This is a genomic window from Vibrio sp. 2-1-2a (assembly GCF_032648565.1).
Lineage (GTDB): Bacteria > Pseudomonadota > Gammaproteobacteria > Enterobacterales > Vibrionaceae > Vibrio > Vibrio diabolicus.
This window is the reverse complement of sequence record NZ_WBOH01000002.1, coordinates 517,430-575,100: the sequence shown is the minus strand read 5'-3', so window position 1 is coordinate 575,100 and position 57,671 is coordinate 517,430. Positions and strand designations below refer to the sequence as shown.

The following is a 57,671-nucleotide window of genomic DNA, read 5'->3' as shown; positions in this document are numbered from 1 at the left end:
CAGTAGGGAGTACTCCAGCTTTTGAAACTATATTGCCTGCAGAGAGTTTAGGAATACTTAGACCCGAAGGGACCAATGTCATTACGGATTGCTAATGGAGTAGCTTTATGTTGAAACCAGTTAAAATAAATGAAGAAACATATAAAAGTTTAAAAACTAACTTGATAGTTTGGATAGTTTATTCTACGTCAAACTTTAAAATTCATATTGCTGATGAATTATCCGAATGTGTCAATCTAAATATTGATTGGATAGAGCTAGAGTCTTTTAATTTAGACTTTGTTAAAAATAAGCAAATTCCCGATCTTATTTATATTGAAACCGGTGAAAGTTGGGCGCAGAAAGTGGCTCATGTGTACTCTAGTGACAGTAGCTTACAGCATAATCACACCGCTTTGATTGTCTTTGGTGATGAAAACGATACGGCATCTCTCAAAATGGCATTGAGGCTTGGTGCAACAGACTATTTGTCGCGTTCTGTTGATCTTGGTGAGCTTTATCCGCTATTAAAATCGACCGCGGATGAAAAGATTGCCAATAAACAAATGGGCGATTTAACTTTATTTATCAATACAAAAGGTGGTTCGGGTGCAACAACACTGGCGATCAACACCGCGATAGAACTGTCAAGTTACGCGAAGAGTAAAGTATTGCTCATTGACTTAGATATGCAGTTTAGTGATGCGGCCGATTATTTAAACTGTAAGCCAAAATACAATATTAATGATGTGATTGATTCTGTTAATGATTTGGATGAGTTATCACTAGAAGGTCTCGTATATCAACATCCTTCAGGTTTGAATTATTTATGTTTTAACCAAAATGATACCAAGGATAATCATAAACACGCAGTTCAAGTCAGTAAGTTATTACCTATTCTGAGACAGTTTTACTCACATATTATTGTGGATTTGTCTCATGGTGTTGAGCATGTTTATCAACAAATTGTTTCTCCGGCTACGCATATCTTTTTAATTATGCAGCAGAATGTTACTTCGGTTAAGCATGCGGTCAGCTACATACGTTCTTTAGAATTAGACTATGGTTTAAGTAGTCATCAGGTTGAACTGATTGTTAATCGTTTTGAAAAGAAATCAACAATATCTTTGAAAGACATTGAAAATGCAGTTAGTGGACATGCGATACATTTAGTACCTAATAATTTTGCTATTGCTATCGAGAGCGCTAATTTGGGTAACCCAATTGTTCAATCTAAGAAAAATAGTGCGCTGAAAGCTTCTTTGGCTGAAATATCGCACTTATTAGAAAGTCCGACCAAAGAGAATCAAAGTTGGATCAAAAAACTATTTTCTTAGTAAGGGGGAGTTATGTTTTTCAAACGGAAAGGCGTCGGGAGTTCTTTCAATTCCGTAGATGAAACAAAAGAATCCAAAGTTGTGAATGTCGAGTTGGCAAAATCTGACGAAGATACGTCAGATGAGCAAAGGGCTTTATCGCCCGTTGAAGCCAAGATGAAAGCGATCGAGGAGCAGAAAAAACAGCTAGAACAAGATCTCTCGATCAAACACTACTATCACAAAAAGCTACTGGATACCTTGGATCTCGGGCTTCTATCGCACTTGCAAGAAGATCGTGCGAAAGAGGAGTTACGCGAAGCGGTCGTTCAGCTCATTGCTGAAGATCAAACACACCCGTTGAGCTCTGAAGCTCGCAATCGCGTGATACATCAAATTGAAGATGAAGTGTTTGGTCTAGGGCCGCTGGAACCGCTGCTTGAAGACCCAACGATTTCAGATATCTTGGTCAATGGTCCGAAAAATATCTTTGTCGAACGTTTTGGTAAGCTCGAGAAAACGCCACATACCTTCTTAGATGAGCGCCATCTGCGCAACATCATTGATCGCATTGTTAGCCAGGTTGGACGAAGAATCGATGAAGCATCACCAATGGTGGATGCTCGACTCAAAGACGGTTCGCGTTTCAATGCGATTATTCCTCCTCTTGCCATTGATGGCCCTTCCGTTTCTATTCGACGTTTTGCGGTTGAACGTTTGAATATGGATAACCTATTAGAGCTTGGTTCGTTATCTCCAGAGATGGCGAAGTTTCTCAATGCTGCGGTCGTGGGGGAAATGAATATCCTGATATCTGGTGGTACAGGCTCTGGTAAAACAACCACGCTGAATATTTTGTCGGGCTTCATTCCAAGTGATCAACGTATTGTGACCATTGAGGATTCGGCAGAGTTACAACTCCAACAACCACATATTATTCGCTTAGAAACACGTCCTTCTAACATCGAGGGTAAAGGCGAAATATCTCAGCGCGATTTAGTGAAAAACTCGCTACGTATGCGTCCTGACCGGATAGTTGTTGGTGAGGTTCGTGGCTCAGAAGCGGTGGATATGTTATCGGCAATGAACACGGGTCATGATGGGTCGCTGGCCACCATTCACGCGAACACACCAAGGGATGCGTTGAGCCGTATTGAGAATATGTTCTCGATGGCGGGTTGGAATGTGTCGACCAAAAACTTGAGAGCGCAGATTGCCTCCGCCATCAATATTGTCGTGCAAATGGATCGCCAAGAAGACGGTAAACGCCGCATGGTCAGCGTACAAGAAATCAATGGCATGGAAGGCGACGTTATCACCATGTCGGAGATCTTCACCTTCCAAAGAAGAGGGGTCGATCAAGAAGGTAATGTGTTAGGTGATTACATGGCAACAGGGATTGTACCAAGCTGTCATGACCAATTAGTAAAACGAGGCTTAGACGTACCATTTGAAATATTCAATGAAAAAGCCCGTTAGGAGATTGCTATGGATAGTCAATTCCCCCTTTTTCTTGTGCTGCTTTTTTTGTCCGTATTCTTTATTAGCCAGGCGTTAATTCTGCCTTCTGCGGGTAAAAAGGTTAAGCATAAGCAGTTAATTAAGCGGATACACGAAAGCCATAAACACATCGATCAAGAGAGTATTTCCCTACTAAGGGAAAACTCGCTCAAAAACCTTTCTCCATTAGAGCGATGGCTTGTGAGGTTCAGCCTATTCGATAACTTTAAGAAGAAATTGGAATTGGCTGGGATACACATGGGGTTCAGTCGGTTTATTTTTCTCACCTTCCTCGGTGGGGTTGCGGTTGGGCTATTTCTGTTCTTATTCGGGCAAGTCTGGTACCTCTGTGCCGGTGTTGCTGTCGCTTGTTGGGTGTCGGTTTACTTCTACCTACAGAAAAGAATTGCAGATCGTTTAATGAAGTTCGAAGAGCAACTGCCAGAGGCGCTCGATATCATTAAGCGAGTACTACAGGCCGGTCAGCCAATTACACAAGCGTTTGGGGAAGTAGGCAGAGAGGTCAGTGCGCCGCTTGGCCCTGAGTTCATGAATACCTTTAACTTACTCAACTATGGTTATGACCTCCGCTTGGCGATTATGCAAATGTCGGAAAGAACACCTACGGTATCCATGCTTGCTTTCTCGAGTGCGGTGTTACTGCAAAAAGAAACGGGTGGTAACTTAGTCGAAAACATTGAAAAGCTCTCTCATATCCTACGTGCTCGTTTCAAACTCGCTCGAAAAATCAAAACCATTTCTGCGGAATCTCGAATGTCGGCATGGGTATTAGTATTAGCGCCTTTTGGGTTGTACGTCATCATTTCACTCGTTCGGCCTGAGTATATTGAGCTGCTTCATACGCACCCAATGGGGATCAAAATGGTGATTGGTGGGATGGTGGCCTTATTTATCGGGACGCTGTGGATTCGTAAAATCGTCAATATTGAGGTGTAGCTATGGAAAGCATTCAAGGATGGTTAAACGGTTTTGCTGTCGGCCAAGAGACGTTACTCATGGGGTTGATCCTCATCACCACCGTGTTGGTGGTGATGACGCTAGGCTCGATAATTATTGGGGTTAATTCGCCAATTAAAAGAAAGTTAGCCGAACTGTCTGGCGACAAAAAAGAAGTCTCTCACCACAACAAAAAAATGACTGACACATTGGAGTCGTTAGCGCCTTTAACTTCGCCAACCAGTGAAAAAGAGCGCCAAACGACACGCAATAAACTGATGCATGCTGGGTTTCATGAAAGCAATGCATTGTCGATGTTCTATGCCATTAAATCGGTCACAACAATACTAGGTGTGATGGTGGCAGCACTGGTGTATTTCTCGATTCCGGAATCTAAATATCTGTACACCTACATGGCGTTATCCGTATTTATTGGGCTTCTGATTCCTGATTTTATTTTGCGCCGAATGGTCAACAAGCGTCAGCAAGCGATTCGTGCAGGTGTGCCCGACATGCTCGATTTGCTGGTGGTTTGTACCGAGTCAGGGCTTGGCTTTAATGCGGCTTTGCGTCGCGTTGCAGATGAGCTGGTTATCTCTCACCCAGAACTTGCCGATGAAATAGACACGGTGTGCAATAAAATTAAAGCGGGTAAACCAATGCCTGAAGCCTTAAGGGAGCTAGTATTAAGGACAGGGTTAGAAGAATTGATGGGGCTGGTGAGCATGCTTAGCCACGCCTCTCGAATAGGTGGGAGCTTAGTCAACTCCTTGCGTGAGTATACCGAAGACTATAGGGATAAGCGTCAACAAGCAGCAGAAGAAATTGCTGCAAAAATCCCAGTCAAAATGATGTTTCCAATGGTGCTGTTTATTTGGCCATGTTTTTTCATCGTGGCTATTGGACCTGCGTTAATTTCATTGGCTGAGGCATTTTCTAATTAAAAAGCAAAATAGGGATCGTTATGTGGATTAAGAAATACGTCATCATCTCGTTGTTGGTGCTTACCGCATGTTCAACAACTGAACAGTCATCAGACTTCGATTCAACGCTGTACTCAGGTAAGCCCGTTGAGTCACTCACCAATGATGAACCTCCAAAAACAGAGGAGGAGGCAATCTCTCGAGGGGATATTGCATTAAGCAATAAAAATGTCGACTTAGCGTTGTATGAATACATTCGCTCGCTCTCTTTTCCTAACGCGGTCCATAAAGACAAAACCTTATACACCGTGGGGCGTATCCATTTGGCAAGAGAGAATTCAGAACTTGCGGATAAATCATTTCGAGCATCTTTAGCAGAGAACCCTGATCACATTGGTTCCCTCACAGAACTTGGCACTCTGTATACGAAACGTGGCGAAAAGGACGTCGGGAAGAGTTACTACATCCGCGCTTTGAACGCTGACCAAATTCGTATGGATGGCGATCCTATTATCACCAAAGACAACATTACAGCTGAGAGCGTTGCAACGTATCGCTATGATGATAAATCACCGGTTTCTGCTTACTCTGGTCTAGGTGTACTTTACGACATTCGTGGCGACCACGATATTGCGCAGGCATTAATTCGAAAAGCGTTGGATATTGATTCAAGAAACGTCAACGCTTTAGTCAGCCTAGGCTATTCCTACTACATGGAAAAAGCTTATTCAAAAGCGGCGCACTTTACTCAAGCTGCGCTGAGCATTAAGCCGGGGGATGAAAAGGGAATCAATAATTTGGGGCTCATTGCACTGGCAAAAGATCAACCACGACAAGCGCTGAGTATTTTTAGTCGACACATGACAGAGCCGGAAGCACTCAATAATGTTGGTTACTTCTTGATCCTTCAAGGCAAACCAGGCGAGGCGATTCCTTATCTACAACAGGCTATTGATAAGAACCCTGCCTACTATGAACTGGCAAATAAAAACTTAGAGCGAGCATTAGCAATGGTAAGAGAGCGAGGGGATACCTCTACCGCGCTTCTCCAATAACTTCACAGTATATTTAAAAAGAAAGCCACTCAGCAAGATGGAGTGGCTTTTCATTTTTAGGGACTTTTTCATTTATGGGGAGTAGTGCCGTTGCACAGTTGTTTGTTCAATTAGCCGTTCATTCGCTTCTTTCAGGGTAAGAAGCATAGCGCCGCAAAGCCCAACCAACTATCTTCCATAACATCACCGTTAAGAGTGTTGCGAGGTAACCATCAATCGCATAATGCCAGGCTAAATGTACCGAACCGATTTGAATGATGACGGCGAAAGCGTAAGCAAAGTAGCCGATGGTTTTGTTGAGTCTATAAATTGATAGCGCCATCAAAACAGCAATGGAAACGTGCAAACTCGGCATTGCCGAAATGCCAGAGCCAATACCATTGGCATTCGCGATGTACTCATCCCAAAGATATTGCTGTGTAGGCAATGCCCACAATTGCCCAGCGTCTACATTGGTAAGGTATTGGCTTTGGGCTTCGAGCGTTTTCATCAGAGGAACAAACTGTTCATCTCCAGTAACAAGCTCCACGTAGCAAGGACCTGCTGAAGAAAGTAACGTGGCGAAGAAGACACCAAGAATCATCCAAGACAATGCGAACGTGAGTAAAAACTGTTGCCTTACCAACGGGTATTTTTTGTAGATAAGGAAAAAGATGAGTATACCCCACATACAAAAAAACCATGCGTTGTAGGCAACGTTTAGCGCCAGTGAGGCCCAAGCATTGGAGAATAATGCGTGGGTCAATTCCCAAGGTGCGGCGCCGAAGTGCAACAGCGTATCAATATTCGCAAAGGTTAGATCCCATTTAAAAGGGTTGATGATTGGAATAAGCGATTTCAAAAACGTGTGGTTAGAGAAAATCAGGTTAAGTGCCATCATCGAAACAAACACTGATACAGGGCGGTACAGTGGAAAAATAAGATGTTTCAGTTTTCGTATGAAGCGCTTTGCTGGCTGTTTTTCTTTGCGCAGTATGAGATAGAAATAATAATAGATACACCAGCTTAAACCTGTGACATACAAAGCTTGCATGAGCGTTTCAAGGTAAGTGGTAAAAGAGTAATCAATAGGGAAATCGAGATATAAAGAACAAAGATAAATGACAGCAGTCGAGATAAAGCAATAGGTGTAGAAAATCTTATCGATCAATAACTCGTTCTTCACAGACTGGAGCCAAGTCGCTGCTTTTTGCTGCCAACTTACGTTGATCTGGTAATTGTTGTCTTGTTCCATCGATGATCCGTCATCTCTATCCTTCCAATGTCATTAAGCTTAGTTGAGAAAACGGGCACTTGTATTTAAGTGCCCGCTAAGAGTTTGTCGTTTAAGATTTTTACATTATGCCCGTGACAAGGCCTGCCGCCACAAAAAACACGATCATCCACAGCACCGAAAGGTTGAGCTTTTTGTGTAGATAGAAACCCGCAACCACTAACGCCATGTCGATGGGAGCAACAACTGCGCTGCTAAATACTGGCTGGTAAAGTGCCGCGAGTAGCAACCCTACTACCGAGGCATTTACACCGTTGATGGCGCCGGAGACCAGCGGTTTGCCTGCCAGTGCTTGCCAGTTTTTAAGAACGCCAAGCAGTAAAAGAAACCCTGGGAGGAATACGCCAAGCGTTGCGATCAGCGCGCCTAAAATTGGCGTATCCGAAAGCTCATAGCCGATAAAAGTCGCAAAGGTGAACATTGGCCCCGGTACAGCTTGTGCAGCGGCGTAGCCTGTTAAAAATGCATCTTGGCTAAGCTGGTCACCAACAATGTTTTGCAGAAGCGGTAGCACCACATGACCGCCACCAAACACTAAACTACCAGCTTGGAAAAAATCACTAAACAGCCCAAGCAAAGGCAACGTATGAGCTACTAACGGTAAGCCGAGTAAAAGCACCGCAAATAGAGCCAATGGCGTGATAGACGGTTTAAACGGCTCGGCTGATGGCGCGGAGTCTTTCTTCAGATATCGCATGCCGACAAAACCTGCTACGAGCAACACGAACATTTGCGTCATGATGCTTGGTGCCACCAGCAACGCAATCGCAGTCGCGACGCACAAACCCGCGGTCAGTTTGCTTTGACAGAAGTTTTTGTACATGCCCCAAGTCGCATCCGCCACGACGACGACTGCGAGCAGTTTTAGGCCGTGGACTATGTTTTGGAACACCGCGGTGTCGGTGATTTGGCTGCTCACCATTGCCAGTGCCAACATGATGATCACCGAAGGAAGCGTGAATCCGACAAATGCTGCGCATGAGCCACTTAAACCGCCGCGCTTATAACCCAATGCAAAGCCGACTTGGCTTGATCCCGGTCCCGGCAAAAACTGACTGAGTGCGACGATTTGTGCGTACTCGCTGTCATCAAGCCATTTCAGTTTCTCAACAAAGGTTTGGCGAAAATAACCAATATGAGCCGCAGGGCCGCCGAAGCTGAACCAACCCAGCCAGAAAAAAGTTTTGAAGATGGTGAACATGTCGAGCCTGTTTATCTAAAAAGCATTGCTGCTAATTTATCGGATGCTCTAAAATGACTCAAATTGATAGATTTAATTTCATTTATGAATGAAATGGGATGAGGATGTTGAGGTGAAAGAGGACATTCAGTGGCGCAACATTGACTTGAACTTATTGGTGACGTTTTCCTACTTGTATCGCTATCGAAGCGTTAGCGTCGCGGCAGAGAAAAGTTACGTTAGCCAGTCGGCGATGAGTCATAGTTTGTCTCGTTTAAGGTTGTTGTTTGACGACCCGCTTTTTGAGCGAAAAGGACACAAGATGGAGCCCACCGAGCACGCTCACCACATCGCGCCAACTGTGCATCACTTGTTGGATTCTATCGCCAAAGACTTGCTCACTAAGTCTGCCTTCCAACCTGAAAATTACGCGGGTGTATGTCGCATTGGGTTAACGGATTATGCCGAGTTTATTTTTGCTCCTCGGCTTTATGACGAAATACGCCAGCGCGCACCAGAGGCGCAGATCAGTTTTATTAACGTCAATCGTAGCAACTACGTGGCATTAACTGAGCATGAAAAGCTCGATGTCATTATTGGCAGCATGCCAGTGTTGGATGACAACTTTGAGAGCTTGTACTTGTACACGGAAAAACACGTGTGTATGTGTGATAAACAGGTATTGCAAGGGGAAACACAGCTGTCTCTAGAAGCGTTCGCTAACATAAAGCAAGCTCTGGTAAGTCCCGATGGGAGCTTAAAGACACAAGTAGACCAAAAGCTCGCAGAACATGGCTTAAGCCGTAAAGTCACCGTGGCGTCGCGCAACTTTCTCACTATTCGGCATCTATTGAAAAAGCGCGATCTCATTGCCATCGTGCCAGAAAAAATGGCTTTGGCGGAGGGCTTTTCGGACGATCTCATTACCGTTAAGCCGCCGATCGCCGTTGCGGATTTTGATATTGCCATGCTGTGGCATTCCAGCCGAAACAATGAAGATAAAGGGATTTGGCTACGCGAATTAGTTTCTTCGACCATTACCTCTCACATATAAAAAGGGCACCAAAGGGTGCCCAGAATGTTTGTCATTGAGAGCCTGTGTTATACCGCTTGCGAAGCTGGCGCGGCTTCTTTTATACGCTCTTCCTGATTCAATGATTTTTCGTATTGGCTGTACTTCCACCAAGCAAAGCCAAGGAAAATCACGATACCGCCAACGTTGTAGAAAATGATGGTCATGATGTCGGCCCCAGTAGGGAAGGTCGATGCTAAGAAACCAACCGTAAAGATAGCGATCAGTACCGATACGGTAGCGATGCCCATTTTGCGTGAGCCCATTTTGAAATCACGCTCGACGTGATCCAGTTTCAAGCGCAGATTCAGGTACGCCAGCATGATGAACAGTGGTGGCAGCATCGAGGCGGCAGCGGTCATGTTGATCACGGTATTCATCAAATCTTGAGCGGTGTTAGAACCTAATGTTGGGATGATCATCAATGGAATGACGATAAGGAACTGATACCAAGCTGCGCGAGCTGGTACGCCGTTTTCGTTCAGCTCTACGGTTTTCTTACCAAAAATGCCTTCTGGAATCTCAGAGAAGAAGATTTTCACTGGCGTTGCTGTCCACATCAGTAGAGAGCCAAACATAGCGGTAAAGGATACCAAGCCTACGAAGCGGTTCATCAATACTTCTGGCAAACCAAAGTACGCAGCCAAACCTTCAAATACTTGTACCGAGCCACCCGTGTATTTTAGGGTTTCGCTAGGAACAAACACGTTAATCAAAACAGACGCGACTGAGTAAAGCACACCGATAAAGATACCTGCGATGATGATGACTTTAACAAACGATTTCGAGCCGCCTTTCACATCGTTTACGTAAACCGCGACCGATTCCGCACCGCCTGCCGCCATAAAGATCCATGTAGTAATGCCTAAAAATGTCCAGCTGAAATCAGGGATCATCGCTTCTACAGTAATTGGGTCAGCCGGTTCTACGCCGCCGATCAACGCTGCGCCAGCCAGTAAAATGTACGACATTGTCAGTAGCAGCATGAGGGAGGAGGTCACCGACGTAATTGGCCCCAACATTTTCGCGCCGTTTGTCGATACGTAGGTCGCAAACGCAAACAAAATCATACTGAGCACGGTAGTGGTGAATGGCGTCAGAATGTATTCATAGCCTAAGAACGCGTAAGACGCATAAGCGATAACGCGCGGTAGCAAAGACGTGAAGAAGAATAGGTTAACGAACCAATAAGTGTAGGCAGAGATAAACGCCCAGCGACCGCCGAGTGAGCTTTTTACCCATGCGTAGACACCCGCTTCAGAATCTTTATTCAGAGATACGAATTCTGCGATGATCAAACAGAAAGGGATGAAATAAAAAATGGTCGCCAGAAAGAACATTGGCGCAGACGCTAGACCGATCTCGATATTGTTATTGATTACGTTATTAAAGCTAAATACTGCGGCAAAGGTGAGGGACAACAACCCGAATTTGCCTATCGTATTACGTTTGGATTCAGACATGTTCTATCTCCGGTGAATCACGTTGGAATTGTAGGGAGGAAGGGCTTGTAATGCTGTGACCACAGCCCTTCTCTTGTTTTATTTATTTAGGAAGTAGCCATCTTCGATGGTCACTTTGAGCACCACTTTTCTTACGCGGTTGTCTCCGTGGAAGCGGTACGCTTCACTGTTTTCAAAAATCGCCACTTGGCCTTCGCAAAGCTCACGTGTTTCACCCTGACCAGAAAAAAATTCGCGGTCAGTTTCATCACGATAAGCTTGTTCTAGGGTTAACGTGGTTTTATCCGCGAACTCAACGCTTTCTCGGCCTTCGAGGTAGTAATGCACATCGAAGTAACGACGGTTACCGATGAACGTTTCGGTTTGTTTCGCGATGCCATCTTCAACCATGTAAACCAGTGAATCGCCAATCGAGTGCATCACGCCATCTTTGATGTTGCCGATGTTGCCAATGGCTTCCACACAGCGGTTCCATTTACGACCGTTGCGATATACCTGTTTGAATTGCTCTAAGCTGTCTAACACGATCATGGGTTAAGCCTCGTTGACTGATTGAGTATTGGTTTGAGTGAAAAACGCGTTGTCGAAATCATGGTTTGCCATCACGTGTGCGTTGCAATCGCCTGCTTGCAGTGGCATCAGCGTCAAGCCGTAACGGAACTCGTCCATGTACACGCGGTAAGAGTCGAGCACTTCGCTGCCCCATGAGTTCGAGCCTAACCCCATCACTTGATGGTCAAGGTTAAGGGTGATGTAGCCACTCTTTTCTAGCTCGATCGTATGTTGCGCTTCATGCAGATTTTGGTTGGTGTAGAACCACGCGCTGAAGTTGATTTCTTGCTGAGGTTTCACCAATAACCCTGTGCCATGACGGTTCGTGAGCGATGCCCAGCGCACGTGTTGGCGGTTGCCGTTGTTTTGCGGGAACGGGTAGTTCTCGAACATGTCCTCGACGGTGCTGTGGTAAACATCAATGAGGTTAGCTTGGCGACTGTCTTGGTAGTTTTCTTCTGGGCCGCGACCGTAGTAGCTCACTTGGTCAAAGCTGCCGTTGATGCCCAAATCCAAGCCGATGACCGGAATCACGTGAGGGTAGTCGCCGTAGCGCTCGCCACTCAGTTCCACGTTCAAATGGCCTTGAGCATTGATTTGATAGCGATAGGTACAACGCATGCCAAAATCAAAGACCGGCGGCGCAATGATGCTGGTGGTTGTAATCAAGACGGAATCATCAGTTGCTTCCACAGCAAGTGTGCGGAAGTGCTCCTGCATGATTTGCAGATGCGCTGGGTGCCACAAACCTTCATACTCTTGTTTGTGGTTATCAATCATCGGTTTGAAGAAGTTCAGTCTCGGCTCAGATTGAATGATCTCTTCGCCATTTACGCGCCAAGAAGTCAGCTTGCCGTTTACTTTGGAGAAGGTAAGCGTGAAGTTATGACCTGTGATCACGTGCTCTAGGCGGCTTTCTTCAAGCACCAAGGGTTGAATATTGTGGTTGACCAGTGCAGGCAACGTCGCGGTGTTTTCTTTCAGTTGGAACTGATACACCGCAATTTCATGGTTGGCTTCGCTGTAAAGCGTGCGACTGTCTTTGCGTACGGTGAAGTTAACAAAGGCTTCGCGTTCATCCAATTCTGGCAAGTCGATGGTCACTTCACGTTCGCTGTTGGCGACCAAAGCTTTGACTTTGAATTGCACGCTATGCAGGGTTTCACCTTCGGCACGCATGTCAGCAGTAATGGTGTAATCATCGAGGTTGGTGAACCACAATTTGTTCTCAACGATGAAGCGGTCATGGCAACCTTCAACGGCGCGGATTTTCACCGGTGCAATGACTTGTTTGTACTCTTTCAGGCCTGGGCCCGGGGTTTGAACTGGGTAAATCAGACCATCCATACAGAAGTTGTAGTTGTTTGGGTAGTCGCCGTAATCGCCGCCGTATTTGTAGAACTCTTGGCCGTGTTCATCACGCGCTAGAATGCCGTGATCACACCATTCCCAAACGTAGTGACCTTGAATGTGGTCGTGCGCATAGAACACGTTTTGGTATTCGGTTAAACCACCCGGCCCGTTACCCATCGCGTGTGCGTATTCGCAGATAATGCGTGGCTTCTCGTGTGGGTGTTCGCCAAAGTAATTCATCAGTTGAGCGCGTGAGTACATAGTGGAAATCACATCCACCACTTCAGCATCGCGGTCTTCTTCGTAGTGAACCAAACGGGTGTCATCAATTGCTTTGGTCGCGGTATACATCGCACGGATGTTACAGCCATAACCCGATTCGTTACCGAGTGACCACATGATGATCGATGGGTGGTTTTTCTGTGCGTGCACATGGCGCACTGCGCGATCGACAAACACCGCTTCCCAAGCAGGATCATTGGTGATACGGCTCAGGTCGCCAACGTTGGCAAAGCCGTGGGTTTCCACATCGGTTTCTGCCATCACAAACAGGCCGTAAATATCACATAACTCGTAGAAGCGTGGGTCGTTCGGGTAGTGTGCGGTGCGAACTGAGTTGATGTTGTGTTGCTTCATCAAAATCAGATCTTTTTCCACGCGATCCATACCCACTGCGCGACCTTTTAGGTGGTCGTTGTCATGACGGTTTACACCATGCAGCATCACGTATTGATTGTTGATGTAGAAAAGGCCATCACGCACTTTGATATCACGGAAACCCACGCGTTGTGGGATCACTTCCACTACGTTGCCTTGGTGATCTTTTAAGGTGATGAACAAGTGGTAAAGGTAAGGGTTTTCAGCCGTCCAATGCGTTGGGCTCACCATATCAATCGCAAAGCTTGTTGAGTGGTGGTTTTGGATAGTCAGTGAATCGCATTGACCACTGGCTACGACAGTGCCTTTGTCATGCAGCGCGTATTCCAGCGTATAGCCTGACGCGATAGCGGTGGAAAGGTTTTCTAATTCGACTTGAGCACTGAGCATCGCACTTTGGTAATCGTCGGCGAAATCGGTGCGAATGGTGAGATCTTGGACGTGAATCTGCTCTTTGCCCATAAGATAAACATCGCGGAAGATCCCCGCCGTCCACCACATGTCTTGGTCTTCAATGTAAGTGGAATCGGCCCACTGCATCACTCGTACAGAGAGTAAGTTTTCGCCTTGTTGGACGAACTTGGAAATGTCGAATTCCGCTGTGAGTCGGCTGCCTTTACTAAAGCCGACGTACTCGCCGTTTACGTACACTTCAAAGTAGGTTTCCACGCCGTCGAACTTGATGATGGTTTGTTGGTTATCCCACTGTGGACCAAGTGTAAATGTGCGTTGATAAGCGCCCGTTGGGTTGTCGGTTGGTACAAACGGGACGTCGATCGGGAATGGGAAGCCCTCATCGGTGTATTGCAGATCGCCGTGGCCTTCCATTTGCCACATGTTTGGGACGGTAATGTGTCCCCAGTCGTTCATTGTTTGTGAGTAAAACTCATCAGGTACCAACATTGGGTTGGTGAAATAACGGAATGTCCATTGGCCGCTGAGTAACATAAAGCGGCGACTCAGTTCACGTTGAAAGGTTTGTGCGCTTTGAACAGAGTCGTAGGAGAAAAAGTACGCACGCGGTGCCATACGATTCTCGTGTAAGTGTTGGAAGTTTTCCCAATTGTTCACGTTTTGATCTCCCCTCGGCTTGGTGCGCTTATGTTGGAATGCGAATTGGTTTCATCCGGCTCAACATCAGTGCAAAAACAACGGCCGATGTATTGTGAAAAATGCTTATGAATAATCTGAGAAAGATATTAGTAAAAGTTTTACTAAAATAAATTAGTGAAAACGTTTTACTCTAACTTGATCACGTTTTAAATGACCAATGTTGAGCAAGATGTGATCAGCGTAAAGGAATGCGTTCTAGATTGTTTGGGAAAGTAAAAACAGTAAAAATTCGGTAGAAAATAAAAGAAGAAATAAAAAAGCACTGAAAATTCAGTGCCTTATTTGAACAGTTTTGAGGGTGTTTTTATCGAGTTGTGCCGCGTAGCTTGAGCTTGCTTGGAACATACACTTGAAGGGGCAGTGCGCGTCCGTCACGGTATTTTTCTACTAACAAGTTCACGCCTTGAATCCCCATCATTTCAGAATGAATACGAACGGTAGATAGAGGAGGGAAGGTAAAGCGCGCGGTAGGAATGTCGTTCACGCTGATCAGCGCAATATCATCAGGAATGTTTAAACCAAACTCATGCACTGCTCGTAACACACCAATCGCAATGGAGTCCGAAGCAATGAACATCGCTTTTGGGAAATCGCCTTTGGTCAGCATCTCTTTCGCTAAGTCATAACCGGACAAGCTAGAGAAATCGCCACGATAAATGTCGTCTTCAGAAACCACACCTTTTAGACTGCCGTAGTCCACAAACGCATTTTCACGAATGTCTGCGGTGTTGGGTTCGTCTTGTCCACCAATAAAGCCGATGCGTTCATAGCCTTGTTGTACAAAGAAATCAACCACTTGCTTGCTGATTCTTACAAGGTCGATATCAACGCAATCGTAAGGACTAGTTGGATCTGAAAAGTCAATGTAACAGATGCTATCGGCTAGGCGTTTAGGTAACTTATTGACCACCTTTTGGTCGACTTTCCCGACTAAAAGGACACCCGTGATCTTTTGCGTTTCAACATCAACTTCGCTGTTGTAGCAATTGGTTAGCGTAATGCCGAGTTTGTCGCACTGAGTTTCAATCCCATGACGAATCGACAGGTAGTACGGGTCATTCACTTCTGCTTCTTGTTTGTAATTGTACAAGGCCAAAAAGTGATGTTTTTGCTTGGCTTCTTTGGTGGCTTTCTTCGAGCTGCTGGTGCGGTACTCCAGCTTTTCTGCGATTTCTAAAATGCGGCGTTTGGTCTCTTCTTTAACGCTCAACGTCGGATCGTCATTCAAAACTCGCGATACAGTTGCAAGTGAGACGCCCGCTTCAGTGGCGATATCTTTTAGTGTTGCCATGTACATTTCCCGTTGGCATTGCTCACAGTCCAAGTGAGAACTCAATAATCTGGCTATTGTAAACAGCTACTTAGGGATGCACAAACTTTTAGTAAAATCGTGCGATCCACGCAAGAGAGCGGTATCTGCTCGACTCATCTTCACTGCTCATCATCCTCCTGGTTTAATTTAACTAAAGTCAGCATCTAAAATAAGGCTTTTGTGTAATTTTGTGGAAGCGTTTACACAATTTGAATTCGATCACGGATCTGGATCGAGATTGGTTGCTAGACTTTTAGCCAGTTAAGAAATGGGCGTACCGATTCGATGCAATGGCGATTGGCTTTTAGCGCATCAGAGTGAGGTGTGAACAGAAAGCAGCAAACGTGGAGAAGCAAAAGTGAAAGTTCTTGTCACAGGCGGTATGGGATATATCGGTAGTCACACTTGCGTTCAGATGATTGAAGCGGGAATAGAACCTATCATCGTCGACAACTTGTGTAACGCCAAACTGGAAGTGTTAAACCGTATTGAAGCGCTGACAGGCAAGCAGCCTGCGTTCCACCAAGGTGACATCCGTGACGAAGCCTTTTTGGATACGGTATTCGCGCAGCACGACATCCAAGCTGTGATCCACTTTGCTGGCCTCAAAGCGGTTGGCGAATCGGTGGCAAAACCACTTGAGTACTACGACAACAACGTCAATGGCTCATTGGTGTTGGCGCGCAGCATGCGTAAAGCGGGCGTGAAAAGCATCGTATTCAGTTCATCGGCAACGGTTTACGGTGACCCAGAAATAGTGCCGATTACGGAAGATTCACCAACAGGCGCAACCACCAACCCATACGGACGTAGCAAATATATGGTGGAGCAATACTTAAGCGATCTGTTCCATGCTGAAAACGACTGGAGCATCACCTTACTGCGTTACTTCAACCCAGTTGGCGCGCACCCATCGGGCTGTATGGGGGAAGACCCACAAGGCATTCCCAATAACTTGATGCCATTTATCGCCCAAGTCGCTGTTGGCCGCCGAGAAAAACTCGCGGTATTCGGTAGCGACTACCCAACACCTGATGGCACTGGCGTGCGCGATTACATCCATGTGATGGATTTGGCCGACGGCCATATTGCGGCATTGAAAACGGTGGGGGAAACATCGGGTTTGCACATTTACAACTTAGGTACGGGTAAAGGCTCGAGCGTACTTGAGATGGTGGATGCGTTCGCGGCCGCTTGCGGTAAACCTGTGCCTTACGAGTTATGCCCGCGTCGTCCTGGGGATATTGCTGAATGTTGGGCAAGCACGGAAAAAGCAGAGCGTGAACTAGGTTGGAAAGCAACACGCACGGTGGCTGAAATGACCGCCGATACGTGGCACTGGCAGTCAAATAACCCTAGTGGCTATTCCCCGGAGTAATTGCAGTCGCGCGTTGCCATCTGCGCTTCTCACGGTTTTGGGAAGCTGAGTTTGAAGAATTTTAAAGAGTTGAGTAAGTAACATGTCGAATGTCGAATTTAACCCAGTGGATCATCCACACCGCCGTTACAACCCTCTGACTGGGCAATGGATTTTGGTTTCACCTCACCGTGCAAAACGCCCTTGGAGCGGCGCAGATGAAAAGCCCGCATTGGATGAGCTACCAAGCTATGACGGTAAATGTTTCCTTTGTCCAACCAACGAACGTATCTCTGGCGATGTTAATCCAGATTACCAAGGCACCTATGTGTTCAATAACGATTTTGCTGCGCTGATGGTGGATTCACCAGATGCACCGGAGTCAAACAACCCGCTATTCAAAACGCAAGGCGTGCGTGGTTTGAGCCGAGTGATTTGCTTCTCGCCAGATCACAGCAAAACCTTACCGGAGCTGCCAGTGGATAAAATTCGTGGCGTGATTGATACATGGAATGAGCAAATTGAAGAGCTAGGCAAAGAGTACGTTTGGGTTCAGGCGTTCGAAAACAAAGGCGAAACCATGGGCTGTTCTCAGCCGCATCCACACGGTCAAATCTGGGCGAACAGCTTCTTACCAAATGAAATCGAGCGTAAAGAGCACAACCTAAAAGCCTACTACCAAGAGCACGGCAGCAACTTGCTGGTGGATTACGTACAAGCGGAACTCAAAGACGGCTCACGCATCGTGGTGGAAACCGAACACTGGCTGGCGGTGGTGCCTTACTGGGCTGCTTGGCCGTTCGAAACCATGTTGTTGCCGAAAACGCACATTCGTCGCATGAGCGAACTCAGCGATGAGCAACGAGACGATTTAGCGCTAGCGATTAAGAAGCTGACCAGCCGTTACGATAATTTATTCCAATGCTCTTTCCCTTACTCGATGGGCTGGCACTACGCGCCGTTTTTTGACCAGGGCACAGACATCGACCATTGGCAGCTTCATGCACTTTTTTATCCGCCACTGCTGCGCAGTGCCACGGTTCGTAAGTTCATGGTGGGCTACGAAATGCTGGCAGAAAGCCAACGTGACCTTACCGCAGAGCAAGCGGCGCAGCGTCTGCGTGATGTGAGTGATGTCCACTACAAAGAATGCTAAGTCTTTAAATTGGACTGATTACGAATAACGGGATAGCGCGACTTTACAGATAGAAAGTTAGGCTCAACGCGCTATCCCACACAAATTACTATTTTAAGAGAACGTCCCTATGTCTGAACTTATCCAAAATGTGAAAGCGTCATTTGAGCAAGTGTTGGGCTACGCACCTAGCCATATTATTCAAGCGCCTGGTCGTGTGAACTTGATTGGTGAGCACACCGATTACAACGATGGTTTTGTCCTACCGTGTGCCATTAACTACCAAACGGTCGTGGCGGCGGCAAAGCGTGAAGACAATATCGTGCGTGTGGTTGCGGTCGATTACGGCAACGCAGTGGACGAATTCGATATCACGCAAGCCATTACCTTCCAGCAAGACAAAATGTGGGCGAACTACATTCGCGGCGTGGTGAAGTGTCTTCTGGCGCGCGGCTACCAGTTTACTGGGGCGGATATTTCAGTCAGCGGCAACGTACCTCAAGGCGCGGGTTTGAGCTCATCGGCGGCATTGGAAGTGGTGATCGGTCAAACCTTTAAAGTGCTGTTTAACCTTGAAATCAGCCAAGCCGAAATCGCGTTAAACGGTCAGCAAGCCGAGAACGAATTCGTCGGTTGCAACTGCGGCATCATGGATCAAATGATTTCAGCGGAAGGGCGTGAAAATCATGCGATGCTATTAGATTGCCGTAGCCTTGAAACTGAAGCAGTCTCTATGCCAGAAGACATGGCCGTCGTGATCATCAACTCGAACAAAAAACGTGGTTTGGTCGACAGCGAATACAACACTCGTCGTCAGCAATGTGAAGAAGCGGCGCGTATTTTCGGAGTGAAAGCTTTGCGTGATGTGACGATTGATCAGTTCAACGAGAAAGTCGCTGAGCTGGATGAAATGGTGGCAAAACGTGCCCGTCATGTCATCACAGAAAACGATCGTACTGTGGAAGCGGCGCAAGCGCTACGAGCACACGACATGAAGCGTATGGGCGAGCTGATGGCCGAGTCTCATGCCTCGATGCGCGATGATTTCGAAATCACGGTAAAAGAAATCGATACGCTGGTGGAGATAGTCAAAGAGGTGATCGGCGATCAAGGCGGCGTGCGCATGACTGGCGGTGGCTTTGGTGGCTGCATCGTGGCACTTGTACCGCCAGCACTGGTTGATGACGTGAAAGCGGCAGTTGAAGCGAAGTACCAAGCGGCTACGGGCTTAAAAGAGTCGATTTATGTCTGCCAACCCAAAAATGGTGCTGGCTTGGTTGAAGTGCTGTAAGGAATGATGATGAAAGCCTATTTTCAACAACTAGAACAAGCGATGGCGCAAACGCCGTCGTTTGATGGCCAAACTGCGAATCTGATTCATTTGACTAACGCGAATGGTATGACAGCGTCGTTTATGGATATCGGTGCGACGTGGTTGAGTTGCACATTACCGGTAAATGGTGAAAACCGTGAAGTGTTGTTGCGCTCACCAAATATGGCTGAACACATGAAGCAAGACGCTTACTTTGGTTCCATTGTTGGCCGCTTTGCTAACCGAATTGCGAAAGGGCACTTTGAGATAGACGGAGAGAAGTATCAACTTGGTATCAATAACGGTGAAAACTCACTGCACGGTGGGCTGGAAGGGTTTGATAAACGCCGCTGGAAGGTTGAAAAGCAAAATGATCAACAGGTCACTTTTTCACTTCGCTCCCCGGACGGTGACCAAGGCTATCCGGGAAACCTCGATGTGAAGGTGACGTACACGCTCACTGACGAGAATGAACTAGCTATCGCCTATGATGCTAAGACCGACAAAACATCGCCAGTGAATTTAACCAATCATGCTTACTTTAACTTGGCTGGTGAGGCGAGCCGCGCGAAAAGTTTGGATCATACTTTACAGCTCAATGTTGGGCATTACTTGCCAACGGATGCGGGGTTAATTCCTACCGGTGAACAAAAGCCAGTTTCAGGCACCAGTTTCGACTTCACCGAGCCAAAATCGATTGGCCAAGAATTTCTTGCCGAGCAAGATCAGAAAATTGCTGGTGGCTACGATCACGCCTTTGTATTCACGCCTGGAGTGACCGATGGCGTGTCTGTCACTGCGGTTTTAATTGCACCAAAAGAAGATGTGGTGATGAAGGTGAAAACCACCAAACCTGCCATCCAGTTCTATTCAGGTAATTTCTTAGCCGGTACGCCCGGCGCAAGTAAAACTTACGAACGCTATGACGGCCTAGCATTGGAAACGCAGTACTTTCCAGACGGGCCAAACAAACCAGAATGGGGACTCAACAATGGGGTGTTGAGCTCTGGGGATTGCTATCAGCATCAAACTACTTATCAGTTTGAATTTTAGATAGCACTTCTGCCCTTTGAACTTGCAGCGGCAGCGATGCAACTCCAACGACTTTGGGTGTTATGGTGGGCTACATGCCCACCTTTTTTGTTTTTGTCGAAGAGGTTCGAACGATGAGCTCACCCTCTACTTTGCGTTTGTTAGAAAGCAACGGTTGCCCTTCAATCAGTGCCATCAACGATTCGATTGCGAGTTTACCCATGTCTGAGTAGGGCAGTTCAACCGACGTTAATGCTGGAAAGCTTTCAGAGGCGATTTGCTGATTATCGTAACCGACAACGGCAACATCGTGAGGAATCTTCAACCCCAACTCTGCTATCGCTTGGTAGCACCCCATTGCCATATAGTCGCTGCCACAGAAAATCGCTTCTGGCGGCTGCTCCATATTCAGTAGTGCGAGTGTTTGCTGGTGCGCTTTTTTTAGCGACCAGTTTGCATCGACTAAATACTCTGAGTTAGGAATGATGTCTGCATCAATGAGAGCCTGACGATAACCATCGGCACGTTGCTTACTGGCTAGCATCCAACTTTCACCAGACAGCATGGCAATGCGACGATAACCTTGCGTCGTGAGGTGTGAAACTGCTTTGTAAGCTCCAATCATATCGGCCGGCAAAATACTTGGCGTTTCGGTGTGTTCTTCGTTGGTGCAGTTCAGCAGCACAGTCGGTAAGGAAGTTGTGACGCGTTGCTGCCCCAACTCTCGCGTCATACTAGATGCGTAAACCAAGCCTGCGTAATCACCGCCGTTGATCTCCGACTCAATCTTGCTTGCCAACACTTCATCATGGCTGTAATTGAACGTCACCAATACGTAGTCGTTCGACCACGCTTCTTCTCTCGCTGCATTGATGGCATCGATAAATGGGTCATAACTGGTTAAGCCGTTGATCACCAATGCGATCTTTTTAGGGCGTCCCAAAGCATGGGCAACCTTTTTGTTTTTGTAGCCAAGTGATTCTGCGGTTTCGAGCACTTTACGTTTGGTCGCTTCCGCGATTTTTACGGAAGTTGAGCCATTCAATACCAGTGATACGGTCGACTGAGAGACGCCAGCCGCCGCCGCAATGTCACTCATGGTGATTTTTTTAGCCATTCTGCTCTTTTACTTAATTTCGTTAGCTAAAGATATTAGCTAAAGATTAAGCTCGGATCATCCTTTAAAGATTAAGATCACAAAAGTAAGTCAGAGCAACTTAAAAGCTGTGATTTTCACCACGTTTATTCTTTGAACATCTAGTCATTAAATTATTAATTAATATATTAGCTAATATTATTAGTTAATGTTATTAGTTAATAATTTAGTTTTAAGGTGAGTAAGATGAAAAGATGGTCGGAAGAGAAAGCGTGGCAATGGCAAAAAGAGCATGGCTGGCTACGTGGCTTTAACTATTTACCGCGCACAGCGGTTAACTGGAATGAGATGTGGCAAGCGGAATCCTTTGCACCTGAGGTGATGGAGCAAGAGTTAGCTTGGGCGCATGATGTGGGTTACAACACTTTACGTACCAACTTACCATTTATAGTTTGGCAAGCGGATCGCGATGGTTTACATGTGCGAATTGAGCGCTTTCTGGATATTTGCGAACGCAATCAAATCAAAGTGATGCTCACGCCGATGGATGACTGCGGTTTTTCGGGCGACCATCCTTATCTTGGTGAACAAAAAGCGCCCGTACCGGATTTGCACAACAGCCAAGCAGCAGCAAGTCCTGGTCGCAATGTGGTGATGGACAAATCTATGTGGGGTGAGGTCGAAGCGTATATTCGCGACATCATCTCTACCTACAAAAATGACCCTCGAATCGTTATTTGGGATCTCTATAACGAGCCAACCAACCGAATGATTTTCACCACCACGGGTGAGATCGCTTATGACGAAGAAATGGAAATCTTTAGCCATGAGCTGATGGAAAAAGCGTTTGAGTGGGCACGTGAAGAAAACCCAACTCAGCCTCTCACCGTTGGCGCTTGGCATGCGCCAAGCATTCTTGACCGAAGCCTACCGATTTATGAACACCCAACCGATCGCAAAGCGATGGAGCTATCGGACATCATTACTTTCCACGCTTACTTACCACTCGATCTGTTCCATAAAGCCGTTGAAATTGTAGAAAGCTACAACCGACCAATGATGTGTACTGAGTGGCTTGCTCGTCATGCGCAATCGTACATGCACGAACAGCTTCCTGTCTTTAAACAGAAAAACATTGGTTGCTACCAGTGGGGATTAGTGAAAGGAAAAACACAAACGCATCTGCCTTGGCCAGAGATAAAACGTAGCGATGCTAACTATGCGAGTCAATGGTTCCACGATCTGCTTGATGAGCAAGGACAGCCGTATGACGCAAGCGAAGTGCAATTGATCAAAACACTCGCAGAAGTGGATTAATTGCCTGTGAGCCGACTCTGAGAAATGGGTCGGTTTCTTATTTACAATAAAATCAATTGAGACGTGAACAATGACTACTCTACAAAACAAACTCACTAATAAGGAGCTGATGTCTTACTTCGGCTATGGGATAGGCCAGTGCTTTAGCTTTGGTCTAGTCGGCTCTTTTATTCTTTATTTCTATACCGATATTTTGGGCATTTCTCCAATTGCGGCGAGTACGATTTTTTTGATTGCTCGTGTGTGGGATGCGGTGAATGATCCGCTCATTGCCGGATACATGGACACGTTAGACTCTCGCTTTGGTAAATTCCGCCCTTACATGCTGTTTACGCCGGTTCTGATTGTTCTGGTCACGGTTGCCGCTTTCTATAACATCGATGCTGATACATCGACAAAAGTGATGTATGCCGGTATCACTTACATTCTTTGGGGTACGCTTTACACAATTTCTGATGTGCCGTTTTGGTCTATGTCTTCTGTTATGACGGATGAACCGCAAGAGCGAGCAAAAGCGGCAACTTGTGCCATGTTAGGGGTGAATGCAGGTATTGGTGCAACTTTGGTTGTGTTCCCGAAACTGAGCGCTTACTTCGCTGATGGCCGAGCAGATCAGGGTTACTTACCAGCTGTGATTGTGTTGATGATCGCGGGTTTGTTCTTCATGCTGAACGGTTTTTATAACACCAAAGAACGCATCTCGACGAAGAGCTGTGAAAAAGTCACGCTAAAACAAACCTTTCAAGCCGTTCGTAAAAACAAGCCGTTGTTTTTTATTCTGGCAGCGTTTTTCATGAATGTGTTCTTCAATCTGGTGAATGGCTTATACATTTTCTTCTTCACATACAACATGGGTGACGCAGGGTTAGTCTCTCTGATTGGTACCATCACTTTGGTAAGTGCGATTGCGTGTTTGGCTACGCCTGTGCTGACAAAGCGTTTCAAAAAACGTGACATCTTTATTGCGCTGTGTGTTTTAGAGATCATCGCTCGCATTGGGTTCTATTTTACTGGCTATGATAATCCAACGGTCGTGATGGCGTGGTTAGCGGTGATTACAGGCATCTTTATGATGACCAACCCTCTTATCTCGGCCATGATTGCAGACACAGTAGAGTACTCGTACTACCACAGTGGCAAACGTACCGCGGCGATCACGTTCTCGGGACAAACCTTTACAGGCAAACTTTCTGTTGCGGTAGCGGGCGGCTTAACGGGGGTAATCTTGACGATGATTGGCTATGTACCAAATGCGGCGCAAACGGAAACCGCGCTCAGTGGCATGTTCTTCTGTATTGCGTTGCTACCCGCATTGGGAGCTTTAGTGCGCATCTTTATTATGTCTCGCTACACATTTACCGAAGACCAACATGCGATTTTACGAGAAAAATTACATCGTGGTGAGTTTGCGGAAGGCGTTGACGTGAAGTCTGCAAAACCGAACGAAGCCTTGAGCTAGAATCCATATCGTCTCGACAAGTGCTCAAAGAAAAAGCCCGCTCAATAACCTGAGCGGGCTTTTCGTTTTCAATTTACAGGTTATCCACCATCAACAACGCTCAACAGAATTTCTTCGTACTAAAGTTGGGCTAAAAATAATGGTTTCGTCTTCAACTTTTTCGTCACGAGATAGCGCCAAAGCCAAACGGGCGGCGCGTTCTGCCATCATCTCGATTGGGTAGCGAATAGTGGTCAGGCTAGGGTGAACAAAGCGGGCGATCAAGCCATCATCGAACCCGACCATAGATACCTTACTTGGTACGTCAATGCCATTTTGATCCAACACTGCCAGTGCGCCAGCGGCCATGTAGTCGTTGTAGGCCACCACTCCAGTAATCTCCAAAGATTTGGTTAACAGGTTGGTCATCGCAACTTCGCCACCATCACTGTTGGGCTCACCGTATTCGATGTAGCTTTTGGAGAGTTCAATACCATGTTCTTTCAATGCGGCTTGGTAACCTTGCAAGCGCTCATCGGTATCTTCGATATCGTGGGATGAGGCAATGCAAGCGATTTTGCGATGCCCGTGACGAATCAAATATTCTGTTGCGAGGAATGCTCCTTTGCGGTTATCAAGGGAAATACAGCGTTCGGCCAGTTCTGGGATATGACGATTGATAAGCACCATACCTTTCACTTCTTGGGCGTAGCCAATTAGCTCCTCATCAGATAAGCCTTTCGAGTGGATGACTATTGCATCGCAACGGCTGTTGATCAGTAATTCTAGGGCTTGACGCTCATCTTCTGGATTATGGTAACCGTTGCCAATCAAGATATGTTTGCCATTTTCGCGCGCGACATTATCGACGGATTTGACCAGCGTGCCGAAGAAAGGATCGGACACATCACTCACCAACACACCCATGGTATTTGTGCTTTGACTCACCAGTGCGCGAGCTGCGGCATTGGGTCTGTAACCCAATTTGCTCATTGCTTTGGTGACCGACTCTACCGATGATTGACTGGCTTTTGGGGACTTGTTGATCACGCGAGAAACCGTTGCGACCGAAACACCTGCTTCTTTCGCGACATCCTTGATCGTTGCCATATAGAACCTTTAGTGGCTAAAAATTTTGACTGAAAGTATTAAACACCCATTGTGTAATAAGTGCAATTTGATAGAAGATTTGCTTTCGGAAATGAGATCTTTACCACTTGTATTTATTAAGCTTACTGATAGTGTAAACGTTATCTTTTTAGTAAAACTTTACTGGGGTTTTAATTATGGAAACTATCGCTTACTCTGATTTTGCCAAATTAGAAATTCGTACCGGAAAAATCATTGAAGTGGCTCGTCATCAAAATGCAGACAAGCTGTATATTGTGCAAATTGATATTGGTGAAAAAACACTGCAAACCGTAACCAGCTTAGTACCTTATTACACCGAGGAAGAGTTGATGGGCAAACAAGTGGTCGTGTTGTGTAATCTTGCCAAAGCCAAAATGCGCGGCGAAACCTCAGAATGTATGTTGTTGTGCGCAGAAACGGATGATGAATCCGAAAGTGTGTTGCTTACGCCAGAAAGAGCGATGCCGACTGGGGTGAGAATTGTTTAGAGTTTAATCAAGCAAACGTTTTATTGTTCGTGTTTATGTTTTGTGTCTCATTTTATAAATAAATCAATAGGAATATATTCAACTCTATTTATAATCTCCGCGCTTTAAAAACTGTTTAACAGTATGAAAAAAATAGGAAATTATAATGAAAAAAGTATTGCCATTATTGGCTTTAGGTGCAGTGGTTGCTTCAGCGTCAGTTCAAGCAAAAGGTAACTGGTATGTTGGCGCAGATATTCTTAACTCTGATCTTGAAGTTGAAGGTCACTCTTACAGCTCTTCAGCTACAGGTTTGGGTATTGCGGTAGGTAAAGAGCTGCAATATTCAGAAAACTTCAAATTGGCTTTAGAAGGTGAGTACATTTACTACGGTAGCTTCGAAGAAAAAGCATCGGGCGCGGGTAATTGGTTAGAAGCTACTGTTGAAGGTTATTCATTCAACCTTAATGCTAAACCTAAGTACCAATTCTCTGGCACTGGTTTTTATGTTGGTGCTGTTGTTGGTCTAGGTGTAACGGGGGTTGATTTAGAGGCAAAATCAAACCTTTCTGGTCTCACTGGTAAGACTGATGGTAGCGATGCTGGTTTTAACTATGGTGCTGAAGTGGGTTATGAATTTGCTTCAGGTCTGGTTGTTTCTGGTGGCTACCGTGCTTCTACAGTAACCATCGATGTTGAAGGTGGTGGCGATCTTGAATTTGATTTTGACAGCCTGTACGTTGGCGTTGATTACAAGTTTTAAGCTCGCATAAGCAAAACATAGATACTAAAAAGGAGCCGTTAGGCTCCTTTTTTGATTAGATTATCAATCAACTCGTAATGATGCTCTTGCACGCCTGCAAGGTTGCCATATTTAGGTTGGTGGCGGTCATTTTCTTTTGCGTGTTGCCAGCCAATGGTGTGACGCACAAAATGCTCTGCAAACGCATGAGATACTTCCAAGCAACCTGCTAGCACGGTATCGACATAGCTTTGCATGATTGGGCTTTTTACGCACGGTGGTAATGGCTCGTCTTTTACGTAAACCCAGATGCTATGTTCTTGGTTAAAGTTCGCGTCCGTTTCGATTTGCTCTGGCTGAATTTGAATACGATGATAACCACGCTCACGGCGATCGAATTCTGCGAGAGCTTCTTCATTCACTTCGAGTAAAACGCCGTTGACCTGCCCATCGCCTTGGTTTACAACCAGAGGAGACAGAGTGTAGCTGTCATCAATCTTTCCCCAGTAGCGCACTAGTCCATGAGCAATGACGGGAATGGCTTCTCCCGTTTGTCCGGTTAACTTACGTGACGCAGAATTAATCAAACTGCCATAGCCAAATATGTACATCTTCGTTGCATCCCTTAACTGATGGTTGTGTCTCTCACCGTTTATACCTAACCCGCCTCTGAAGCACAACTTTACCTCTTAAGTATAATCTTAACTATTAACATGTATTTTTCATGCATGTTTATGGTAGCATCAATATTGTAGTTGAGTTAACCAGCATCGAGAGACGCTTGAGGGCAAGATAATGCTGAATATCACCGATAAAAAAGTGGAAGAAAAAATCCCCGCATGGCTGCGATTAGGCTTTCGGCCGTTTTTCCTGTTTGGGTCGATTTACGCCATTGTTGCGATCGCGTTGTGGGTGTGGATGTTCCAGAGCGGACAGCCAAACGCATTAGCTGTACCGGCATTATGGTGGCACGTACATGAAATGTTGTTCGGCTTTTCGATGGCGATTGTGGTTGGTTTTGTACTGACCGCGGTACAAAACTGGACTGGCATTAATGGCACCAAGCATTACACGCTTTTGGTCTTATTTGGCTTATGGCTCGCGCCCCGAATATTGCTTTGGACGTCAGCGCCGTTATGGTTAACCAGCAGCATTGAAGCGGTATTTTTGTTGTTTGTTGCCTATGAGGTAGGCATTCGTGTTTATCGAGCCAAAGGTTGGCGTAATCTGTTTTTTGTGCCGCTGTTTCTTTTGGCCATTTTTGCTAACTTTGCAAGCTACGCAACAATAAAAGGCATGCCGCCGTTTAGCTCTTCTGCTGTATGGCAGGCGATGTTGTGGTGGTTTACGCTGTTATTGTCGGTCATGGGCGGACGTGTGATTCCATTCTTTACTGCGCGTCGATTTAATTTCGAAAAAGCGCAACCACTGGCTTGGTTAGAATGGTTCGCGAACTTGCCGTTGGTAATGCTATTTGTGCTGAGCTTTTTCCCTGTGACGTTTGCAGAATTAGGCAATCCGTTGATGCTGTTTGCAGGAGTTGCTCAGTTGGTGCGTTTTGTTCGCTGGAAACCTTGGTTAACCCTGAGCGAGCCTTTAGTGTGGTCGCTGCATGCTGCGTATTTGTGTTTGCCACTAAGCTTAATTTTACGAGGTGCTTGGGGAGACGCATTTGCTAGCCATAACCTGATTCACCTGTTTGCGATAGGTGCATTAGGCGGTTTGATTTTGGCGATGATCGCGCGCGTGACGATGGGACATACTGGTCGCATGATCTACAAAGGTCCGAACATGAGCTTTGCGTTTGCGGCGATTACCGCGGCAGCTTTGGTTCGCAGTTTTGCCGTGATATTTGATCCTGCCAATATGATGTTGTGGATTGATATCAGCGGCGGGTTATGGATTGTCGCATTTGGCCTGTTTGTGTGGCGCTTTGGCGTGATGCTTATTACACCTCGCGTTGATGGTCATCCCGGATAGGGCTCTAATGTGAGTAGAGAAAGAGGAGCCGCGCGCTCCTCTTTTGATTTTTGTTCTTTATAGGATTAGCGCTTATTCGTCTTCGTCGTCCGTTTTATTCGTGAACCCCAAACGTTTGAATAGCCACCACTCTAGAGCAAAGATGACAATTAAAGCGATACAGAACCAGGTGAACGCCATGGCGGATTCCACGCCTGGCATACCGCCAATGTTGATGCCAAGCAAACCTGTTAGGAAGCTGGTTGGCAAGAAAATAGTCGCCACCAAGGTAAATAGATAACTATTTTTATTAGTTTTCTCGTCACGATGATGTTTGATTTCTTCTTGAAAGAGAGCGACTTCTCCAAGATAAAACTCAAGTGTTTCATTTATGCGCGTAATATTATTGTGGGCGAAGCGATATTGATGGGGCCTTAAAGCCACCAACTCGGACTCTGATTCAACGAGATCACGAATAGCATATTGCTGAGGGCGAATAAAACGTTTGATGGAGATAAGCGCTTTTTGAGTCGCCATATGCTTGTACGTCGATTCATCATTCACATCAAACTGGTTTAACGTCTCTTCAATCGTATCGAGGTAAACGTCTATTTTGCTATTTAATCCTTCAATAATCTGATGAAGTAAACCAGCAAGGCTTTTCGGACCTTTGTGTTCCGCCAATGCTTGACGAATTTCCATGATGGCACGCGATGGGATCTTACGTGTTGAAATCAGTGCGCCTTGAAAATAGAGAATTCGAATACTGAGCATGTCTTCTGGTGAAGCATCGCCATTCATATTGACGCCTCGTAAAATCAACATGAAGTTCTCGTCATCCAAAGGGTGGAAAGACGGTCGGCTCTCGTCGGCTAACAGGTGATCAACAGTGGCACGTGGTACTTGGTTTTGCTCTAGCCAGCCACGAATATCGGGATGCAGCCGTTCACAATGGTACCAATGTTTGGCTTGAATCTGCTCCGCCGTTGTGGATTGCTGAGTTGCTTCTGGGGTTGAAAAATCCCAATGTTCAATCATAAAACCCATTTTCTTTTCCTTGTCTGAGCCTTTCCCCAAATAACTCGGAAAGAGCCTGTGCTCTTCCGCTGTATTATTTTCCGTGAAATGCATCAGTGATAACGTTCTGAACCTAGCTCCATGAAGTTATTCAGGGATAATTATTTAAATGAGTATGATTGCATTTAACGCTAAATGTCTATGAATAGTTGCTCTTATTTGTAATCAAGTGAAGCAAGCCAAAGTGTGGTGTAAAAACAGCAAAATAAAAAAGCCTGCAGCGAGGCAGGCTTTCTAGTGGGGGGGGGGGGAGGAGCAGTTAGCCAACTTGAGAAAGATTAACCACTTTCTGTTGTAGCTTTTCTTTTAAATAGTCCGATAAAGCCTGCTTTTCTTCATCGTTCATGTACAGACCAAGTTTGGTACGACGCCACAAAATGTCTTCATCGGTCATTGCCATTTCATGGTTCATTAAGTAGTCGATCTCACGTTGGTAAACACCGCCGGCTTGCGATGAGAACGCGTGTCCAAGGTCAGCTTCGCTTGCTGTGCCTTCCATTAAGTTCCAAGTTTGGGTACCAAATTGTGTCACGTAACGAAGAATCAATGCTTCTGGCGCCCAAGCGTATTTAGCATGAATTTGTTTCGCTAATTGTTCACGACTACAGCTGAAGTTACCACCAGGTAGGGTTTGATTTGCCGTCCAGTCGCTTCCCATCTCTGGTAGGAAAGGAGCCAGCTTTTTCATTGCCGCTTCACCCAGCTTACGGTAGGTCGTCAGCTTACCACCAAAGACAGAAAGCAGAGGTGCATGGTCGTATTCCGCATCGAGTTCTAGCGTGTAGTCTCGTGTGATCGCTTGCGGAGAGTCAGATTCATCGTCACATAAAGGACGAACACCGCTGTATGTCCAAACCACATCTTCGCGAGTCAGCTGGTGGACAAAGTGTTGGTTTACGATGTCGATGAGGTAATCGACTTCGTCATCTGAGATTGCCACTTCGCGTGGGTCACCTTTGTATTCCACATCTGTTGTACCAATGATTGAGAACTTATCTAAGTAAGGAATCATAAATACGATGCGGTTGTCTTTGTTTTGAAGAATGTAGGCTTGCGGTTCGTTGTGGATACGAGGAACAACGATGTGCGAGCCTTTGATTAAGCGAATGTTACGAGGAGAGGCTTGCTCTAATCCATCATCAAAGAACTGTTTTACCCAAGGGCCAGCTGCGTTTACTAGTGCTTTTGCTTTGCGTTCGAAACGTTGGTCTGTCATCACGTCATGAATTGTGACATGCCAGATACCACCTTCACGGTGTGCTTTTTCTACGCGGCAGTAGTTACGTACTTCTGCATGGTTTTCACGAGCAGCCAGAACGTTAAGTAATACTAAACGCGCGTCATCAACCCAACAGTCAGAGTATTCGAAACCGGTTTTCATTTCTGGTTTTAGCAAGCCCGATTTCGCTAAGTTGACTGTTTTGCTGCCTGGCAGAGTCGTACGTTTACCCAAGTTATCGTAAAGGAACAGACCACAGCGAATCATCCAAGCTGGACGTAGGAATGGGCGATGAGGCAAACGGAAACGCATTGGTAGGGCAACGTGAGGCGCTTTGCGAAGAATAACTTCACGCTCTGCGAGCGCTTCCGAAACCAAACGAAACTCGTAGTGTTCAAGGTAGCGTAAACCGCCGTGGATCAGTTTAGAACTTGCCGAAGAAGTAGCGGACGCAAAGTCACTTGCTTCGTATAAGCCAACACTCAAACCGCGGCCAGCTGCGTCTGCCGCAATACCAGCCCCGTTAATGCCGCCACCAATTACGATCAAGTCTAAGGTAGTGGATGAGCTAGTAGTGGAAGCATTTTTTTGTATACTCATAAATTTGACCTCTTGGTGAGCGAACGAGCATTTTAGAACATGATCTAATCCTAGCTTAGGTTTCGTTTGTGATCATCTATTATTTTCGTTTGTGAGCGTTTTGTGTGATTTAGGCACAAAAAAACCTCTGCCTAATTAAGACAGAGGTCATTTGAGAGGCAAATTAATGATTGAAACTACTCGTTTTCGAAGTTTGTCTCGTTCGCTTCAACGACTTCAAGTGGAATTGAAGCTTCTTTTAAAATCGACAAGATTTCTTCTGGTGGCTGCTTGTTGGTAAAGATCATGTTGAGCTGAGCGATATTGCCTAGCTTCACCATGGCATTGCGCCCGAACTTGGTGTGGTCGACGGCAAGAAATACACTGCGGCTGTTGTCGATGATCGCTTGTTTGACTCTTACTTCGTGATAATCAAAATCCAGCAGTGAACCATCAAAGTCGATACCACTGATGCCAAGAATGCCAAAGTCGAGACGGAACTGTTTAACGAAGTCGAGAGTGGCTTCTCCAACAATGCCGCCATCGCGACTTCGAACTTCACCGCCAGCTAAGATGACTTTGATCTCTGGGTTGGGGAAGAGAATGGTTGCCACGTTGATATTGTTGGTAACCACGCGTAGCTGTTTATGGTTTTTATTGAGCGCTCGCGCAACCGCTTCTGGTGTGGTGCCGATATCAATAAATAGAGTCGCGCCATCAGGAATGTGCTTGACCACCTCGTCTGCAATGACATCTTTTTCATTGAAGTTGAGCGCTTTACGCGTGTTGTAAGATGTGTTTTCAGAACTGAGAGGGATGGTTGCACCACCGTGATAACGACGAATTTTGTTGTCGTCGGCGAGTTCATTAAGATCGCGTCGGATGGTTTGTGGGCTGACATTGAATCTTTCTACCAACTCATCCGTGCTGACATAGCCTTGTTTTTTCACCAACTCAACAATCTGTTGGTGTCGAGGTATTTGCTTCACTTACCACTCCCTTGTGCATTGGTAACGGCCAATGCTTCAAATTCGAAGCTCTATTGTGCTCGAATTTGCGCGTTGTGAGAAGTAAGCGAGTTCAGGAATCAGGGGCAAAGCGCAAAAAAGAGCGCACAAATGGCGCTCTTTTTTCGTATGGAGGTGAGATTAATCTTCTTCGTCGTGAAGCTCAGACCAGGTTTGCGCACATTTCACTGCGCGTTTCCAACCCTTGTAACGACGATTGCGTTTTTCTTCATCATCGTGCGGCTCAAAGGTGCGATCAAGCACCGCTTTATTCTGCAACTCGTCAATGCTGTCCCAGTAACCCACGGCAAGGCCTGCAAGGTATGCTGCACCAAGAGCGGTAACCTCTGTTACTTGAGGGCGGTGTACTTCTGTATTCAATACATCGGATTGGAACTGCATTAGGAAGTTGTTCGCTACCGCACCGCCATCGACGCGAAGATTCGCAAGTTTAATTCCTGAGTCGGCTTGCATCGCATCCAGTACGTCACGAGTTTGGTAAGCGATGCCTTCCAAAGTCGCACGGATAATGTGGTTTGAGTTCACGCCGCGAGTAAGGCCGACAATCGTGCCACGTGCGTAGGCATCCCAGTATGGTGCGCCTAAACCAGTAAAGGCAGGCACGACATAAACGCCGTTTGAGGTATCCACTTTGGTTGCGAAATATTCAGAGTCTTCTGCACCGTTCAGGATTTTTAATTCATCACGTAGCCATTGGATAGAAGCACCACCCATGAATACGGCACCTTCAAGCGCATAAGCAGGCTCACCTTTCGGACCACAAGCCAAAGTTGTCAGTAGGCCGTGCGTCGAAGTGACTTTTTCTTGGCCCGTATTCATTAGCAAGAAACAACCCGTGCCGTAAGTGTTTTTCGCCTGACCCGCTTCAACACACATTTGGCCGTAAAGCGCAGCTTGTTGGTCACCAGCAATACCAGAAATAGGAATACGAGTACCGCCTTTACCACCAATGTTGGTCTTACCGTAAACTTCCGATGAACGTTTTACTTCTGGCATCATAGATGCTGGGATACCAAGCTCATCTAACATTTTCTGATCCCAACATAGATCGTTGATGTTAAATAGCATTGTACGCGATGCGTTGGTGTAGTCGGTCACGTGAACGCGGCCTTGAGTCATCTTCCAAACTAACCAAGTATCGACGGTACCGAACAACAGCTTGCCTGCTTCTGCGTCTTCGCGCGCGCCTTCAACATTGTCCAGAATCCATTTCACTTTGGTACCTGAGAAGTAAGGGTCAAGCACCAAACCTGTGTTGTCACGTACGTAGTTTTCTAGACCACGCGCTTTTAAATCTTCACAGATGTCAGCAGTACGGCGACATTGCCATACGATCGCATTGTAAACGGGTTTTCCTGTTTCTTTATTCCAGACGATGGTAGTTTCACGCTGGTTAGTAATACCGATAGCCGCCAATTGGTCGCTACGGATGCCAGACTTAGCTAGAGCTTCTACCAACGTAGAGCTTTGTGTTGCCCAGATTTCCATTGGGTCATGTTCTACCCAACCTGCCTCTGGATAAATCTGAGTAAATTCGCGCTGTGCGACGCTTACGATGTTCGCGTCATGATCAAGAATTACTGCGCGAGAGCTTGTCGTACCTTGGTCTAGGGCAACAATGTATTTTTGCTCAGTCATGGTAAGAATCCTTTTGTTTCGTTATTTATATTTTAGTAAATGTTCGAGTTGCGTCAGTTTTAAGCTCTAGCTTCTTCTGTTTCTTCTTCCGTCTCACATTGGTTTGGAATTGTACAGCCGTGGCCTTGTTGTGGAAGGTAAGCCGCAATCGCTTTTGGATACAACCAACCACCAAAACACGCACCTGCAATCGGAGCAAGTAAAGGCACGATAAAGTAAGGAATGTCTTTAGCACCTGTCAGAGCGTAATCCCAGCCAGCGAAGTAAGCGAACAGTTTCGGTCCAAAGTCGCGCGCAGGGTTCATCGCGAAGCCAGTTAGTGGACCAAGAGAACCACCGATCACGGCAATCAAAATACCGATTAACAGTGGGTTCATTGCACCTCGTGCAGCGCCGTTATTTTCATCGCCCAAAGCCAAAATCGCAAACATCAGCACGGCAGTGATAACGAATTCCACAGCAAAAGCGCCAAAGAAAGAGAGGGAAGCATGTGGATAGGTTGAGAAGATACCAGCGGTTGCTAGTGCATCTTGGCTACTGCGGACGAAGTTATGTGCGATTTCGTAGTCGGTGAAAAGGTTGCTGTATAAGCTGTAAACCAACGCAGCAGAGCAGAATGCGCCAAGCATTTGGGCGATGATGTATGGCACCACTTTCGCCTTATCAAAACCATGGAACATAGCGAGTGCGATGGTTACCGCTGGGTTGATGTGCGCGCCTGAAACGCCGGCAGTACAGTAAATAGCGATGGCGACACCTAGGCCCCATACAATACTGATTTCCCATTGTCCAAATGATGCGCCTGTTAGAACTAAGGCTGCGACACAGCCTACGCCGAAGAAGATAAGTAGTCCTGTACCGATAAACTCGGCCAAACATTCTCCGAGCAGAGAGGGGTGTTTGTTCGTTGTCATGTTAAAAGTCCTTTGATCATTTTTGCCTGTCTAGCACGATACTATTGTGCACATATAAACGTTTGCGAAAACAAACGCGCGTTAAAAATGAGCGTTTGAGCATAAAATTGTTAATCAAAGTCTTCGTTTTTGTTAAATGGCGCATCTTTTAATCGAAAAAGAAAACAACGAAAAGAACTTCTTTGCTACGAAGTGTGTTTTGGAAGCGATCAAATTACCGATGTGAAAAAGAATGCACAACTGGTAAGAGGAGTTTTGTGAAGCTGCTACGTGCTTGGGGATTTATTACTCAGATTTTGCGTAGTAATTAACCCTAAAGAGGTAAGGCGAGGTCAAGTACATCAAGGACTAGCGGTGATATAAGAAAATGCGTTGCTATGTTTATATCTCGAGAGGAACTTGTTATCCAAATTAGTGTTAATTATGAAAATGGAGAGGAAAATAAACGCGGTTTATGTCTTGTGTTCGTGAATCACTGTCTAGGTTTGAGTTCAGATAACATTAGTTTTGTTATTTCGTTTGATACTAAGCGCGAACATTTTTCATCTTTTTAGTTATTTAGTTGTGTCGCGTAACAAGGATGGATGTGAAACACCCTTTTTACGGTTAATTTGTGTTCTTATTCGAGCCTTTGTTTCATTGGTTTCGAATTGGAATGCTCAAATGAGAGGTTGAAACATCAGTTTCATATTAACTAATTATGAGTAAAGTTGAACGATGGTCTAATTAATGCGCTCTAATTTACTGTATTTACTTATATTTAATTCATGTGCAACATTTGTCACAGAAATAAAATCCTAACTCAATACAATTCATGAACTTTCGAACGAAGATTTTATTTGTTTCGTTCGCTCCTTTTGTGTTTTTTACCATCGCATACAAAATAATGAGGTTCCTATGTTTGGAATATTCAAACCTAAGGCGCACATTGATCGTCTGTCCCCAGGCAGTATCGATAGCACCTACTCTCGCCTCCGTTGGCAACTCTTTATCGGTATATTTGTTGGCTACGCCGGTTACTATCTGGTTCGTAAAAACTTCAGTTTGGCGATGCCTTATCTTATCGAGCAAGGCTTTAGCCGCGGTGACTTAGGTGTCGCGCTGGCAGCTGTTTCCATTGCATATGGTCTCTCTAAATTTCTAATGGGCAGCGTATCTGACCGTTCCAACCCTCGCTATTTCCTTAGTGGCGGCCTACTGATGTCTGCATTAGTGATGTTTTGCTTTGGCTTTATGCCATGGGCGACTGGCAGCGTCACTGCGATGTTCATTTTGCTTTTCTTGAACGGTTGGTTCCAAGGCATGGGGTGGCCCGCATGTGGACGAACCATGGTGCACTGGTGGTCACGTAAAGAGCGTGGTGAGATCGTTTCGGTTTGGAACGTGGCACACAACGTGGGTGGCGGTTTGATTGGTCCACTATTTATTCTTGGCCTGTGGGCATTTAACGATGATTGGCGCACTGCATTTTATGTTCCTGCATTTTTCGCCACGTTGGTTGCTGTGTTTGTTTGGATGACGGTTCGCGATACGCCTCAATCTTGTGGTTTGCCACCGATCGAAGAGTATAAAGACGATTATCCTGATGACTATGACAAGTCGCACGAACAAGAAATGACAGCCAAGGAAATCTTCTTTAAGTATGTATTCAACAACAAGCTGCTTTGGTCGATTGCAATTGCAAACGCATTTGTTTACCTAATTCGCTACGGCGTACTGGACTGGGCACCTGTTTATCTAAAAGAAGCGAAGGATTTCTCGGTAGATAAATCGTCATGGGCTTACTTCTTATACGAATGGGCCGGCATTCCAGGCACATTATTGTGTGGTTGGATTTCAGACAAATTGTTCAAAGGTCGTCGTGCACCTGCTGGCATCTTATTTATGGTGTTAGTGACCGTTGCAGTGATGGTTTACTGGTTTAACCCTGCTGGTAACCCAATGGTGGACATGATGGCGCTGATTGCAATTGGCTTCCTAATCTATGGTCCGGTTATGCTGATTGGCTTGTACGCACTTGAACTCGCTCCGAAGAAAGCCGCCGGTACTGCTGCTGGTCTTACTGGTTTATTTGGATACTTAGGTGGTGCGGTGGCTGCAAACGCGATTCTTGGCTATACGGTAGACCACTTTGGCTGGGATGGTGGCTTTATCATCTTAGTGGGTTCTTGTATTACTTCTATTGTGTGTTTGATGTACGCCTTCTTAGGTGAGCGTGCGCACCACGAGCAAAAAGAGCGCGAAAAGGAAGCGCTAGCGTAATATTTATTTAAAGAGGCAGTGGAATACTGCCTCTTCGCTTTATCAAGGAAATAACAATGAAAACAAAGTCAGTATGTCTTACTTTTTTAGCACTTAGCCTCTCAGTTGGTGCGATTGCGAAACCGCTTGTAATTGCACACCGTGGCGCATCGGGTTACTTGCCTGAGCACACGCTAGAAGCCAAAGCGCTTGCTTACGCAATGAAACCTGACTACATAGAGCAAGATGTGGTAATGACGAAAGACGACCAGTTGGTCGTGTTGCATGACCATTATCTCGATCGTGTAACGGATGTTGCGGAGCGTTTTCCTGATCGCGCACGCAAAGACGGCCGTTATTACGCGATTGATTTCACACTGGCGGAAATCAAATCGCTGCGAGTAACTGAAGGCTTTAATATCGATGACAAAGGTAATAAGGTCGCTGGTTATCCAACACGATTCCCAATGTGGAAATCGGATTTTACCGTGCCGACGTTTGCTGAAGAGATTGAGCTGATCCAAGGACTTAACAAAACGCTGGGTTATGACATCGGTATTTACCCAGAAATTAAAGCGCCTTGGTTCCATCGTCATGAAGGTAAGGACATTTCTAAAGCAGTACTTAAAGTCTTGAAGCAGTACGGTTACGGCTCTCAAGACGACAAAGTCTACCTTCAGTGTTTTGATGCGAATGAACTTCAACGCATCAACAGTGAACTCATGCCTGCAATGGATATGGACTTAAAGCTCGTTCAGCTTATGGCTTACACCGATTGGAACGAAACTATGGTGTACAAAGGCGACAAGGCAACACCATACAGTTATGACTGGATGTTCGAAGCCGACGGCATGAAGAAAGTAGCGAGTTACGCGGAAGGAATTGGACCTTGGAAGCCGATGCTGGTGGATGATAAGTCAACCAAAGACAATATCATCATCAAGCCGTTGATGAAGGCTGCAAAAGACGCTGGCTTGCAAGTGCATCCATACACGTTCCGTGCCGATCCAGGACGCATTCCCGCGTACACGGACAGTTTTGAAGGCATGATGGATGTGTACTACAACCAAGTGAAGGTGGATGGTTTGTTTACTGACTTCCCAGATAAAGCGGTCAGCTTTTTAAATCAGTAACCAGCACTCACGAATTTTGCTTTAAGCTAAAAAATCCCCCAACAGTTTCCTGTTGGGGGATTTTTCTTAACTATTTATTAGTTGTTTTTATGCAGTTCGCTGTTCAGTTCAACCGCGCTCTTGTTTGCAAGACACTCGATTTGACCTGTCACAGAGTTACGACGGAACAGTAGGTCAGAAACACCAGCAAGGTCGCGTGCTTTCACCACTTCGACTTCTTGACCTGCAGAATCTAGCATGCGCACTTTAGAACCAGCAGTCACGTACAAACCTGACTCGATAGTACAACGGTCACCCATTGGGAAACCAAGGCCAGCGTTCGCGCCTAGTAGTGAGTTTTCACCAATAGAAACCACCACTTTACCGCCGCCAGATAGCGTACCCATGATCGATGCGCCGCCACCGATGTCTGAACCGTTACCAACAACCACACCCGCAGAGATACGACCTTCAACCATGCTCACGCCAGTAGTACCCGCGTTGAAGTTGATGAAGCCTTCGTGCATAACGGTTGTGCCTTCGCCAACGTGTGCGCCAAGACGTACGCGAGAAGTGTCTGCGATACGAACGCCAGTTGGTACTACGTAGTCCACCATTTTAGGGAACTTGTCTACGCAATCTACGCTTAGCGTACGGCCAGCTAGGCGAGCTTCGATTTGACGCTCAGCCAGTTCAGGTAGGTCGATTGGACCTTCGTTAGTCCATGCGATGTTGTGTAGTAGACCGAAGATGCCATCCAGTACGGTGCCGTGTGGCTTAACTAGACGGTTGGAGATAAGTTGAAGTTTTAGGAAGCCTTCAGCAACAGATTGTGGCTGTTCATCCGTAGCTAGAATAACCAGTACAAGCGGCTGTGCTGATTCTGCTGCTTTGGTTGCGAAAGATGCGTTTGCTGCATCGCCGTTTGCTTCGAAAGCCGCCGCAAGTTCTGCGCTTTGTGCAGCAGAGATCTCGATAGCTTGGTTGCCTTGTTCGTAACCTGCTACTGCTGCTAGTGCGTTAACAAGTGCGTCGCTTGGGTTAAGAACTGGGTTTGGAAAAAACGCTTCAATGATTTTGCCATCGCGGTTTTTAGTCGCTGTACCAAAGGCTAGAGAAAAGAAAGCCATAGTTGATCTCCATGTGTTGAGTCTTGTGTCTCGTCTGTTCACTGACAAGAAATAATTAAGTTGTCAGTCATCATAATGAGAGTGCTAGGGAGTTTAAAGAGGGGAAATGGAGAAAGTCCGTAGATGGATACCTTTTGTCTTTTGGGAGATATATCTGTCTGATGAGAAATGTGGTTGTGAGGTGGTCAATTAGCGGGTGTTTGTTGAAATGAAAGAAGGCGATTTGTCGTATCTGTGCTCGAAAGAAAGGGCGATCTTTCCATGATGATGTGTGCCTTCAGATACAAAAAACGCCACATGATGCGGCGTTTCTTTAACAAATGAGAGGCTTATGCAGCGTCTTCTTGCTTGTCTTCTTCTACAGATTCAAGCTTTTTTGCTTTCTTTGGTGCCGGTTTGCGTTTTGCACCCAGTGCGTAAAGCACTTCTTCTTTGTTTTGAGCGAGGTACATCGCAAGATCTTCTTGCTTACCTTCGTCTTCTAGAAGTTCACTTTTACCTAGCAGCGTGAATAGTTCGTCTGCCATGTCTAGCATTTTATCGTATGCGTCAGCTTCCGCTTTAGAGGTAAAAGTCATTTTCTCTTCTCCATTGCGTTCTACCACGTACTTGACGATTACAGCCATGGTTGGTCCCCTAACTTGGTGTATTGATACTGGCTTTTTATACAGTTTTTGACCAGTTAAGTCTAGCGACAAGCCTAAGAATGAGAGACACGTACAACTAACTGACCAGCATTTAAACTATCTCCGTTTTACTTGGAGGGCGTATTCTCTAGATAAAGGTTATTTGGTCGTTCCCAATCTTGGCAAAATTCGATAAACGTTCTGAGTAGTGGGCTTTGGTATTTCTCTTTATGAACCAGTAACCAGAAGCGACGTTTCATATCTAAAGGCATGTCGAGCAGTTTTACGCGGCCGTCACGAATAGCAGGTTCTGCAGACAAACGTGACAAGCAACCTAAGCCCAGCCCAGCAGATACTGAGTTGATCAACGCTTCGGTGGTATTGAGCTGAAAAGCTTCATGCCAATGTTCCAAGCGCGGCGCGACAACGCGCATAAAGAATTCGCGTGAACCAGACCCCGCCTCTCGCAATATCCATTCGCTGTTTTCTAGCTCGGTTAAGTTTACTGGCCCTTCGTGCGCGGCTGGGGAATCTGGCGCGCAAATCACGCACATTTCATCTTCGCTAAACTGGGTGGACTGCAATTCAGGATGAAGTGTTTTGCCTTCAATGAGGGCAATGTCTAACTCGTAATCGGTCAGCATGTCGCAGATTTGTGCAGAGTTAGAAATGAACAGGCTTTGGGAACGATGGTTCGTTTGCTGACGAAATTCGCTAAGCAAATAGGGCGCGACTTGGTTGCCAATGGTGTCGCTGGCACCAATGCGAAGTTGTCCCGATAGCGCTTGGTCACCATCGAAAATGCTCTCGATGTCTTTGGCTCGGTTGAGTAATTCATCCGCCAGTGGCAGCAGTTTTTGACCTTCTTGGTTCAAAATTAGTCGGTTATTAACACGATCAAACAAGTGATGGCCGATCTGTTTTTCTAATTCTGAGAGTGCCATGCTCACTGCCGCTTTCGATAAAAAGAGACTATCAGAAGCCGCTGTGAGCGTTTTGTGCTGCGTGATCGTCGTAAACACTTTCAGTTGTTTAAGAGAAATGTGACTTGCCATACCCCACCGTTAAGTAATTTTGAACGTTTGTTTTAAATAATTAGATATATCGGAACGAAGTGCAAGCGTATTATACGCTCCATCAAGAGTGAGTCTGGTTGAGGTCATTATGATTCAAAGAACAAAAGCAAAAGTAATGGGAGCACCAACTCCGATGGCGGGTTTGGCTCTTGGTATTGCAAGCTTAGGCTGGAGTTGGGAAAACTTCGCCGAATTACATGGCTACGGACAGTGGATTAGTGCGGGTATTGCGAGCGTATTGTTGGTTATATTGGCAACCAAGTTTTTGCTACATAACCATTTATTGAGAGAAGATCTTGCTCATCCGGTTGTGGGTAGCGTGGTTCCGACATTTGCGATGGGCACTATGGTGGTATCGAACTCTCTCGGCCATTTTTACCCATTGGCTGGTGATGTGCTTTGGCTGATTGCAGTGGTTCTGCACATCGTGTTCTTGGTGAGCTTTGTTTACCATCGCGCCAAAGATTTTGAATTACACCACATGGTTCCAAGTTGGTTTGTACCGCCTGTGGGTATCATCGTTGCGGATGTGTCTTTCTCTGGCAACCCGATGTTAGCACCAGTGGCACAAGGTGCATTGATGTTTGGTATGGTGGCGTACGCGATCATGTTGCCGATGATGATTTACCGTTTCATGTTCACCCATGAAATTCCGGATGCAGCGAAACCAACAATGGCAATCATGGCGGCGCCAGCAAGTCTATCATTGGCAGGGTACTTAACGGTCACTGCGACACCATCACCAGTGATCATCGCTATGCTATTTGGTATCGCGGTATTGATGACAGCCATCATATACCTCGCGTTCTTTAAATTGCTTAGACTGCCATTTAGCCCAGGCTATGCGGCGTTCACTTTCCCGATGGTAATCGGTGCGACGGCGCTGTTTAAAATGGCGAATTGGATGGAGTTGCAAGGACTGGCTGCGCACTATGTTCAACAAGTGCGAGGCTTAGCTGGTCTTGAGTTGATTGTGGCAACATTTGTTGTCTCTTATGTGGCTTTACAATACATCAACAACTTATTGATTCAGCCACGCTTGATGCACGCTCATCACGCTTAAATAGCAGATAGGGAAAAGCCTCTTGGTCTTACTGCCAAGAGGCTTTTTTATTTCAATCGGCGTCGATGTTGGACGCTAGCCTTTTTTGTAAAATCGCGACATCTCATCCAGAGAATGACGAATGATATCGACAGGAACTTTCTGTTCTTTCTCGACTTTTAACTGGCGATTCAGTTGCTGAGAGTGCCCGCCAGGGTTGACCACAAGCATCAGTTCTTTGCCGACCAATGCATAGTTGTAGTAGCTGCCTGCAATATACCAATCGCGAGAGGCAGAGCTATCAAACAAGTTATGACCAACGCTGTATGAACTCGTTGTGCCTTGAACGTCAAACAGCGTATTCATCATGGTTGGCACGACGTCAAAATGGGTCGTGCGGTAATCAATTTGCTCTGGTTGACGATTTGGTATGTACACGTAAAGAGGCACATGCACTTGTACGTCACTGTAGTTACCCGTGTGGCCCCAATAGTTCATCTTATGGTCGTTAAACTCTTCACCATGATCTGATGAAATCACCACAATGGTATTGTCTAAGTCGACGTTTTTCAGCACATCACCAATCAAGCTATCGATGTAGTACAACGAGTTCTTGTATCGATTGTGGTAAAGCGAAGCGTCAAAATCGTTGTTGAGCAAAATGTGGTCAACGCGTTCCCAGTATGGTTTGAATTTCGCAAATTCAGGTTCAGGAAACACCGTGCCGTGGGCGGCATCGTAGAACAGAAAACCAAAGTACGGTTTGTCGCTGTCCTGCTTTTGGAACTCGATGAACTTGTCTGTGATCTGCTGATCGCGCTCGACAGCTGTTTCCCCAGTTTGTTTCAAGGTCAAGTCCGACACTTTTTTGAATACCGTGCGAGAAAGTGGCGGGCTGGTGAGCGGTGCCGAGCCAAAAATGCCCATGCGGTAGCCTTTTGCTTGCAGCGTATCCATAAAAACAGGAGATCGTTGGCTTGCGTAAAAGCTTTCCCAGTAGGTCGCTGGCAAGCTGTAAAACAGGCTGAAAATACCCGCTTGAGTTGAGTTGCCGCCGCTCATATGTTGTGTGAAATTCACTGTCTTTTCGGCGAACTTGCTGACATTTGGCATGACTTCCGGCGTCGCATCACTGTAGCGCCACGCATCAACCAAGATAAACAAAACATTGGGCTGCTTCTCTTTGCTTTGCACTTGAATGGGCGCAAGCGGGTAGTTGAGTGAGCTACGTTCAATGTTGGTTAACTCTACGCGGTTCTTCGATGCAATGTTCTCATCCACTAGGTCGTGTTTGTAAATAAATTTACGAGCCGTCAGCGGGTAGTAAAGTGGCCAGTTATTCGAAAACTGACTGACTTCATCGTCGTAAAGCGCGTTTTTGTACGCATGAATCATCTGTGTGCTGAGCAATACAGCAAACCAGATGCTGATCAAAACGAACTTAGCTCGGCTTTGTGCCAATTTATTACTTACCCAAACGGTACAGGCGAGCCCGATCACCAGAACGGCAACTTCACTGATGAAGATTAGCCAACTCATCCACGAAATATCGAAGACATCACCACCACCTTCGAAAAACATACGGATTAATAGGGCGTTGATGTGAAGTTTGTATTGCTGAAAAACGAGGATATCGACTTTAAACATGATCAATAGGCAGATCGCGATAGCGATCACGATGCCTTTGAATGCTCGAGTCGGTAGAAAAGAGAGCAATAAACTCAACAACATAAATGGAAGAGCGATCAAGCCCAGCCAGCCATATTGAGTCGAAACTAAATAGTAACCTTGCAACAAGGTTAGTGGTTCATTCTGATTGTTAGACAACACAAAAGGATAACAAGCGATCGACAGATACACTGCAAAGCAAGCAAAAAAAGCAATCAGCCAAGCGCTGTTGGAAGACAGTTTGCGAAACATACTTTTTGTTTGTTTATAAATTATGGGTAGTGGGAGTATAAAACAGTGTTTTTTATTATGGAATAGTTGCGACGAATGTCACATTTCGTATGGAAGTGTCAGACTTGATTGACATGTGAAAATTAAGAAGATTCATACTCTATTTGAGTGATATATAACCTTTTGTTTTTTCCGAACGCGAGATCACTGCGGGTTTAAATGGGGCTGTGCTAAGCTAGCTAACAGTTTCAATCGGCGCTCGGTATTCCCAATTTGTTTACTGTTTATCATTCCAACCAAGTTGACGTTCTTAAATCACTCCTTGTCGAACTGATTCGAATCAGTCCGCTGGAAAACCCGTTCGAAAAAGAACAAATTCTGGTTCAAAGTCCGGGCATGTCCCAGTGGCTAAAAATGGAATTGGCCAAAGAGTTTGGTGTTGCCGCGAACATTGATTTTCCGCTCCCCGCTACCTTCATTTGGGAAATGTTTACGCAGGTGTTGCCAGACGTGCCCAAGCGCAGTGCGTTTAACAAAGAAGCGATGACGTGGAAGCTGATGCATCTGCTACCGGGGCTTCTCAACCAAGAGGTGTTTTCGCCGTTAGCGCAGTACCTCAAAGATGACAGTGACCACTCTAAGCTGTATCAGCTGGCTGAGAAAATTGCCGATATTTTCGATGGTTACTTGGTGTATCGTCCGGAATGGATCGCCAGTTGGGAAGCTGGGCAGAGTGTGCCAGAGCTGGAAGATGAGCATCCGTGGCAGCCGATCTTATGGCAAGCGTTGTACGATCACACTGTGTCATTAGGGCAGTCTCCATATCACCGTGCCAACCTTTATGAGCACTTTATCGACACGTTAGCGAGTTTTAACGGCAATTTTGACCATTTACCCAAGCGTTTGTTTGTTTTTGGCATTTCTTCGTTGCCGCCTCGCTATATGGATGCGCTAAAAGCAATTGGTGAACACATCGACGTGCATCTGATGTTCACCAACCCTTGTCGTTATTACTGGGGTGAAGTTCGAGATCGCAAATATCTGGCTCGTTTGGCGGCGAAACATCGTCAGCATGTTGTGTGGCAGGACGATCACTCGGAAGTGCAAGGTGAAACTGAGCAACTGAAAGGATCACTGGAAGATAATGTGATCGATGAGCTGCACACCGATGTGGTCGGAAACAGTCTGTTGGCATCCATGGGTAAACTCGGGCGCGACAATATGTATCTGTTGTCTCAGCTGGAATCTCATGAAATTGAAGCCTTTGTTGATGTTGAGCGCGACAGTCTGCTCCATCAATTGCAAGCGGATATTCTCAATCTTGAAGAACATCAAGATGACCAACAGATTGAAAACAGTCATCACAAACAAGTGGTTAGCTTGGGTGATAAATCACTGAGCCTACACGCTTGTCACAGCCCGATGCGTGAAGTGGAAGTGCTGCATGATCAACTGTTGGCGATGTTCGATGCTGACCCAACGTTAAAACCGCGCGATATTATCGTGATGGTCGCGGACATCAACGCTTACAGCCCTGCGATTCAGGCGGTCTTTGGTAACGCGCCGGGTGAGCGTTTTATTCCATATTCGATTTCTGACCGAACTGCCGATCAAGAGAGCCCAATTCTGGCTGCATTTATGCAGTTGGTGAACTTACCCAATACGCGCTGTTTGGCATCAGAACTACTCGAACTTCTGGAAACTCCAGCGATATTAAAGCGTTTTGAACTCAGCGAAGATGATTTCTTACAAGCCAAACAATGGGTTGAGGAATCGGGAATTCGCTGGGGGTTGGATGCCAATACCGGGCGCGAATTTGAACTGCCGGAAACCCGTCAAAACACATGGCAATTTGGTATTCAACGAATGTTGCTTGGCTACGCGATGCCAGAATCCGCAGGTTTGTTTGAAACCGAGCAAGGCAGTTTGTCTCCGTACAACGAAGTGCAAGGCATGGGCGCAGAGCTGGCGGGCAAGTTGGCACACTTTATCCAACAAATTAGCACTTATCGCAGCAAACTTTCTTATGTTCAGACTATTGATGGTTGGCGAGAGACTTTGGTTTCACTGCTGGATGATTTCTTCTCAGTTGAGTTAGAAGGCGAAATGGCGCTCAAATCCATTCGCGATACGCTCAGCCAACTCAAAGAGCAATTAGCTGATGCCGCATTTGATGATGCGTTATCGCCGTCGATCATCAGCCAATACCTTCAAGACAAATTATCTGGCACACGAGTCAGCCAGCGCTTCCTGGCTGGTCAAGTGAACTTTTGTACTCTGATGCCGATGCGCTCTATTCCGTTTAGAACCGTTTGTCTACTGGGGATGAATGACGGCGTGTACCCGCGTTCCATGCCGCCGGAAGGTTTTGACTTGATGACGGGAAGAACCAAACCGGGCGATCGTTCGCGCCGAGATGATGACCGTTACCTATTCCTCGAAGCAATGCTATCGGCACAGCAAACGCTCTACATCAGTTATGTTGGCCGTTCAATCCAAGACAACACCGAGCGAGTGCCTTCGGTTCTGGTTTCTGAGCTGATGGAATACTGCCACCAAAACTATTGTTTAAGTGGTGATGAAGCGTTGCCCGTTGATGAGTCTGGCGACAACTTGTTAAACGCGTTGGTGAATACCCACGCCATGGTGCCGTTTAGCCCAAGTGCGTTCCAAGGCATGCACGCCAGCTACGCGAAAGAATGGATTCCAGCGGCATTGACTCAAAGTAGTCAATCGCAAGGCTATGTTCGTCGTGATTTTAACCGTGCATTAGACGACTATCTGTTAGGCGCGACGTTCCCACTTGAGCTCGACTTAGTCGAATTGCAACGTTTCTGGCGCTTACCGGTGCAGTATTTTTTCAATCGTCGCTTAAAAGTAATCTTTGAACCGCCACTGCCGGTGATGGAAGACGACGAACCCTTTGTTTTAGGTGGTTTGGAAAGCTATCAAATGCGTGATGAGCTGCTAGAAACCTTGCTTGAAACGACATTGATACAGCCAGAGAAAAAAGCAGAAATGCTTAAACACTTTATGAGTCAACAGCGCGCGCAAGGCAAACTGCCGGTGGGGGCGTTTGGTGATATCGAATTTGAAACCAACCGAGTTCAGGCGGAAGAGCTGGTGGATAAACTGGCGTTTTTATCTGGTGCGCCTCAAGACGATTTGGAAATCGACCTGACGTTTGATTCCTTGTTTGAGCGAAATGAAGGCGAAGAGAAAAACGTTCGCCTAACAGGTTGGCTAACTCAATGCTACCAATCCGGTTTGATTCGCTATCGAAGCGGTAAGATTCGATCGCAGGATTACCTTGCAGCGTGGATCGATCACCTTGCCATGTCGGCATCGGGTCATGCTAAGAAAACTCACATCATTGGTTACGATCGTAAAGAAGGCGCGCTGCATTTGATCTACCCAGAAATTGCCGATGCGCAGTATGCCAAACAGCTACTGACTGAATTAGTTCGCTTATTCTTCGAAGGCATGACTAAGCCTTTGCCTTATTTCCCGAAAACGGCGTTGGCTTGTGTTGAAGCGGGCTTTAGCCGTGGTCAGTGGGTCGATGACGAAGAGAAATCTTTGAAGAAAATGGCTGACGCATTCAATGATGGCTTCATGAGCCCGGGCGAAGGCAATAATGCGTACATCTCTCGAATTTGGCCTGCTTGGAATGATGAGTTGGCCTCAGAAGTTCGTTTGCTGACAGCATTAGTACTGCAAGGTGCGCGCTTAGCGGTTCAAGACGCTGATGATGTAAAAGCGTGATAAAGAAAGTTGGATAAAGAGAAGGAAGAGTAGGGTGGCCGCCAGAAAATCATTATTTTTTGTAGGGCGTTCGCTGTACGGCCACAAGGTCAGAGGGACCATGATACTTTTGTTTAATTCATTTGAGTTGCGCCGCCAAAAGGGTTTGGCTTATCTCGTGGGGCGCATACTAACGGTACGTCTTATGGATAACCGTGAGAAAGATCTCACAAAGCTCTAAATTATCCAACTTGTTAAACATATTAATAGAATTTTTAACTATAGATCACATTTATTAGGTGATACGTCCTAGTAAATAATCCGGAGAGATTCAGCGTTATGGATCAAATGTCAGGTGCAGAGTGTCCTCTACATACGTTAGACAGCACAGAGCGGCCTCAACCAACGCCACTAGAACCGATGACGTTTCCTCTGCATGGTGCGAGGTTAATCGAGGCATCAGCAGGTACAGGTAAAACCTTCACTATTGCAGGTTTATATCTGCGCCTTTTGCTTGGTCATGGTAGTGCGGAAACTCGACATCGCGTACCGCTTACGGTCGACCAGATTCTGGTCGTAACCTTTACCGAAGCGGCAACTGCGGAATTGCGCGATCGTATCAGGGCAAGAATCCATGATGCGCGAATCGCTTTTGCGCGTGGACAGAGTTCCGATCCGGTGATCCAACCTTTGCTTAATGAGTTTGACGATCACAAGCAAGCCGCAGAAATTTTATTGCAGGCAGAGCGTCAGATGGACGAGGCGGCGGTCTACACCATTCACGGTTTTTGCCAACGTATGCTAACGCAAAATGCGTTTGAATCTGGCAGCCGATTTAATAATGAGTTTGTGACCGATGAAAGCCACCTAAAAGCGCAAGTTGTAGCCGATTACTGGCGCCGCAACTTTTACCCGTTGCCATTTACCTTGGCTGGAGAAATTCGTCAGCTATGGAGCTCTCCATCTGCGTTGCTGTCTGACATCAGCAATTACTTAACTGGTGCGCCGTTGAGCCTTTCTGTTCCTGCAATGAAAGGTAGTTTGGCTGATCTTCATACTGAAAATTTGAAAAAAATTGATGAATTAAAAGCACAGTGGCGAGAAAGCCAAGATGACTTCTTAACGCTGATTTCAGATTCAGATATTAACAAACGCAGCTACACCAAAAAGTCTCTGCCGACGTGGTTGGAGGCGGTGAATGCTTGGGCGGCAACGGAAACCACTGGTTACGATTATCCAGACAAGTTGGAGAAATTCGCGCAAAACGTCTTGTTGGAAAAAACACCGAAAGGCAGTGCGCCGCAGCATGCGGTATTTGAAGCCATTGAAACATTTCTTGCCAACCCAATCAGCTTAAAAGCGCCACTGCTTGCTCATGCGATTGAACATTGTCGTGTGATGCTGGCTAACGCGAAAAATCAAAAACAGTGGCTCTCTTTCGATGATTTGCTGACGCAACTTTCTGCTTCTATCGATACGGATGAAAGCGAGCTTTTAGCTGCGCGTATTCGTACTTTGTATCCTGTCGCAATGATTGACGAGTTCCAAGATACCGACCCGCTTCAATACAGTATTTTCAGCCGTATTTATCTGAATAATCCGGAATGTGGTTTGTTTATGATCGGTGACCCGAAGCAGGCGATTTATGGCTTTCGTGGCGCAGACATTTTCACTTATATCAAAGCACGTAACCAAGTAAGTGCCCACTACACGTTAGGAACCAACTGGCGTTCTAGTGCCGATATGGTGCAGGCGGTAAACCAAGTGTTTGCTTTGCCAGACAGTCCATTTATCTATGATTCGGATATTCCGTTCTTACCCGTTAAGTACAGTCCCAATGCCGAAAAACGCATTTGGACTATGGGTGGCCAAAAGCAACCCGCGCTGACTTATTGGTTGCAAGAAGCGGACGATAAACCGCTACCCAAAGGCGAGTATTTGACTCGAATGGCGGAGGCGACCGCAAGCCAAATCCAAACCATTTTGACGCAGGCTCTACAGGGGCAAGCGTGTCTGGTGAATGGCGAAAAACAGAAAGCGGTTCAAGCGGGCGATATTGCGGTGTTGGTTCGAACAGGTAGCGAAGGTCGAATGATCAAACAAGCGCTGGCTGATCAAGGCATTGCCAGCGTGTACCTGTCTAACCGAGACAGTGTGTTTACCAGTTCGGTGGCACAGGATTTACAGCGTTTGCTACAAGCAGTGCTGACTCCAGAAAATGACCGTGCTCTGCGTGCAAGTCTTGCCTCTGAGCTGTTTGCCCTCGATGCAGCAAGTTTGGATGCGCTTAATAACGATGAAGTGGTGTGGGAAAATGCCGCAAACGAATTCAAAGAATATCGCAAACTTTGGGTTCAGCGTGGTGTGCTGCCGATGTTACGCGCGGTGATCAGCAAACGCCATATTGCCGAGCGATTACTAGAAGAAGGTGCGAGTTCACAGGGTGAGAATGGTGAGCGAGTACTTACCGATTTAATGCACATCGGTGAACTGCTTCAACAAGCCAGTAATGAACTGGATAGCGACCACGGTCTGCTGCGTTGGCTCGCTCAGTCTATCAGTGATGCGGAAAACGGTTTGGGCGGCAGTGACGACCAAATCCAACGTTTAGAATCGGAACGTAACTTAGTGCAGATCGTGACTATTCACAAATCAAAAGGCTTGGAGTATGACCTCGTATTTCTGCCGTTTGTGTTCAGCTATCGAGAAGCCAGCGAAGCAAAATATTACGATGCAGCCAATGACCGCACGGTACTGGATATCACTGGCAACGATGCGTCCATGAAGCAAGCGGATAAAGAGCGTTTGGCGGAAGACTTACGCTTGATATACGTGGCACTAACGCGAGCTGTGTATGCGTGTTTTATCGGTGCCTCGCCTTTGCGCAATGGCCGTTCGACCAAAGAGCCAACCGGCGTACACCGCAGTGCAATTGGCTATTTGATTCAAAATGGTCAAGAAGGTGGCATTAACGATTTGCACCAAGGTTTAACAAAGCAACAAGACGAGCTTGATTGTGTCGTTGTGGCCGATCCGCCGCAGCAACTCGAAGAGAAGTACGTAGCGCCACAAGAAGAAATATACGATCTTAGCGCGAAAGAGCTGCAAAACCCTATCGATAGAAACTGGCGCATCACCAGTTATTCTGGCTTGGTCAAGCAAGGCTCTCATCACGCTGAGCATGATGCCACGATTGAGATTACGGGTTTTGATATCGACTCATCTGAAGAACAAGATGAAGCGGATTTAGTGGAGCCAGAGCGTTCTATTTTTACCTTCCCTCGTGGTGCGCGTCCGGGTACGTTCCTGCACAGCCTGTTTGAGGAAATTGAATTTACTCAGCCAGCCACGACGGAAGAGAATACACAAATCATCCTTGGCTTGATGGAAAGCGAACAGCTCGATGAAGAGTGGTTGCCCATTTTACAGCAATTGATTGATACCGTACTCGCTACGCCGTTGGATGGTAAATCTTTGCTGCTGAATCAAAAAGCACCGTCGCAACGTTTGGTGGAGATGGAATTTTTGTTGCCGATTGAAGTTTTGTCTGCACCGGCGTTAAACCGAGTCATTCAACGTCACGATCCGTTGTCGGCGAAAGCGGGGGATTTAGGTTTCCAAACCGTGCAAGGCATGCTCAAAGGTTTTATCGACTTGGTGTTTGAACATCAAGGTAAATACTACGTGCTTGACTGGAAATCGAATCATCTTGGCGACGATGTGACGCATTATCATGGTGAGGCTCTGAAATCGGCGATGGCGGATCACCGCTACGATTTGCAGTATCAGATTTATGCGTTAGCACTGCATCGTTTCCTACGCAGCCGATTGGCGAATTATCAATATGAGCAGCACTTCGGTGGCGTGTATTACTTATTCTTGCGCGGCATGGATGGGCAGAGTGACCACGGCATTTTTGCCGCGAAACCAACCTTAGAGTTCTTACAAGAGATGGATCGTTTGATTGATGGTCAAGCACTTGAAACACGCTCAACTCAAGCCGGGCAGATGGAGCTACTTTAATGACGACAAATCACAATCTTCATTCTGACCAAGATAGCCTATTGGTAGTGTTGGAACGCTTGGCGCACAAAGGTGCTATTCGACAGCTCGACTACCAATTTGCCTGCTTTATTGATTCTCAAACGCATGGTGAACGGTCGGGCAGTCAAGCATTGGCGTTTATCGCGGGTGTTGTCAGTAGTGAGCTTGGTAAAGGACATATTTGTCTGTCTCTGTTCGATGCACAAGGGCAATCTGCGGATTTAGCCAGTAAGTTAGGGCTGTTTGGTGAGTCGGCATTGGCGCTCAACACACAGTTGCAAGGCATAGACTGGATTCAAGTATTACAAAATTCCAGCGTGGTCGGCGCGCAAGGAGAAGCCTTGCCGCTGATGTTCGATGGTGAGCGTCTGTATCTGCACCGCTATTGGCATTATGAAGTGACACTGGCGGAAAAGCTCAATCAGTTGGGCGCCGCAGTTAACTTGCAGTCGCAAGAGTTTGTGCGATTATCCGAGTTGCTCAACCATCTGTTTGCGCGCCAATACCATTTTCTATTTAACGCGTTAGGCAAAGCAGTAGAAGCGGGAAGCAGCAATCAAGTGTTGCGTCAGCAATTGGTGTGTGACCACCTTGATGTGGTCGCAAGCGAATCGTTGGATTGGCCCGCGATTGATGCCGTGCTTAGCAATGCGCGCAAGGTTCAAGATTTGCAAACACTGGATGAACTCGTACCACTCTCAGCTTGTGTGAACTGGCAAAAAGTCGCGGCGGCGGTTGCGTTAACTCGTCGATTTGCTGTGATTTCTGGTGGCCCTGGTACGGGTAAAACGACGACAGTAACCAAACTGCTTGCTGCTTTGATTGAACAGGCGACGCACGAGAAAAATCTAACCATCAAGCTGGTGGCCCCGACGGGGAAAGCGGCGGCGCGATTAACCGAGTCCATTGGTAAAGCGGTGCAAGAGCTGCCAGTTTCTCTGGAGCTAAAAGCCAAAATTCCGACTGAATCAAGCACCTTACATCGGTTGCTGGGCGCGATTCCTAATAGCGCAGAATTCCGTCACAACAAGCAAAATCCACTTCATTTGGATATTTTAGTTATCGACGAAGCGTCGATGGTCGACTTGCCAATGATGTATAAAGTGGTCGATGCCTTACCGAAACATGCGCGGCTGATTTTGCTAGGTGATAAAGACCAACTTGCTTCAGTTGAAGCTGGGGCTGTGTTGGGTGATATTTGTTCGTTCCATGCATTGGGCTATGGCAAAGAGCAGGCATCAGCCATCGCAAAACTGACGGGTTTCGATACTTTAGCCCATACGGGTAACAGTGCATCTAGCATTGCCGATAGTTTATGTATGCTGCAAAAGAGCTACCGATTTGATGCTCGCTCAGGCATTGGTCAGTTGGCAAAAGCGGTTAACTCAGGTTCTGCTGCGAGCGTAGATAATGTCTGGGCGAAAGATTTTTCTGACATCGAACATTTCGCGCTAAGTAGCCAACATTACAACCAAATGATGCAGACGTTGGTGCAGGAATACGGTCGTTACCTCAAACGCATTGGACAACAGGAAACCGATCCTAAAACCGGAGAGCCAGAGTCACTAACGCACAAAGCCAAAGCGGTGTTAGATACCTTCAACCAATGCCGACTGCTGTGCGCGATCCGTGAAGGTGACTTTGGTGTTGCTGGGCTAAACCAGCGCATCGAGAAAGCGCTCGCGGCGCGCAAGTTAATTCAGGTTCAGGATGAAATTTGGTATCACGGCAGACCTGTCATGGTTACGCGTAATGATCATGGTCTAGGTTTGTATAACGGTGATATCGGTATTTGCATGCTCGATGACAGTGAAGAAGAACCGCGTTTGAAAGTCTTTTTCGAGTTACCTGACGGCAGTGTGAAATCGGTCTTGCCAAGCCGAGTGCCTGAACATGAAACGGCTTACGCCATGACCATCCATAAATCGCAAGGCAGTGAATTTGATTACACCCTGATGATTTTGCCACCAGACTTTAGCCCGATATTAACTCGTGAGTTGATTTACACAGGCATTACCCGCGCGAAAAAGCGTTTAGCTCTTTACGCCGAACTCAACGTTCTGAAGCGAGGCATTAAGGTGAAAACGGCTCGCGCGAGTGGATTAGTACAGCGGCTTACGAATTAATTTTTACTTGTGATTGTGACATTTTCGAAGATGATTCTTTGTGGCGGGTCTTATATTCGCCATTTCGTTTTCATGAAAAATGGATTGCTATTGAGTAATATTCTTCCTTAAAGGTATATTTCTCCTTTCTCATTCGCATATCAAAGGCAACTGAATATGAGTTTGCTCGACTCGTCCTTTCTAACCTTCTTTATCGCCGGAGGAGTCGCGTTTTTATGGTTCGTTATTATCGGAGCAATTTTTATATTTTTTATACCGCCAAAGGTGAAGCGGTTTGCTTTTAATCCGAAACATTATTCAGAAGTAGAGTTAGCCTTAGTCTCGGGTTTTCACTTTGGTGCTTTAGTACATGGTGTAGGCTTAGTTGCGGCGGTCGCTTTACCAACTTTAGCGAGGAGAAGGGGCTTTGCTGATATTCATCAAGTTTGCTCCGGTCTATTCATCGGAATTTGCCGTATTTATATAAGCGTTTTATTGCTGCTAGCTATGATCACTTTAGGCTCAATGGTGGTTTGGATGTCTATTACTTGAGAGCTGGAATAGAAGGTCGGTGAAGTTTGCAGTTATTAGAAGTTTCTTTTATTACATTTTTTGTTGCAGGTGCTTTGTTAGTTTTTTGGTACCTGATAGTAGGTATTTTGCTTATTGTTATCACGCCGCAAAAAGTAAAGCGCTATGCGTACACTAGTGAGCATTATACAGATATTGAGCTTGCTTTAGTTTCTGGATGTCACTTTGGGGCCTTAATACATGGATTAGCCCTTGTTGCCGCAGTTGCATTTCCTAAGTGGGCCAAAAAAAGAAAGCTAACAGATATTCGTAGAGTTTGCCCAAAGTGGTTCATAAGTATTGGGGTAGTGTACTGGACTATTTTAATCTTTATCGTAGTCACTATTTTTGCATCTTTGTTGGCTATGATTTTGTTTTGAATTGATTACGTACGTAAAAGAAGACCGAGCTTATGGCTCGGTCTTCTTTTATGCATGTTTTGCAAACGCATTGGTAAAAGACACGCTGCGTATTTTGTATTGCTGTTGATAAGCAAGAATAAAATCTCGGATAGCGTCATTTACGGGGAAAACACAGTGGACGTCTAGGCCTTCTAAAAACTGATTGTCAGCCATATCCCAGAAGCTTTGAAGCGAATTACAAATGATTGTTCTCATAACAGTGCTCGTCTCGGCTTATTTAAAGTCAGATTAACAACTGTCCTTGGTGTGCAATACGGAGCTAACTAGTTTTTTAATTGCCCAGTATTTTAGGGTGAAGGCTACATTACATCACCTAGATCCATTCGTATTGGTTAAAAACCAATCACTAGCGAGCAGAGTATAGCCAACCAAATGTATATTTAAAAGATAAAATTGGAACGAAAATCAAGCAATGGTTTGCGTATTTCTAAGTTGGTGTTTATATGATGACTCGCTAGCTCGAAGCAGGATTTATGTGAGGCCTTACTCCAAAACAAACTTGATGTGCAGGATTGAGCGTCAATGAGCTGAATCCCGCACCTTGAGATGTTGGTATAGCGGAACGTTAAATTTTGCTTCGTGATTTAAGGTTAAGCTACAAATCTAGCGCTAAGATTTTTGACTTACGCTGGAAGTTATATAACCCTTGTTTGGCTCCAGGTAAATAGTCGACACTGACTTCGTAAAAACCTTGCTCTCTGAACCAATGCAAACTGTGTGTCGTGAGGACAAAGATTTGATCAATGGTTTCGGATTTAGAACGATGTTTCATGTAGTTGAGCAGTAACAAACCTCGGTTCCCATCACGATAGTCAGGGTGAATCGCTACGCAAGCCATCTCAGCTTTGCGCTCTTCTGGGTATGGATAAAGGGCAGCACAGCCAATAATCAAGCCGTCTTTTTCGATGATGGTAAATTTTCCAATCTCTTGTTCTAGCTGCTCTCGAGAGCGCCTAACGAGTACACCTTGCTCTTCTAAAGGACGAATGAGGTCTAAGATACCGCCAATATCGTCAATATTGGCTTGCCTCACTTGTTCAGCGCTCGCCATAACGACTTGGGTTCCGATACCGTCGAAAGAGAACAACTCCTGAATTAGGGCTCCATCTACTTTATAACTGATCAAGTGGCTGCGAGGTACTCCGGCACGGCAAGCGGCAATAGACCCTTTAAGAAAGCGCAGTGTCCCAGTGTTGTAATCTAGGTCAGGAGACGTATTTTCAGAGAGCGTTTTGATGACATGCTCCGCCTCAATTGGCAGCAACTCGGCGACAGCATTACCGTTGTCATCAATGACACCTTGTTCTGAACAGAAACCAATCAGTTTGTCTGCGCCTAATTTGATCGCCAGTTGTGTCGCGACTTCTTCAGAAAGTAAGTTAAAACACTCGCCAGTCACGGAGCTCGCAATGGGGCCAAGTAGCACAATAGAGCCTTGGTCGAGCGTGCGATTAATCGCGTCGGTGTCAATGCGGCGAATGCGTCCACTATGGCAATAGTCCACACCATCATCAACGCCGAGTGGCTGAGCAATGATGTAGTTTCCGCTAACGACATTGAGCTGGGTGCCTGCCATCGGAGTGTTGTTGAGGCTCATTGATAGGCGCGCAGTAATCGCAAGTTGAAGTTGTCCGGCAGCTTGCATAACAACAGATAAAGCCGATTCATCCGTAATGCGGATATTTTTGTGGTAAGGCGTAGTGAGGTCTTGTTTTTCTAGCAACTGATTAATTTGAGGACGTGCACCATACACCACCACGACTTTAATTCCGAGGCTGTGCATGAGTGCGATATCATTAATAATATTGCCAAAATTTTTGTGTGCGACGGCTTCTCCGCCCAGCATGATCACCATGGTTTTTCCGCGGTGAGCATTGACATAAGGTGTTGATTGACGGAATCCTTTTACGAGAGCAGTACTACGAATTTTCACTACAGCCATTCCTTTGTTTAATTATGTTAAAATAATGCCTTTTTATTCACTTGGTGGCAAGGTGAAATTTTGGAATAAAGCACAAACATATTGAGGTAGGTTCTTGGTCCCGTTGAGGGGGAGAGTTACAATGAGCGCGTCTTTTCTCAACACGTGAACCTCATGTCTTCTGCTGTTAATAAGAATGCTGCGATCACTGCTTCAAATCTGTCAAAAACGTCATCTAAATCAATGCTTCGTAAGTGGCTAGAGCGTTCTCTTATGCTTATAGCGATAGTTGGAACCGTTGTCGTGTGCATGCTGTATAGTGATTTGATTACTCGAACCATTAATCCGCCTATTCCTAAATCGACTATTTATGGCCGCTGGGTTGAGCAAGATGTTGCGCCTTATGCTCGTGAAGAATTTGTGTTGAGTGAGCGCGGTGTTACTGTAAATGGTTCTACAGTGGCGACCAGTTTTGAATTCGATGGGGATTCGTTTTCGTATCGAGTGGGTTCAAATGAGCGGCACTTCAATTTTGTGGGTAAGCAGCATGCAGAAATGAAGCTGGATGCCAATGCACATTATCTACCTGTATT

At 46.0% G+C, this 57,671-nt stretch carries 45 protein-coding genes (2 of these 45 running past the window's edge); 25 read left to right on the top strand and 20 right to left on the bottom strand.

Annotated elements, in window-relative coordinates; genetic code table 11:
* The 6 genes in view from F7Y48_RS07285 to F7Y48_RS07260 are tightly spaced (at most 20 nt apart) and all read left to right on the top strand, a layout consistent with a single transcriptional unit that may run on beyond the window.
* A protein-coding gene (locus F7Y48_RS07285; RefSeq protein ID WP_256935711.1) for a TadE/TadG family type IV pilus assembly protein crosses the window boundary here: on the top strand, positions 1–95 show its final stretch. The gene continues 424 nt to the left of window position 1, outside the view; only the last 95 of its 519 coding nucleotides appear in the window; its start codon lies off the left edge, out of view; it ends in the stop codon at positions 93–95.
* Positions 96–107: 12 nt separating this feature from the next.
* Positions 108–1,316, top strand: a complete 1,209-nt coding sequence (locus F7Y48_RS07280; RefSeq protein WP_006742392.1) for an AAA family ATPase — start codon at positions 108–110, stop codon at positions 1,314–1,316.
* A 12-nt stretch (positions 1,317–1,328) separates the two neighbouring features.
* Positions 1,329–2,774 (top strand): CpaF family protein, encoded by a 1,446-nt coding sequence (locus tag F7Y48_RS07275; protein WP_006742393.1) that lies wholly within the window; start codon positions 1,329–1,331, stop codon positions 2,772–2,774.
* Between the two features lie 9 nt (positions 2,775–2,783).
* The gene (locus tag F7Y48_RS07270) at positions 2,784–3,752 is read left to right on the top strand and encodes a type II secretion system F family protein (protein ID WP_006742394.1); all 969 of its coding nucleotides are present in this window, start codon (positions 2,784–2,786) and stop codon (positions 3,750–3,752) included.
* Between the two features lie 2 nt (positions 3,753–3,754).
* Complete coding sequence (locus tag F7Y48_RS07265) at positions 3,755–4,696, top strand: type II secretion system F family protein (protein WP_048625930.1); 942 nt, start codon at positions 3,755–3,757, stop codon at positions 4,694–4,696.
* A 20-nt stretch (positions 4,697–4,716) separates the two neighbouring features.
* Positions 4,717–5,730 carry a tetratricopeptide repeat protein gene (locus F7Y48_RS07260; RefSeq protein WP_006742396.1) on the top strand — a complete coding sequence of 338 codons (1,014 nt, stop codon included), beginning with the start codon at positions 4,717–4,719 and terminating at the stop codon, positions 5,728–5,730.
* A 118-nt stretch (positions 5,731–5,848) separates the two neighbouring features.
* Here the strand turns inward: F7Y48_RS07260 and F7Y48_RS07255 are convergent, their stop codons facing one another.
* Complete coding sequence (locus F7Y48_RS07255; protein ID WP_316682984.1) at positions 5,849–6,964, bottom strand: phosphatase PAP2 family protein; 1,116 nt, start codon at positions 6,962–6,964, stop codon at positions 5,849–5,851.
* 100 nt (positions 6,965–7,064) lie between these two features.
* Positions 7,065–8,204, bottom strand: coding sequence for a chromate efflux transporter (chrA, locus tag F7Y48_RS07250; RefSeq protein WP_316682983.1), 1,140 nt, complete (start codon positions 8,202–8,204; stop codon positions 7,065–7,067).
* A 112-nt stretch (positions 8,205–8,316) separates the two neighbouring features.
* Between chrA and F7Y48_RS07245 the strand changes: the two genes are divergently transcribed.
* Positions 8,317–9,237 (top strand): LysR family transcriptional regulator, encoded by a 921-nt coding sequence (locus F7Y48_RS07245; protein WP_395205843.1) that lies wholly within the window; start codon positions 8,317–8,319, stop codon positions 9,235–9,237.
* Between the two features lie 47 nt (positions 9,238–9,284).
* Here F7Y48_RS07245 and F7Y48_RS07240 read toward each other — a convergent pair whose 3' ends face one another.
* The 4 genes from F7Y48_RS07240 to ebgR all read right to left on the bottom strand — a co-directional run bounded on the left by F7Y48_RS07240 (position 9,285) and on the right by ebgR (position 15,684).
* Positions 9,285–10,718, bottom strand: a complete 1,434-nt coding sequence (locus tag F7Y48_RS07240) for an amino acid permease (RefSeq protein WP_316682981.1) — start codon at positions 10,716–10,718, stop codon at positions 9,285–9,287.
* Positions 10,719–10,796: 78 nt separating this feature from the next.
* Positions 10,797–11,249: a beta-galactosidase subunit beta gene (locus F7Y48_RS07235; RefSeq protein WP_316682980.1), complete on the bottom strand. Its 453-nt coding sequence runs from the start codon at positions 11,247–11,249 to the stop codon at positions 10,797–10,799.
* A 3-nt stretch (positions 11,250–11,252) separates the two neighbouring features.
* Positions 11,253–14,351, bottom strand: a complete 3,099-nt coding sequence (gene ebgA / locus F7Y48_RS07230; protein ID WP_316682979.1) for a beta-galactosidase subunit alpha — start codon at positions 14,349–14,351, stop codon at positions 11,253–11,255.
* A gap of 346 nt (positions 14,352–14,697) precedes the next feature.
* Positions 14,698–15,684, bottom strand: coding sequence for a transcriptional regulator EbgR (gene ebgR / locus F7Y48_RS07225; protein ID WP_316682978.1), 987 nt, complete (start codon positions 15,682–15,684; stop codon positions 14,698–14,700).
* A 379-nt stretch (positions 15,685–16,063) separates the two neighbouring features.
* Here ebgR and galE point away from each other — a divergent pair, with 379 nt between their 5' ends.
* The 4 genes from galE (at position 16,064) to galM (ending at position 20,562) form a co-directional block, all read left to right on the top strand.
* Positions 16,064–17,083 carry a UDP-glucose 4-epimerase GalE gene (gene galE / locus F7Y48_RS07220; RefSeq protein WP_316682977.1) on the top strand — a complete coding sequence of 340 codons (1,020 nt, stop codon included), beginning with the start codon at positions 16,064–16,066 and terminating at the stop codon, positions 17,081–17,083.
* 82 nt (positions 17,084–17,165) lie between these two features.
* Entirely contained in the window at positions 17,166–18,218 is a 1,053-nt protein-coding gene (locus F7Y48_RS07215) for a UDP-glucose--hexose-1-phosphate uridylyltransferase (protein WP_025570897.1), read from the top strand.
* 109 nt (positions 18,219–18,327) lie between these two features.
* Positions 18,328–19,488 (top strand): galactokinase, encoded by a 1,161-nt coding sequence (galK, locus tag F7Y48_RS07210; RefSeq protein ID WP_316682976.1) that lies wholly within the window; start codon positions 18,328–18,330, stop codon positions 19,486–19,488.
* Between the two features lie 9 nt (positions 19,489–19,497).
* Complete coding sequence (gene galM / locus F7Y48_RS07205; RefSeq protein ID WP_316682975.1) at positions 19,498–20,562, top strand: galactose-1-epimerase; 1,065 nt, start codon at positions 19,498–19,500, stop codon at positions 20,560–20,562.
* A 70-nt stretch (positions 20,563–20,632) separates the two neighbouring features.
* On the opposite strand, the gene F7Y48_RS07200 is transcribed toward galM, so the two are convergent.
* A complete protein-coding gene (locus F7Y48_RS07200) occupies positions 20,633–21,658 on the bottom strand; it encodes a LacI family DNA-binding transcriptional regulator (protein WP_316682974.1) in 1,026 nt (341 codons plus the stop codon).
* 225 nt (positions 21,659–21,883) lie between these two features.
* Here F7Y48_RS07200 and F7Y48_RS07195 point away from each other — a divergent pair, with 225 nt between their 5' ends.
* The gene (locus F7Y48_RS07195) at positions 21,884–22,954 is read left to right on the top strand and encodes a cellulase family glycosylhydrolase (protein ID WP_316682973.1); all 1,071 of its coding nucleotides are present in this window, start codon (positions 21,884–21,886) and stop codon (positions 22,952–22,954) included.
* A 70-nt stretch (positions 22,955–23,024) separates the two neighbouring features.
* Entirely contained in the window at positions 23,025–24,413 is a 1,389-nt protein-coding gene (locus tag F7Y48_RS07190; RefSeq protein WP_316682972.1) for an MFS transporter, read from the top strand.
* A gap of 90 nt (positions 24,414–24,503) precedes the next feature.
* Here F7Y48_RS07190 and F7Y48_RS07185 read toward each other — a convergent pair whose 3' ends face one another.
* Positions 24,504–25,502: a substrate-binding domain-containing protein gene (locus F7Y48_RS07185; protein ID WP_140371753.1), complete on the bottom strand. Its 999-nt coding sequence runs from the start codon at positions 25,500–25,502 to the stop codon at positions 24,504–24,506.
* A gap of 176 nt (positions 25,503–25,678) precedes the next feature.
* Here F7Y48_RS07185 and F7Y48_RS07180 point away from each other — a divergent pair, with 176 nt between their 5' ends.
* Both F7Y48_RS07180 and F7Y48_RS07175 read left to right on the top strand, forming a co-directional pair.
* Positions 25,679–26,011, top strand: a complete 333-nt coding sequence (locus F7Y48_RS07180) for a tRNA-binding protein (RefSeq protein WP_005494151.1) — start codon at positions 25,679–25,681, stop codon at positions 26,009–26,011.
* Between the two features lie 145 nt (positions 26,012–26,156).
* Positions 26,157–26,753: an outer membrane beta-barrel protein gene (locus tag F7Y48_RS07175; protein WP_048625919.1), complete on the top strand. Its 597-nt coding sequence runs from the start codon at positions 26,157–26,159 to the stop codon at positions 26,751–26,753.
* Positions 26,754–26,791: 38 nt separating this feature from the next.
* On the opposite strand, the gene F7Y48_RS07170 is transcribed toward F7Y48_RS07175, so the two are convergent.
* Positions 26,792–27,343 (bottom strand): gamma-glutamylcyclotransferase family protein, encoded by a 552-nt coding sequence (locus F7Y48_RS07170; RefSeq protein ID WP_104974861.1) that lies wholly within the window; start codon positions 27,341–27,343, stop codon positions 26,792–26,794.
* Positions 27,344–27,527: 184 nt separating this feature from the next.
* Here F7Y48_RS07170 and F7Y48_RS07165 point away from each other — a divergent pair, with 184 nt between their 5' ends.
* Positions 27,528–28,712 (top strand): NnrS family protein, encoded by a 1,185-nt coding sequence (locus F7Y48_RS07165; RefSeq protein WP_316682971.1) that lies wholly within the window; start codon positions 27,528–27,530, stop codon positions 28,710–28,712.
* Between the two features lie 72 nt (positions 28,713–28,784).
* Here F7Y48_RS07165 and F7Y48_RS07160 read toward each other — a convergent pair whose 3' ends face one another.
* The 5 genes from F7Y48_RS07160 to F7Y48_RS07140 all read right to left on the bottom strand — a co-directional run bounded on the left by F7Y48_RS07160 (position 28,785) and on the right by F7Y48_RS07140 (position 35,146).
* Complete coding sequence (locus F7Y48_RS07160) at positions 28,785–29,738, bottom strand: CorA family divalent cation transporter (RefSeq protein ID WP_012841472.1); 954 nt, start codon at positions 29,736–29,738, stop codon at positions 28,785–28,787.
* Between the two features lie 289 nt (positions 29,739–30,027).
* Entirely contained in the window at positions 30,028–31,587 is a 1,560-nt protein-coding gene (gene glpD / locus F7Y48_RS07155) for a glycerol-3-phosphate dehydrogenase (protein WP_167426288.1), read from the bottom strand.
* A 176-nt stretch (positions 31,588–31,763) separates the two neighbouring features.
* Positions 31,764–32,555 (bottom strand): DeoR/GlpR family transcriptional regulator, encoded by a 792-nt coding sequence (locus F7Y48_RS07150; RefSeq protein WP_006742414.1) that lies wholly within the window; start codon positions 32,553–32,555, stop codon positions 31,764–31,766.
* A gap of 159 nt (positions 32,556–32,714) precedes the next feature.
* On the bottom strand, positions 32,715–34,232 hold the full coding sequence (gene glpK, locus F7Y48_RS07145; RefSeq protein WP_006742415.1) for a glycerol kinase GlpK: 1,518 nt from the start codon (positions 34,230–34,232) through the stop codon (positions 32,715–32,717).
* A gap of 59 nt (positions 34,233–34,291) precedes the next feature.
* A complete protein-coding gene (locus F7Y48_RS07140) occupies positions 34,292–35,146 on the bottom strand; it encodes an MIP/aquaporin family protein (protein ID WP_046875005.1) in 855 nt (284 codons plus the stop codon).
* 897 nt (positions 35,147–36,043) lie between these two features.
* On the opposite strand from F7Y48_RS07140, the gene glpT reads away from it, so the two are divergent.
* Positions 36,044–37,408 carry a glycerol-3-phosphate transporter gene (glpT, locus tag F7Y48_RS07135; protein WP_006742417.1) on the top strand — a complete coding sequence of 455 codons (1,365 nt, stop codon included), beginning with the start codon at positions 36,044–36,046 and terminating at the stop codon, positions 37,406–37,408.
* A gap of 56 nt (positions 37,409–37,464) precedes the next feature.
* Positions 37,465–38,520: a glycerophosphodiester phosphodiesterase gene (gene glpQ, locus F7Y48_RS07130; protein WP_316682970.1), complete on the top strand. Its 1,056-nt coding sequence runs from the start codon at positions 37,465–37,467 to the stop codon at positions 38,518–38,520.
* A 77-nt stretch (positions 38,521–38,597) separates the two neighbouring features.
* On the opposite strand, the gene dapD is transcribed toward glpQ, so the two are convergent.
* The 3 genes from dapD to F7Y48_RS07115 form a co-directional block, all read right to left on the bottom strand.
* On the bottom strand, positions 38,598–39,629 hold the full coding sequence (dapD, locus tag F7Y48_RS07125; RefSeq protein ID WP_023584102.1) for a 2,3,4,5-tetrahydropyridine-2,6-dicarboxylate N-succinyltransferase: 1,032 nt from the start codon (positions 39,627–39,629) through the stop codon (positions 38,598–38,600).
* A 329-nt stretch (positions 39,630–39,958) separates the two neighbouring features.
* Complete coding sequence (locus tag F7Y48_RS07120) at positions 39,959–40,255, bottom strand: YebG family protein (RefSeq protein WP_041852896.1); 297 nt, start codon at positions 40,253–40,255, stop codon at positions 39,959–39,961.
* A gap of 128 nt (positions 40,256–40,383) precedes the next feature.
* Positions 40,384–41,310, bottom strand: coding sequence for a LysR substrate-binding domain-containing protein (locus F7Y48_RS07115; RefSeq protein WP_258644706.1), 927 nt, complete (start codon positions 41,308–41,310; stop codon positions 40,384–40,386).
* Positions 41,311–41,419: 109 nt separating this feature from the next.
* On the opposite strand from F7Y48_RS07115, the gene F7Y48_RS07110 reads away from it, so the two are divergent.
* Positions 41,420–42,394, top strand: coding sequence for a TDT family transporter (locus tag F7Y48_RS07110; RefSeq protein ID WP_025533968.1), 975 nt, complete (start codon positions 41,420–41,422; stop codon positions 42,392–42,394).
* Between the two features lie 75 nt (positions 42,395–42,469).
* Here the strand turns inward: F7Y48_RS07110 and F7Y48_RS07105 are convergent, their stop codons facing one another.
* Positions 42,470–44,293: a DUF3413 domain-containing protein gene (locus F7Y48_RS07105; RefSeq protein ID WP_258658351.1), complete on the bottom strand. Its 1,824-nt coding sequence runs from the start codon at positions 44,291–44,293 to the stop codon at positions 42,470–42,472.
* Positions 44,294–44,545: 252 nt separating this feature from the next.
* On the opposite strand from F7Y48_RS07105, the gene recC reads away from it, so the two are divergent.
* From recC to F7Y48_RS07080, 5 genes are all read left to right on the top strand, one after another.
* Entirely contained in the window at positions 44,546–48,037 is a 3,492-nt protein-coding gene (recC, locus tag F7Y48_RS07100) for an exodeoxyribonuclease V subunit gamma (protein WP_316682969.1), read from the top strand.
* Between the two features lie 327 nt (positions 48,038–48,364).
* Positions 48,365–52,039 carry an exodeoxyribonuclease V subunit beta gene (gene recB, locus F7Y48_RS07095; protein WP_316683373.1) on the top strand — a complete coding sequence of 1,225 codons (3,675 nt, stop codon included), beginning with the start codon at positions 48,365–48,367 and terminating at the stop codon, positions 52,037–52,039.
* Entirely contained in the window at positions 52,039–54,186 is a 2,148-nt protein-coding gene (gene recD, locus F7Y48_RS07090) for an exodeoxyribonuclease V subunit alpha (RefSeq protein WP_258506856.1), read from the top strand. Before recB ends, recD begins: the two co-directional genes overlap by 1 nt.
* A 156-nt stretch (positions 54,187–54,342) precedes the next feature.
* A complete protein-coding gene (locus tag F7Y48_RS07085; protein ID WP_054867163.1) occupies positions 54,343–54,717 on the top strand; it encodes a hypothetical protein in 375 nt (124 codons plus the stop codon).
* A 26-nt stretch (positions 54,718–54,743) separates the two neighbouring features.
* Positions 54,744–55,115 (top strand): hypothetical protein, encoded by a 372-nt coding sequence (locus F7Y48_RS07080; RefSeq protein WP_258506855.1) that lies wholly within the window; start codon positions 54,744–54,746, stop codon positions 55,113–55,115.
* Positions 55,116–55,163: 48 nt separating this feature from the next.
* Here the strand turns inward: F7Y48_RS07080 and F7Y48_RS07075 are convergent, their stop codons facing one another.
* Both F7Y48_RS07075 and argA read right to left on the bottom strand, forming a co-directional pair.
* Entirely contained in the window at positions 55,164–55,352 is a 189-nt protein-coding gene (locus tag F7Y48_RS07075) for a hypothetical protein (protein ID WP_005380230.1), read from the bottom strand.
* A gap of 400 nt (positions 55,353–55,752) precedes the next feature.
* Positions 55,753–57,090, bottom strand: coding sequence for an amino-acid N-acetyltransferase (gene argA, locus F7Y48_RS07070; RefSeq protein WP_012841478.1), 1,338 nt, complete (start codon positions 57,088–57,090; stop codon positions 55,753–55,755).
* A gap of 162 nt (positions 57,091–57,252) precedes the next feature.
* Between argA and F7Y48_RS07065 the strand changes: the two genes are divergently transcribed.
* On the top strand, positions 57,253–57,671 hold the 5' portion of the coding sequence (locus F7Y48_RS07065; RefSeq protein ID WP_005380234.1) for a DUF2850 domain-containing protein. Its footprint extends 37 nt past the window's final position; the window shows 419 of its 456 coding nt (coding positions 1–419); its start codon is at positions 57,253–57,255; its stop codon lies beyond the right edge, outside the window.

Excerpts from the sequence above, each read along its gene's own strand:
- F7Y48_RS07280 (WP_006742392.1), top strand. The coding sequence starts at position 108 with ATGTTGAAACCAGTTAAAATAAATGAAGAAACATATAAAAGTTTAAAA.
- F7Y48_RS07275 (WP_006742393.1), top strand. The coding sequence starts at position 1,329 with ATGTTTTTCAAACGGAAAGGCGTCGGGAGTTCTTTCAATTCCGTAGAT.
- F7Y48_RS07270 (WP_006742394.1), top strand. The coding sequence starts at position 2,784 with ATGGATAGTCAATTCCCCCTTTTTCTTGTGCTGCTTTTTTTGTCCGTA.
- F7Y48_RS07265 (WP_048625930.1), top strand. The coding sequence starts at position 3,755 with ATGGAAAGCATTCAAGGATGGTTAAACGGTTTTGCTGTCGGCCAAGAG.
- F7Y48_RS07260 (WP_006742396.1), top strand. The coding sequence starts at position 4,717 with ATGTGGATTAAGAAATACGTCATCATCTCGTTGTTGGTGCTTACCGCA.
- F7Y48_RS07255 (WP_316682984.1), bottom strand. The coding sequence starts at position 6,964 with ATGGAACAAGACAACAATTACCAGATCAACGTAAGTTGGCAGCAAAAA.
- chrA (WP_316682983.1), bottom strand. The coding sequence starts at position 8,204 with ATGTTCACCATCTTCAAAACTTTTTTCTGGCTGGGTTGGTTCAGCTTC.
- F7Y48_RS07240 (WP_316682981.1), bottom strand. The coding sequence starts at position 10,718 with ATGTCTGAATCCAAACGTAATACGATAGGCAAATTCGGGTTGTTGTCC.
- F7Y48_RS07235 (WP_316682980.1), bottom strand. The coding sequence starts at position 11,249 with ATGATCGTGTTAGACAGCTTAGAGCAATTCAAACAGGTATATCGCAAC.
- ebgR (WP_316682978.1), bottom strand. The coding sequence starts at position 15,684 with ATGGCAACACTAAAAGATATCGCCACTGAAGCGGGCGTCTCACTTGCA.
- F7Y48_RS07215 (WP_025570897.1), top strand. The coding sequence starts at position 17,166 with ATGTCGAATGTCGAATTTAACCCAGTGGATCATCCACACCGCCGTTAC.
- galK (WP_316682976.1), top strand. The coding sequence starts at position 18,328 with ATGTCTGAACTTATCCAAAATGTGAAAGCGTCATTTGAGCAAGTGTTG.
- galM (WP_316682975.1), top strand. The coding sequence starts at position 19,498 with ATGAAAGCCTATTTTCAACAACTAGAACAAGCGATGGCGCAAACGCCG.
- F7Y48_RS07200 (WP_316682974.1), bottom strand. The coding sequence starts at position 21,658 with ATGGCTAAAAAAATCACCATGAGTGACATTGCGGCGGCGGCTGGCGTC.
- F7Y48_RS07195 (WP_316682973.1), top strand. The coding sequence starts at position 21,884 with ATGAAAAGATGGTCGGAAGAGAAAGCGTGGCAATGGCAAAAAGAGCAT.
- F7Y48_RS07190 (WP_316682972.1), top strand. The coding sequence starts at position 23,025 with ATGACTACTCTACAAAACAAACTCACTAATAAGGAGCTGATGTCTTAC.
- F7Y48_RS07185 (WP_140371753.1), bottom strand. The coding sequence starts at position 25,502 with ATGGCAACGATCAAGGATGTCGCGAAAGAAGCAGGTGTTTCGGTCGCA.
- F7Y48_RS07180 (WP_005494151.1), top strand. The coding sequence starts at position 25,679 with ATGGAAACTATCGCTTACTCTGATTTTGCCAAATTAGAAATTCGTACC.
- F7Y48_RS07175 (WP_048625919.1), top strand. The coding sequence starts at position 26,157 with ATGAAAAAAGTATTGCCATTATTGGCTTTAGGTGCAGTGGTTGCTTCA.
- F7Y48_RS07170 (WP_104974861.1), bottom strand. The coding sequence starts at position 27,343 with ATGTACATATTTGGCTATGGCAGTTTGATTAATTCTGCGTCACGTAAG.
- F7Y48_RS07165 (WP_316682971.1), top strand. The coding sequence starts at position 27,528 with ATGCTGAATATCACCGATAAAAAAGTGGAAGAAAAAATCCCCGCATGG.
- F7Y48_RS07160 (WP_012841472.1), bottom strand. The coding sequence starts at position 29,738 with ATGGGTTTTATGATTGAACATTGGGATTTTTCAACCCCAGAAGCAACT.
- glpD (WP_167426288.1), bottom strand. The coding sequence starts at position 31,587 with ATGAGTATACAAAAAAATGCTTCCACTACTAGCTCATCCACTACCTTA.
- glpK (WP_006742415.1), bottom strand. The coding sequence starts at position 34,232 with ATGACTGAGCAAAAATACATTGTTGCCCTAGACCAAGGTACGACAAGC.
- F7Y48_RS07140 (WP_046875005.1), bottom strand. The coding sequence starts at position 35,146 with ATGACAACGAACAAACACCCCTCTCTGCTCGGAGAATGTTTGGCCGAG.
- glpT (WP_006742417.1), top strand. The coding sequence starts at position 36,044 with ATGTTTGGAATATTCAAACCTAAGGCGCACATTGATCGTCTGTCCCCA.
- glpQ (WP_316682970.1), top strand. The coding sequence starts at position 37,465 with ATGAAAACAAAGTCAGTATGTCTTACTTTTTTAGCACTTAGCCTCTCA.
- dapD (WP_023584102.1), bottom strand. The coding sequence starts at position 39,629 with ATGGCTTTCTTTTCTCTAGCCTTTGGTACAGCGACTAAAAACCGCGAT.
- F7Y48_RS07120 (WP_041852896.1), bottom strand. The coding sequence starts at position 40,255 with ATGGCTGTAATCGTCAAGTACGTGGTAGAACGCAATGGAGAAGAGAAA.
- F7Y48_RS07115 (WP_258644706.1), bottom strand. The coding sequence starts at position 41,310 with ATGGCAAGTCACATTTCTCTTAAACAACTGAAAGTGTTTACGACGATC.
- F7Y48_RS07110 (WP_025533968.1), top strand. The coding sequence starts at position 41,420 with ATGATTCAAAGAACAAAAGCAAAAGTAATGGGAGCACCAACTCCGATG.
- F7Y48_RS07105 (WP_258658351.1), bottom strand. The coding sequence starts at position 44,293 with ATGTTTCGCAAACTGTCTTCCAACAGCGCTTGGCTGATTGCTTTTTTT.
- recB (WP_316683373.1), top strand. The coding sequence starts at position 48,365 with ATGTCAGGTGCAGAGTGTCCTCTACATACGTTAGACAGCACAGAGCGG.
- recD (WP_258506856.1), top strand. The coding sequence starts at position 52,039 with ATGACGACAAATCACAATCTTCATTCTGACCAAGATAGCCTATTGGTA.
- F7Y48_RS07085 (WP_054867163.1), top strand. The coding sequence starts at position 54,343 with ATGAGTTTGCTCGACTCGTCCTTTCTAACCTTCTTTATCGCCGGAGGA.
- F7Y48_RS07075 (WP_005380230.1), bottom strand. The coding sequence starts at position 55,352 with ATGAGAACAATCATTTGTAATTCGCTTCAAAGCTTCTGGGATATGGCT.